This is a genomic window from Shinella sp. HZN7 (assembly GCF_001652565.1).
Lineage (GTDB): Bacteria > Pseudomonadota > Alphaproteobacteria > Rhizobiales > Rhizobiaceae > Shinella > Shinella granuli.
The window spans coordinates 57,672-113,954 of sequence record NZ_CP015743.1; the positions used below are offsets into that span (position 1 = coordinate 57,672).

Sequence of the window (56,283 nt, forward strand, 5' to 3'; positions counted from 1 at the left end):
CATCAGGTCGCGCCAACCGTCTATTCGGCCGCCCACCGCGTAATCGGCAATCTGCGGGCACGCTCTCAGCACCAGCGATAACGGGAATGCCTTCAGCGGCTCCGCAATCTGTTTTGGTTTCTGGCTCGGCTTCTCCCCCTGCTCATTTCTTGAGCGAGGTTCAAGTTCATGGAAGGATTCGGGTTTTGAATTCTGTATGTGACGACCGTTATGGTGGTCATTGACGTCCATTTTTTCTGCTTTTACCTGAATTTCCAAGCGGTTGATGATTTCCTCGCGCAAAAGCTCCATTTCGTCGAGCACCGCATCGACGTCTTCGCGGTGAGGCGAGCGCGGGAGACGCGCCAGGAGGCCGATGAACATAGCTTCGATCGTCGCCCAATCACCATCCGCGCCCTCTTCCATGGCCGCGGAGATGAGCTTGCGGACATCGCGCCGGCAAAGCGACAACGCTTCTTTGGCGCGCTTGAACTGAAGTCGCTCTGCGGCGACCTGCTGCGCAAGGTTCGCGATCTGGGCGGCACGGGCGAGCAGAGGGGCAAGGCTGAATCCGAATGCAGCCTCGATCTCCCCTCCCCTGCCCCGATGCGCATAGCGCTTGCCGTTCGGACTGTCGCGGCGTTCGATCAATCCTGCGTCTACCAGCGCGGCAAGATGCCGGCGCAAGGTCGTGCCGGCGATGCCATGCGCGCGCAGAGACAACTGGTTGTTCGACGGGAAAACGACCAGGCCGCCGCTCTCGTCGGAAAGCTCGTCGCTCGGATAGAAGCTCAGCAGCGCCTGCAGAACAGTGATTGAACGGTCTTGCAGACCGAAGACATCCTTCGTCTCGCCAATGTCATTGAAGACTTTCCACTTGCTGACCGCCTTGCCCGGGCCTCGATCGGCCGTTTCGAGCTGACCTCTCACGAGGGCGAGCGTCATCGGCCGCCGCCCGTGGGGCGTCGTCACGCGTCCTGTCTGCATTTCCTTCACCTTTCAAATGGCAAAAGAAATCCGCTCACCAAACGGTGCCAAAGACTCTTGACTGCGATTCGTGGAAATGCGATTCTCGTTCTTGCGACAGATACGAGGAAGGCTTCCACAACGGCAACGTTTGGGGGCCTTTTTCTTTTGGGCTGAACTCCTACGTTTTCTGATCCTTTGCATCTCCGTTCTGGGCGACGAATGCGGAGTAAATCTCCGGCAAGCGGCTCAACAGAAATGCGGCGAATTCTGGCGTATCCTTGGTCGGGATGGTCAGCTTGACTGCCCTTTTCCCCGTTTGCGCGGTAGCGATCCTTTTACCTTCGGCCGAGTGAATGATCTGCTCGTCCTTGGTCGTCTCATTTCGGTGAGACAGCGCCTTAAAAAGCTTCTCGAAGCGAATATCGCTCGTTAACGCGTTGAATGATTTCTCTTCGATGAGGTTGCGCCAGACACCCCGGCTCTGGTCATTACGAACAAGCTCCGTGAAGGCTTCCCAGCGTGGTCTACCGATCGACTTCGCCGGTCCGATCGCTTCGATCAACTCCGATGGCAATGCGCTGGCCAAGGAAATCATGCCCGACAACACACCTTTGGACGTGATGGCCAGCGCATCCATGGTCACTTGTCGACGAATGCCCTTCTGTTCGAGGCGAAGCGCAAAAAAGGCTTTCTCGATGAACGAAAGATCCTCTCGATCGGAATTCTCTTTGCCTTGTGCAAGGACGAGGTCATCATCGGAGAGGTTGCGGACAATCGCTTTGACATTGCGGCCGAGCTGACGGGAAGCCTCAACGCGCCTATGACCAAATGCCAGCTGATACTCCCCAGGACGCTGCGGATGCGGGCGCACAAGGACAGGGATAATTTGACCGGCAGAACGTATTCCCTCGCGAAAGGCATCGAACTCGGGGCCGGTAAATCCGCCCAGCCGATCTCGAATGAACGAACGTTCTATCACGGTCGGATCGATCTCGACGATCGTTTCTCCTGCTTCCAACTGCTCGCGAAGGCGCTCTGCCTCCTCCGCTTCCGTGGCGAGGTTGGCAATCGCCTGGTTCATCGAATTCAGGGCGCCCGATTGGACCACCGGCTTGGTCCGCACGACGCCCTCGGCCGTCGGCTCGATCGGCGATAGGAATCCGGCGAGTGCGTCTCGGCGTTTGCTCATACCGTTCGTCCCCAACTCTGCTTGACCAGTTTTTCGATCTCGCCATTGACGTTGTCGAGCGCTTCGATGGCGCGGTCATAGGTTGCGCGATGGAAGTTCTCTCGGCCGACCTCATACAATGTTTGCTTGGTGATCCCCGCATCGGAGATCGCCGCCGACTTCAGAACAGCGTTGGTGAGAACGCGATCGGCAAACAGACTCTTCAGGAGACCGACGATTTGCCCCTGCGGTCCATCACTCGGCTCGTAGCGAGTAACGACGTAACGGAAGAAATCGTACTCGGCATTCCCCCCTGCCCTTTCCACGACGTCGAAGAGCCCGGCTGTCATATGGAGGAATTGAGACATCGAAGCGACATCGAGCATCTGAGGGTGGATCGTGACAACGACGCTTCGCGCCGCGCAAAGGGCCGAAAGCGTGAGGTAGCCAAGGGAAGGCGGGCAATCCAAGATGACGATATCATAGTCCTGTTCGACGGATGCCAGCGCGGTCGCGATCCGTGTGAAGAACATGTTTTCGCGACCCCGACCACGCTCACTCAATATGCGGGGTGTGTCGTGCTCAAACTCTTGCAGTTCGAGATTACCCGGTACGATATCAAGGCCGGCGAAATAGGTCTTCCGAATGATCGAACCTAACGGCCGTTGCTGATCATCGTACCGGATGGCGCCGTAGATCGTCTCGTTCGGCTCAAGGTCGAACTCGGGCTGAATGCCGAAAAGAGCGGAAAGGGATGCTTGGGGATCAAGATCAACCGCCAAAGTTCGATAACCGCGAAGCGCGAAATATTGCGCGAGGTGCGCCGCGGTGGTGGTCTTTCCGGAGCCACCCTTGAAGTTGGTGACGGCCATCACCTGAAGCGCTTCGCCAGGAGTCCGCTGTGGCGAGTACCCCTTTTTGTTCGTACTGAGGTAGCGGCGGATTTCGTGGATCTGCTCAAGTGAGTACATCCGCCGACCCGCGCCATTCTTCTCCGCCTCGGGGATGTTCCCCTCGCCCTGGAGAAGGCGCAGATACGCATCGCTGATTCCAATCAACTTCGCAGCCTCGCCGGCCATGAATTTCCGCAGCTGCTTCTCGGCAGTCGGCGGGAACGCTCGAGCGCGTAGTTGCTGAAGCTGAGCACTGAGAAGGCTGGCATCCGCTTCGATCAAGCGTGTTAGCGAAGGTATGGCGGATGCACGCTCTTGCAGCGGACTAGCGACTGGAGTCATTGTAAACGCTCAATCTGGTGAAATCGAAGAATGAGCGTAAATTGCTCCGAGTCGCAGAGTCGGTCAAGGGAAAATGGGTTAACGGAAATTAACCTTTTCCACCGCCCGCATCTACCTTGCTATAAGTTCTCAGCTGAGAACTTTTTGTTGGCGACGATGTAGCTGTCCAGTCGGCGCTCTTATCGAACGACTGGCCAAGCTCATATCGCTCCGGAGAAATATTGAGTCTCCGGAGAGGCGGCCCCTGATCCGGCAGGATCAATGAAAAGTTCTCAGCTGAGAACTTTTTGTTTGGCGATCAAATGGCCTGTCGAGCAGCACCTTACCATCCATCGCGACTCAAAGGGAGAGGGATAGGGGTTTGGGGAAAGGGAGGAGGGAACCGTCCCCTTTCCCCATGGGTGGGTTCAAGGGAGGGGCTTGCCCTTCCCTTCGGGAGGCGGTTTGGAGGAGGGGGCTTGCCCCTTCCTCCATGGGGTGAGTGTTGAGAGGGGGGCTTCGCCCCTCTTTCATCAGCCTGGTCGGCCGGTCGAACCGGCTGATCAGGCTCGCTCGTCGAGATGCAGGCGAAAGGCGGCCGTAGCCGCCTTTCGCCTGCATCTCACTCGGTGTCCGGTCCCCAGAGCGCATTGCGTTCCGGATCCTCGATGCCGTCATAGTCGGGCGCCAACGCCTTGATCACCGCCCTGATCTCGCAGCCTCCTATCCTAGTGCGTCCCTGCGCCACGAGGATACTCACGGCCGTCTCGTTCGCCTCGATCGCCCGGATCGCATCCTCCATATCGTCATGAGGGCGGAGATTTTCGATGGCGATCACGTCGCCATCCTCGTCGTAGCCGCCGTGAAGATACATCGGTGCATCGGCCAGTCGCTTCGCAGCCCGCTCCGCTTCGTGGATGAGGCGGAAGCCCTCCTTCCGCTGCCTCCAGTATTTTGCGCTGCCGCCGTCGATAACGGTGATTTTCCGTTCTGTCATAGAAGCCTCCTTTTCGCTCTGACGAAAAGGTGACCGCATTGGCGACCCAAGCAGTCAAGGAGCGCGCAGCGACCGCCGGAGGCGGCGGGTGGGGGAGCCGAAATGCGTCAGCATTTTGATGATGTGGACGGCCCTCCGAGACCTCAGCGCAAAGGTGCTATTCTCAGTCGGCACAATTCGGACAAGGAACCACGTCATGGCTTTTGAGAAGATAAGTGTTATCGGCCTCGATCTGGCCAAGAATGTTTTCCAGCTACATGCTGTCGATGAAGCCGGCGATGTCATCATCCGTCGCCAGCTCCGCCGGAATCAGCTTCTACAATTCTTCGAGCACCTGCCCCGCTGCCTTGTCGGCATGGAAGCATGTTCGACGTCACACTATTGGGCACGTGAGCTCGTCCGCCTGGGCTTCGAGGTCAAGCTAATGCCGCCAGCTTATGTGAAGCCCTACGTCAAGCGCGGCAAGAATGATGCGGCGGATGCCGAGGCCATTTGCGAAGCCGTGACTCGTCCCACGATGCGTTTCGTTCCCGTGAAGAGCTGTGAGCGTCAGGCACTCCTGATGCAGCATAAGACGCGGGATCTGCTGGTGCGGCAGCGGACCGCTCTTATCAACGCCTTGCGTGGGCATCTCGCGGAATTCGGGATTGTCACGTCGCAAGGAAGATTAGGCTTGAGAGCGGCAATTGAAGCGCTGAGCGCTGCCCAGGAATTCCTTCCAGAGCCCTCCTGGCAACCGTTCGAACACATAAGGAAGCAATTGGAGGAGCTGACCCACAAGATCGCTGAACTCGATAGGATTATATTGCGGTGGTGCCGCAACGAAGCGGCTGCCCGGCGTTTGATGACCATTCCCGGCGTCGGTTTCCTAACGGCAGCGGCGATCGCAGCTTCGGTCGGTGACGCCACCGAGTTCAAATCTGGCCGTCAGTTCGCAGCCTGGCTTGGATTGACCCCACGACAAAACAGTAGCGGTGGGAAGGAGAGGCTTGGCCGGATAAGCAAACAAGGCGATCGCACGATCCGACGGTTGCTGGTAGTCGGCGCCACCGCCGTCGTGCGCAGAGCCCGTCTTGACGCTGCGTCATTTCCCTGGATCGCTCGCTTGTTAGATCGCAAGCCCGCCAAGCTGGTTTCGGTAGCGATCGCAAACAAAACCGCACGCATCGCGTGGGCAATACTCAGGCGGAGGGAAAACTATCGTTTTGCCACCGCCTGAAAAGATCCATTCGGCCCAAGTGTGGCCGGATGGAGGAGTGAAGGACTTAGTTTGATGGCGAACCGGTTAGACCGGGGACGGAGGAAAGCCGGGGTTCCCCCAGCGCCTCGAGCGCGACAATTTGATTGGCTCTCCGTCTGCGGATCTCATCAGGGCCAGTGGCGTTGATGCCACGATTATAGGCCGGACACATGACTGAACCTAATTGGTCGCTTACAAGCAAAAGTCTTGCATTCCACGGGCCGTCCACACATGGGGGAACCGCCCGTCCTTTACGGCGCAGGGGCGAATGCGACACTAGGAATTCAGAGTGAGAGATGAGCCCGCGGCCCCGATCAGGGGCCGCGACCGCATGGGCCGGGGAGGTTTGGAGGGGGTGGTCCACCCCCTTCATGGGTGGGGGTTTGAAGGGGGCGGGGCTGTGCCGTGCCCCCTCATGGGGGAGAGATTGAGAGGGGCCGGCCAGCCCCCCTCTCAAAGAAGCTCTGGCCGGTCAATCCGGTCGGAGCTTCTAGCCTGTACCCTGCAATTTAGAACAGGCGCAGTTGCCCATTCCTCTCAATGACCGGCGCGGATGTCGCTTGCTTCGGTGCGGCGGAACCACCCGCGACCACCGCAGCCCTGCGCGGCACAGCAACAGGAGGAGCCGCCTCCGGTTGCCCTTCCCCTGCCCCGGCGTTTTCTCTTGCGCGCCGCAACTTGGCAGACCACCCGCCCATGACATGGGCCATCGTGTGCCATTCCTCCCGAAACCGCATTGCCAGGCTGTCGCCCACGATGACGGTCGCCGGAATATGCAGGAGCGAAAACTGGATATAGGCCATGTGGACGGCGCGCGGGTCGATGTCCACGGCGGTCACATGGAGAAGCTGCTGGTAGTTGAAGCCCGCTTCAAGGATGGCCTCGGCAAGCGCAATGATCATCGCTCCGCTGCCAACGGCGGGTTCCTGCGCAAGCATGAAGCCGCGCTTGGCAATCGCCTGCTGCATATCCTCGGCCCCCCCGGCGATGATGCGGGCCATCAACTGGCAGATGGGATAGGGCGTGAAGAATTGCCCCCTCTCCTTGTTGTGCAATTCGAGGGCATGGAACGTCATGCCCAGGATGTCCTGCGGCTTTTCCTCCAGCGCCATGACCACCTCACCGAATATCTTCGAGAATGTCGCCATAGTTTCGCTCCCGTATTTTCGAGCGATTTCAAGATAACGCGCTTCGCGCTTCTCAAAATTCACCAGATCGACGGCATTGCTCATGGATATGGCGGAGCATTCGCACCAGTCGCCAAAGACGGTGTAGAGATCATGCTTATATCGGCAGGTTTCAAACAGCTTGACGATGGAATTGAGACGGGGGGAGGTCATAGGATCACCTGTCCGGGCCGGGCCGCAGGGCGCAGTTCGCCAATCGCCGGGGCGATCCCGGCGTCTCATCGCGGCTGGTTTTGGGAATTCAGCGGGGGGAACAGGCCGCGCCGGAGACTGGCGCGACCTGCCGCAACCGATTACTCGGCTGCTTCGGGGAACTGCTGGTGTTCGGCGTTCGGCTTGTCCTCGATGTCGAACGGGCAAACGCCGTCATCTTCGCCATCGGCCTCCGCCATCCGCTCGCGCTCCTGCTCGGCGGTGAGAGCAATCCGCACCGGCGCGGGCAGCCATCCGGTTCCGGTGATCTTCCGTTCGGCATATTCCACGGCTTTCGCCTTCTCCATGCCGGGAACGCCGAGCGCGAAATCCTCGCCAGCGGCTTCGGTGACCGCCTGCTTGATCCCCGCCTTGCTGATCCGGCCAAAGTAGTTTTCGCCGGTCGGTTCGTACCACTGCGTCATGTCGATCTTGAGGGCCTGTGCCAGCCGTTCGGCATGGGCGCGCTGCGACTTCCGCTCATAGTGCGGGTGTTGCACGGCATTGACGGACTTTGCCGCCGCATAGGCCAGGAGGTCGAGAAGCGTTGACGTCGGCTGCTCAAGGCACCATTCCAGAAGATCGCTCGGCTTGCCCGGAATGGTATGCCCGTAGTTTTCCTTGAGTTCGTCCAGCGCCACGATGCCCTTGCACTCCGCTGGATTGGCGATGCTGTTTTCCAGCCGTTCGCATTTCACCGTTACCTCAAGGGACGTGTACTCGTTGCCGCCGTAGTTGCCGAAGAGGTTCACCAGCATGGCATGCACCACGGCGGCGAGGGCAACGTCCGGATTATGCGCAAGCTCGGCCCGGATGGCGGCGGTCTTCTGCGCCGTAAGCTCCTGCACAAGCAGGGCGGGAATTTTGAACGTCGGTTCGGCGCGCTGTTCGGGCTGCTGCGCAACCGTCATCTCACCTGCTTCCGTCTCCTCGTTATCGCCTTCGGCGCTTTCGTCGCCGTCTTCCCCCTCGTCTCCGGCCTCGACTTCATCATCAGGCCGGACAAGACCGCGCTCGATTTCGACATTGCCGTAATAGTCCATCGTGACATAGCAACCGGCCTTGGCGATGTCCTCCGGGGCGTAGGCTTCCTGCGCCGTCGATAGAACCGCCAGCCTCGCCCGAATGGCTTCGATGCGCGGCTCGGCCCCGCCGTCGGCCACCCCTGCCTCGATCTGCTCCGCCAGCTCGTCATGTTCGTGTTCCAGCCGTTCCTCCTCGGCCTGTTCCTCGTCCGTCAACGGAACGTCGGTGGGATAAACCCGGTGCATGCGATGGGCTTCGTCCGGGATGACCGGCACGACCTCCACCCATTTCCAGCCTTCCCCGCGAACTGTTCCGGCCTCGGCTTCAAGCCGGTCGCCGACAAGCTTTTCGACAAGAGCGACGTCGAGCGCATAGCCGCCGTTCTGCTCATCGAAGAGATCGCGCTTGACGGCTCCACCAGCGGCTTCATAGGCGTCGAGCCCGCCGATGAATTTCATGCGCTTGTCCGTGGCCTTTACGGCTTCGCCTTGCAGGGCAGTACGAATGGCGCGGTGATCGCAATTCCACGATGGCAAACTATTCCAGACTTCCACCTGCCTTTCGTGATCGTCGGACACGGTGAAGGCCGAAAGCTGCTGGAAGCTGATATTCTCGTTGCGGTAAAGATCGAGCAGGGCAGGGGCGACACGGCCCAGGGCGAGGCGCTTGCGCACCATGACCTCGGTGGTGCCGAAACGGGCGGCGATATCCTCGACGGACTTCCCGGCGTCGGCCATGACGCGGAACGCCTCGTATTCATCGACCGGGTGCATGGCTTCCCGCTGCATGTTTTCGATGAGGCTGATTTCGGTCGCCTCGGCGGCGCTGCGCTCCTTGCATTCGACCGCGAAATCCTTCGCAATCTCGCCCAACTCCGCCAGAAGGTCGAGCGCGGCATGGCGCCGACCGCCGGCTGTCACAAAGAAGCGACCCCGTTTGTCACCTTTGCGGACGATGAGGTTCTGCAGAATGCGGTAGCCGTCACCGCGAATGGTCGCGGCCAACTCCTCGATGCCTTCCTTGCTATAGCTCTTGCGCACGTTCAGGGGGTCGCGGTCGAGCTTGTTCAGCGCCACCATGATGGTTTCGGTTCCTGCATTGATATCGGTCATTGTCGGTCTCCTTGGTTTCCCGTTTCCCGAAGGGGAAGCCCCCTTGGGCGAAGCCTCCCCGGTCTTTCCGGGGGAATGGCCTCTGACATTCCCCCGGACGGAGCGGGGAGGGCGAAAGCCCGCCCTGCGGCGACGGCCGGTCGGGTCAAGGGGTCGTGACGGGGAAAAAACGGAAGGTTCGGCCGCAGGCGGAAAGCCGTTTTTTTGCCGGCGCGACAAGCGGCTGTGCCGCGCCTGCCCCTTGATCCGAACGGCCGGCGCTGTCATGGGGCGGAAACAGAAATGCGGCCCGGCGGCGGGCCTCAGTGCCGGGGGCATAGCCACCGACTGGACAAGCGATCGTTACCGGGATCGGCGGAGACGGCCGCAGGCTGGCTCCGTGCTTCGCATAGAGCGCGGCCGACCGGAACGGGCGGTGGCCCCTCCCATCCACAATGCTCGATACGAGACAGATTGACTCCAAATCGGAATAAGAACAAATAAGGAACATAAACTCATTCCGAGCAATTATTCCTATATGCCTCACTGTGCATGGGTAGACTTTGCTCGCCCATATTTCCGGCGGAGCCGACCCTGCGATAACTTGACGATATCGAACAAATCATCTTGATTTCGTTGGTTTTACCTCGGTGGAGCAACAAGGGGGAGCGCGGTCGCCCGTTCGGTGTTGTGCCGTTTGCGAGAACCGGCCGCATAGCCGTCATGGTCTGTCCGAGGGACGCCAAAGCCGCCGGCGTCAAGAACGTAGTGTCGATCCATGAGGTCAAGCAGATTTGTCCCGACCGAAGCGTCGTGCCGCAAAAGCTGGACCTGTCGCAACTGTATCACGACGAGATCGCGGCAAAGGCAACCTACAAGAACGCGGCTGCTACGGCCAGACGCTTTCCATGGCGCAAATCGAGTGGCTTTGTGGGCGGGCGGGCGGGCGTAGCGCAGCGACGCCGCGCCGGGGGAGGGGCGCGTAGCGCGCGGGACGCGCCGCCGTGATGTGAAACGAGCAGGCGCTGTCCTCTGACGATGAAGAGCATCGGAGGTGGCATCGCGCCGCCCTTGGGCGGGATTTCGGGAATTCTCGTCGCGCGAGAGCGGACGGAGCGCAGCCGCAGGAGGCTCAGCATAGCGGCCCGCAGGGCGAGCCGGGACCGACTGCGCCCGCTCGCAGCGCTCCGCTTTTTCTTGGGCGGGCAGGGGTGTTCGAGGGGTGGGGCTTCGGGGCACCCCTCGCCTGTCCCGCGCCGCTCGATGCGGCAAGGGACAGGCAAACGGCGGAGACTGTAGAAGTCTGGCTCGGTGCTTCGCATAGAGCGCGCCCAACCGGAACGGGCAGTGGTCCACCAGGATACCGAAGAAAATCACCATCATGGAAAACCGCCCGTTTCCCACGAGGCTCCGGAAAACCCTACGGCGCTATTGGGGAGCGCGGGTTTCCTCCGCCTGCTCCGCTCGCCTGCGGCTCGCTGCGGCCGCGGCCGCGCCGTCCTCACGGCGCTGCGGCTGGAAAACGGGCATCATCATCGGGAAACAGGCAGAAAGAAAAGAGCGCGGACAAGCTGCTCTTTGATTTCCGGTAGCGGGAAACCATCACCACCAGCCAAGCTTACGGCCCGCCAAAAAGCCCGCCGCTGCCAAAAGAAAGGTCAAGAGAACGGCGGAGATGGCGAAGTAGCCCTCAGCACCAACGCTGATGCCGACGACTTCGAGATTGAGCTTGTTGAGGGGCTTCATCGTGTTGGTCCTTTCACCAAAAGAAAACGTGAAAGAACCGGACTGCTTGCTGCGCAAAATATCACACCACAGAGGCTCGCCAAGGGGGTGTGCGCGCTCGGCGCCGCAAATCGGTCTAGACCGGATAGCGTAAGTCTTTGGGTCAAAACGAATCTATTTTTAAGATTCGGCCCGTCCGCTTAAACTCATGTAGCTGCGCGGTCCGCCGAGAGGCGCAATCGACTCTAGCTAGCCCTGTACCAGAATCCGGAACCCCCCGCATCTAGCCAGGCATGGCCGATTTGCGAGGCTTGGGCGGGAAGGGGAGAGCGAGGGGAGGGGCGAGGGCTCCCCCCAATCGATGCGCGCCCGCTCGATGCGGGCGCCATCGGTCAAAAGCGGTCCTGCCCCTCCGAGATGATGGCGGGGCAGAGGGGAACTACAGGATGAAACCAAGTTTCTCGGCGATGGAAGGCTCATAGTCGTGACCCGCCTCCGCCAAAAGCGCAATCATGTCGGCGCGCTCAAGGCCGCGAACCACGTAGCCTTGCCGGCGCGCCGCCTCGATGACCCCTTCCAAGGTCGGGAATTCCTCCAAGAGCGTGCCGAGCCAGATTTCCGGCGAGCCGAAATCGTCGTCCGTGTCGAAGCCCTGAAGGAAAAAGGTGCGCAACGGCGGGTCGAATCCGATGACAGCCTCGTCGTCCGTTCTCTCGCCTTTCAGGAGGGTGATCGTATAGCGGCTCATTCGTAATCCTCGCTTTGCAAATTCCATTCGGTTTTCCACCTCGGATCGTCAAAGACAGGAACCTCGGCGCTGCCACTCTCGAATTTCTCGATGACGCTTTCGTGATCTTCCGCATTGACCTCCACGGTGATCCGGCGTTCGGTGCGGAATGTCTGGATAATGGTAACGGTCTGCTTACCCATGGGGGTTTTCCTTTCTCGCTTGGACCAGTGCCTAGAAGGCGAAGGCGGCTTGACCGCTTGCCTGCACATATGAGGCGCTATCGCCTGCTGCATAGCGCTCGCGCCCCAGCTCGGACCATTGAAGGAAACCGGCGCGGTCATGGCGAAACCAGCCATCCTCAATGCCGAAAATCATTCCCCATGCCACGGCCTCGGCCGACAGGCGGCCGGTATTGATCGGCCAATGCTCCGCGCCCTTTTCCTGACGGCAAAGGCTCGGGGCCGAGAAGGTGCGGATCGTCGCGCTGCGTTCGCCGGGTTCTTTCGAACCGACTGCATCCATGACCTTTCGGGCGTCTGGGACGGAGAGATAGTCGGATGCCTTCTTGTCCTCGTGATGGGAATAGCGGCATCCGAAGGCGACGGCCCGCATGATGCAGTCCCGCTCGGTAAATTCTCGCGTTTCCAGCAATTCGCGCCATTTCCCCGCCATGACCAGATCGACTGCATGCCACCAGCGGGCGGTCGGCGCAGTGGAATAGCCGTGACGGTTCGGCGCGCCGCTGCGCGCGATCTCGAAACCCAGCCGGGTCTCAACATGCCGAACGTAGGGATGATCGGCCAAGAGGGGATGGCGAAGGCCGAGGGTGCGCGGCTGATCGTCATCGGGGCGGCAAACCTCGATTGGAAAGCGGAACATGCGCGACGGCAGGCTCCACGGCGCTGGCATGTCGAAACTTTGCGGGACCGACAGGGAATTGTTGATGTCGAGAAGGGCGAGGTTGGGCGCGAAGCCCTTCTCCACCAGCGCAACGCCGAGCGTGTCGATGTTGGGGGCATCCATGATGATATCCTTGAAATTGTCGTCGAAGGTTTCCGAGTACGCCGAAGGGGAACGATCCCCCTCGGTCATCAGATGTTTCGGTCGCGCCATCAGTCCCACGGAATCACCGCCATCAGGTCTTCGTCGTCCTGACCGGGAAAGCGGCCAAGATTTGCATTGAGCCGCCCATGGCCGGTGTTCACGGAGAGGCTGAGATAGTCGCCGCCGGTCTGGTTCTTCTTCTGCCAGATGCCGCCGACTTCGATGCGCCGACCACGCGGGGACTTGGCAAAAAGGCGGTAGACCGGCGCTTTTGCGTTGGTGCTGGTGAAGGCCTCGCCGGTGATATCGAGGTCGTAAGAGATCGAGGCAATGTTGCCGCTGATCGTGTTGTCTTCGTTGATGCGGATGAAGTTTGCGAGTTCGGTCATGGTCTGTCTCCTGAGTTTACGTTTCCCGAAGGGGAAGCCCCCTTGGGCGAAGCCTCCCCGGTCTTTCCGGGGGAATGGCCTCTGACATTCCCCCGGACGGAGCGGGGAGGGCGAAAGCCCGCCCTGCGGCGACGGCCGGTCGGGTCAAGGGGTCGTGACGGGGAAAAAACGGAAGGTTCGGCCGCAGGCGGAAAGCCGTTTTTTTGCCGGCGCGACAAGCGGCTGTGCCGCGCCTGCCCCTTGATCCGAACGGCCGGCGCTGTCATGGGGCGGAAACAGAAATGCGGCCCGGCGACGGGCCTCAGTGCCGGGGGCATAGCCACCGACCGGACAAGCGATCGTCACCGGGATCGGCGGAGACGGCCGCAGGCTGGCTCCGTGCTTCGCATAGAGCGCGGCCGACCGGAACGGGCGGTGGCCCAACTAGCATTTCTGCGAGTTGCCGGCGACGATCCTGCAGCTAGGCTCCGATACGACAGGGATTCACCCTGAAGGAGGACTGCAATGGAGACGGCGCCAACCCTTATCCTCTATACCGTGACCGGCAAATCGCGCCCTGGTGAACATTGCTGGGACGACCCTTCCGTACCGCCCTATTTCTACGATGACAGGGACATGGCGAAACAGGCGTTGCTGGAATTGCGTGCTGATCTGCTCGCCGGTCGCGATCCCAACGATAGCCCGCTTTGCCTGGAAAGGATCGAAACCGTCCCGATGACGGCCGCGGCGGTCATGGCTTTGCTGAACGATGGTTTTGCCGCCATCGTCAAGGACCACGCGGTCATCGAGACGATCGGTGAGGGCTAGTTTCGCCCTACACAACGCATCCGACGCCGCCTGGTGCAGCGATTAGTTGACGAGCGTCGTTCTCGGCAGCACCCGTTTGGTCAATGGGCAACCATCCTGAATCCTGGTCCAGGACGAGACGTTCAGCTTCATCTCGCAGCGCGCGAGATAGGAGCCGCCGTCGACACGAAGGCAGGATGTCTCGCCGCGTTTGAACAAGACGCCGCGATTTCGGCATTTGCAGTTGTGGGCGATCAAGGCCATGATCAGGCCGGCTACGAGCACTTCAAGACGCATGGTCGAGGCTCCAAAAGATAGAGCGTAAGATTACGCCCGCTCAACGGCATCCGGACGGACCGCAACCGCCGCTGACCTATTCTCCGGCTCTCGACCATGACCAGGGCAGTTGGTGACTGCTTGCAGATTGATTGTAAAATGCCTATTTTACGAGAAATTACGGCGAAATCGCTGGTTCAAACGCATGGGCGACGGTCAGAACCGGTTGACGAGCGAGGCCCATGACACTATGTTGAGAGCTAACAACTAACCCAGCATCCTGAGAGACATGGGCTCCGGGCGGTTGGGGGAAAAAGCCGGCGCAAGCCGGTTTTTTTATGTCTTGGGGGCAAGGAGTGCCGGCGTTAAGAACACGCGTCTATATCGACGGCTACAATCTTTATTACGGCTGCCTGCGCAAGACGGCGTTCAAATGGCTTGACGTCCTGGGCCTGTTCGAGACGCAAATTCTGCCGACAATCCTCTATCGCGCGGCGCCGGAAGCCGATCCGGCAACAATGGCCCTGCATCCGGACTGCGCGATCAAGTATTTCACCGCCAAGATCATCGAGAGTGCTTCCAAGGGCGAGGATTCGGTCTCGTCGCAGGCCCACTATCACAATGCGCTGACGTCGCATTGCGGCGGCCGGCTTTCTTTCGTGATGGGTCACTATTCCCTCTACAAGGCCAACCAGCATATTGTTCCAGCCGACGACCCGAAACGGTGGCCGCGCGATTGCGACAAGATCCAGGTCTGGAAGCTGGAGGAGAAGCAGTCGGATGTGAATCTGGCGCTCCAGCTTTATGATGACGCCCTGAGCGGAGAGATCGACCAGGTGGTGCTCGTCACCAACGATACGGACCTTGCGCCGGCCCTGGAAATGCTGGAGGCGCGTTGCCCGCAAATTGTCCGCGGCCTGGTTATACCGACCCGCAAGGTTGGCGCTGGTGGCGACCTCGAGCGGGAAGCCAATGTCTCGCTGGCAAAGCTGGCCCATTGGGTCCGGCGGCATATCACGGAGGACGAACTGCGCGCGTCGCAACTGCCGGATGTCGTCCCTGGCCGACGCCGTGCGAGCATAAAGCCGCATTCATGGTATGCGAAGCCGCACCATCTCGCGACAATGCTGGACATGGCCCGCCCGGTGCTGCGCACCGATGGCGAAATCCTGAAATGGGCGCGCCAAGCAAACGCCCATCTCGGCGGTCGGCGGCCGATCGACCTGATTGAGACGGATGCTGGCGCGGTGGAAGTCTTCGACTACATCGACGCCTATATTCGCGGCCAGCTCGACAAGGTGGGCGATCGGGACGGTTTGTCCTCGAAATCCTAATAGGGGTCAGAACAAGAGCTGCTCGAAATCGTACGCTAAGCTTGAACGGAGCGGGAACGCTTGATTGACCGCATTTCAAAAAGGGCATCTATGACCGGACATTCTGGAACCTGATCGCCGGTGCATTGCGCCGCCATATTCGACATGGCCCGCTCCAGACGCCGCAGATCGGCGATTTTCTGACGGATATCTTTCAAATGTTCGATGGTGAGCGCATGGACCTCCCGGCAGGTGTAGGTATGCCCATCGACCAGGCGAAGCAGGCCGCGCAACTCGTCCAGGCTGAAGCCGAGTTCACGGCCGCGCCGCACGAAATGCAGCCGCCTTGCGTGTTCAGTTGTGTAGATACGATAACCCGCTGCGCTGCGGGCGGGCTTCGGCATGACGCCGATTTTCTCGTAATAGCGGATCGTCTCTATGTTGACGCCGCTGCGCTCGGACAGCACGCCGATCGAAAATTCATCATTCTGTGTCATCACATAGCTCGCACAAATCCGTGAAAATTTCTCGCTTGACCCTGTAGTCGCTACAGGCACTAGGGTCACGATAGATCAATTGCGGGAGCATGTGAACGATGATGCAGGATGAAACACGGACGCTGGCAAATACAGTCACAGAGCCAGCCGAAAAGGGTTTTGATCGGGCAGCATTGCTGTCGGTCGGCGGCATCGTTGCGGCACTGGGCGCAGCAACCTGTTGCGTGCTGCCCTTTGCCTTGTTCTTCGCTGGCATCAGCGGCGCGTGGATCGGCAATTTGACCGCGTTCGAACCCTACCAGCCTGTGTTTATCACGATCGCGCTCGCCTGCCTCGGCTACGGTTTCTATCTCGTCTATCGCAGGCCGAAGGCGGCTGAATGCGCCGAGGGTTCCTACTGCGCGCGTCCATCATCCCATCGGAACGCCAAGATCGGCCTTTGGGTCGCAACTGTCTTGATCATTATCGCCGTGGGCTTTCCCTACGCCGCCCGCCTTGTCCTCGATGCTTAATCCCAAGGAGAATCTCATGAAAATCCTGCCCCTCATTGCCCTTACTGCGTCCCTGCTGACGGGTGGTCACGCTTTTGCCGCCGAGCAGACCGTAACCTTGAATGTTGCCAATGCCACCTGCGAACTCTGCGGCCCGATTGTGAAGCGGGCGCTCAGCAACGTTCCAGGCGTGCTCGATGTTGATGTATCGGAGGCGACCGGCGCGGCGATCGCGAAGGTGCGCTTTGACGACAGCCAGACGAATGTCGCCGCGCTGATCACCGCAACCACCAATGCTGGCTATCCGTCCGGCGTTTCGCAGTAAGGAGGTTCAGCATGACAGATGGAAAGTTCATCGGCCTTGGCGAAGTCGGGTTTCTCGCCGTCATCTGTTGCGCCGCGCCATTTCTTTTGGTCGCCGCTGGCTCTTTTGGCTTTTCCGCATGGTTCGCAGCGGCCGGCTATGTGCTGATCCCGATCGCTCTCGCCGCGATTGGGGCGTCCGCACTTTATCTTTACCGGCGTCGGCGTTCCGCCTCATCAGCGGATGCCAATTGCTGCTCGATGAATAACAAGACAACAAAGGTGAATTGAATGTGTGAAGCTTGCGACGTTCCAACTTCCAACAAAGGCAACGGCCGTTATGATCTTGTGGTCGTCGGAGCTGGCTCGGCCGGTTTCTCCGCCGCGATCACGGCCGCCGAACTAGGCGCCCAAGTGGCTCTTGTCGGGCATGGCACGATCGGCGGTACATGCGTCAACATCGGCTGCGTGCCCTCGAAAGCCCTGATCCGGGCCACGGAGGCTGTACGTCACGCCAACGATGCGGCTGCCCGGTTTGATGGGATCGAAAGCGGCGCGCGCGTGGTTGATTGGGCCGCTCAGATCGCCCAGAAAGACGCTTTGGTTGCCGGTCTGCGACAGGCGAAATACGCTGATCTGCTGCCGGAGTACAACAATGTGGTCTACCACGAAGGTCCGGCCCGCCTCGTTGACGGCGGTGTCCAGGTCGCGGGCCAGCACATCGGCTCCGAGCGAATTATCATCACCACCGGTGCGCGTCCGGCGTTGCCGGGGATTCCGGGGATCGCTGACGTATCGCCGCTCGACAGCACGACAGCGCTCGCCCTGACCGAGCTGCCACGCTCGATGATAGTGCTTGGCGGCGGCTACATCGGCGTGGAGCTTGCCCAGACTTTCGCACGGGCCGGTGTCGAAGTGACACTCGTGTTCCGCAGCCGGCTTCTGCCGGAGGCTGAACCCGAAATCGGCGCTGCGCTTGCCACCTATCTGGCCGATGAGGGGATTAAAATCGTCAGCGGCATTACCTACGAGTCCGCCCGCAAGACCGATGATGGTGGTGTTGCCCTCGCCATCGCGCGGGACGGACGTCCGGAAATCTTGACTGCCGAGCGGATTCTTGTGGCGACGGGACGCCGCTCGAACACTGAAGCCCTTGGGCTTGCTGAAACCGGTATAGACCTGACACCGGCCGGGGCCATCATCGTTGATGATCGCATGCGCACCTCGAAGGCGGGCGTCTATGCCGCCGGCGATGTAACCGGAAAAGATCAGTTCGTCTACATGGCCGCCTATGGCGCAAAGCTCGCCGCCAAGAACGCATTGAACGGCAACAGCCTGAGTTACGACAACACCGCAATGCCCGCCGTGGTCTTTACCGATCCGCAGGTGGCGAGCGTCGGCATGACCGAAGCGCAGGCGCGGGCTGCCGGACATTCGGTTCGCACCTCCGTCCTTTCCCTCGACAATGTGCCGCGGGCGCTGGCGGCGCGCGACACGCGCGGCCTGATCAAGCTGGTCGCCGACGGGTCAACCCGGAAACTCCTTGGCGCTCACATCCTTGCACCAGAGGGTGCTGACAGCATTCAGACGGCAGCCTTGGCCATCCGCTGCGGCCTGACGATCGATGATCTCTCGGAGACGATCTTTCCATATCTGACGACTGTCGAAGGTTTGAAGCTTGCGGCTCAGACCTTCGACAGGGATGTGAAAAAACTGTCCTGCTGCGCGGGGTGAGGCGAAAGGGAAACGGGTGCCTACTCAAGTCACGGCTTAAACGGAGCGGTCGCCCTCGATCCTGACACGCATGATGGTCTGGCGGCTGGTGTCAAATTTTCTGGCGAGTGCGGAAACGCTCATCCCGCCCGCCAAATCCGAGAGAACATCCAATTTCTGCTTCTCATTGAGCCGAGCGGGACGGCCGAGGGTCTTGCCTTCCGACTTGGCTCGTTTGAGGCCCGACTGCGTGCGTTCGATCAGCAGATCACGCTCGAACTGAGCGACGGCATTGATGACGCTCATCGTCATCTTCCCGGCGGAACTCGCCAGATCGACGCCGCCGAGGGCCAGACAATGGACCCGCACGCCCAGCTCCTCCAGTTTCCTGACCGTCGTACTGACATCGATCGCATCTCGGCCGAGCCGATCGAGCTTGGTGACGATGAGCACGTCCCCGGCTTCGAGTTTATCCATCAGTCGCGAGAAACCCCGGCGCTGCGCAATGGCGACGCTGCCCGAGATGGTCTCGGTGACTATACGGCGTGGCTCGACGTGGAAGCCGGCCGCTTCGATTTCCTGAATCTGGTTTTCGGTGGTCTGTCCGGTCGTGGAGACACGGACATAGGCAAAGGTGCGTGGCATAAGGTTCAATTTCGTCCGAATAGGTTGTCCGAAAGGTGATGCCTGTCCACAAATAAGTCAAGATAATTTGTGGACAGGGTGATTTAGGCCTGTACGCAAACGACCGTTTCCGGACATGCCCGGAACCATCGACGCAAGTTTGTATGGAGTAAAAAATGGCGCGGCGGAAGTTTCTCAAAATTCAGGATCAACAGGAGCTGTTCGGCGTACCGACCGATGAGGATAGTCTGATCCGTCACTACACTCTATCTCCATCGGACCGGCTGGAGATCGAAGTCCGCAGGCGAAAACATAACCAGCTCGGCTTTGCTGTCCAGCTTTGCATGATGCGGCATCCGGGCCGGGCTCTCATGGTGCACGAAATTCCGCCGAGGGCGATGCTCAATTATATAGCCGAACAATTGGATGCTGATCCGGAGAGTTTCCGTTCCTATGCCAGGCGGGAGGAAACTCGCCGCGAGCATATCGCGCATTTGCTTTCCTATTTTGGAAAACGAACAGCAACAGCACAGGACCGGCGCGCCGCCTTACTATCCGCCGTCGAAACGGCGACCGCAACGGACAAGGGCCATTCTATTGCCCAAGCTATTGTCACCACGCTGCGGGAGCGGAAGGTGTTACTTCCCGCACCTGACACAATAGAGCGGATCGGCTTTGCCGGCCGCGTAATAGCCCGCCGTCGCGCCGAGGCTGCCCTGATATCGGGCCTTTCAGCCGAAAAGCTCCAATCCCTCGATGATCTTTTGACGGTTGATCCCGAGATACGACAGACGCGATTCCATTGGCTGCGATCTGCGCCAGATGCTCCGGGAGCAACCAACCTGGTCACGCTGACCGACAGGATCGCTTTCATCCGCGCGCTCGATATCGATCCCCGACTACAAGCCCGCATCCACTCCGGTCGCTGGGAGCAGATGGTCCGGGAGGGCGATGTGACACCGGCATGGCTTGCCGCCGACTTCAACGCCAGTCGGCGGCGCGCGACGATCATCGCGCAGATCATCAAGCTTGGGCAAAAGCTCACCGACGCCGCAGTCACCATGTTCATCAAGCTGATCGGCAGGCTGTTTTCGCAGGCGAATAACCGCAAGAAGCAGCGCCATGTGAACACCCGGATGGAGACGGCTAAGGCACTACGGCTGTTTCTCGACACGATATCGGCTCTTCAGTGCGCCAATGACAATGATGAAGATGCAATTGAAACGCTCGACCGCCACGTCGGCTGGCATCGCTTGGTGCAGGCAAAGCCGACGCTTGCGGCGATGGTGGAAGACAATGACGCCTCACCCTTGCTTATTGCAGCTGAGCAATATGCCAATGTTCGCAATTATGCAGGCCGGTTCCTCCTGACCTTCACATTCCATTCAAGTCGTCGGTATGATCCTTTGCTGGCAGCGATCGAAACACTCAGATCCCTTTACGCGGAAGGAAGGCGCGTGCTTCCCGAACGTGTCCCGATCGCTCATCTCGGCGCGGCGGAGCGTAAACTGATCTTCGGGCAGGCAAAGGCCGATCGCCGTCTCTATGAGATTGCAACACTGGCAGCGTTGCGCGAGCGGCTTCGTTCGGCCGACATCTGGGTCGAAGGCAGCAGGGCGTTCCGGCCGATAAATGAAAATTTCATGCCCCGCCCTACTTTTACCAAGCTGAAGGAAACTGACCAGCTTGGGCTCGGTGTGCAGCGCGACGGGGTGGCTTGGCTCACCGAAATGCAACAATTGCTGGACTTCAATCTGAAACGTCTCGCCCATCGCGCCCGCAACGGCAAACTTGAAGGCGTCCGTCTCGATGCCGGAACCCTGATTGTAACACCGCTGGCGAGCGAAGTGCCCGCTGCAGCCGATGAACTAAATATCGAAGCGAAATGTATCCGCTTGTCGAAGTGCCGGATCTCTTAAGAGACGTGCATGAGTGGACCGGCTTTGCCGACCAGTTCACCCATGTTCGAACGGGCGATTCACCGCAAAACATTCCGGCCATGCTCGCCGGCACGCTCGCGGACGCCACCAATCTTGGCCCGAAACGTATGGCCGGAGCCTCCAAGGGGATCAGCGCCCATCAGATCGGATGGATGCGCATGTTCCATGCCCGCACGGAAACCTATCGCGCAGCGCAGGCATGTGTGACCGACGCCCATGCGCGTCATCCCCACGCCCAGCTCTGGGGAACAGGGACGACCGCATCATCTGATGGTCAGTTCTTCCGGGCCAGTGATCGTGCCGCCAAACGCGGTGATATCAACCTGCATTATGGCAGCGAGCCAGGCTCGAAATTTTACAGCCACCTTTCCGATCAGTACGGCTATTTCAGCATTCTGCCGATCAGCCCGACCGAGAGCGAGGCAGCCTATGTTCTCGACGGCCTGTTCGACCACGACACCATCCTGGAGATCGAGGAGCACTTTACCGATACCGGAGGTGCGAGCGATCATGTATTTGCCCTCTTCACTCTGATCGGAAAGCGTTTTGCGCCTCGGCTGCGCAATCTCAAGGACCGGAAGTTCCATACTTTCGAAAAGGCCGACTCATATCCAGCACTGGCCAACCATATCGGCGCGCCGATCAATACCGCCCTCATTCTGGAACACTGGGATGACCTTCTCCATCTGGCGGCATCAATCACGACACGCTCTGTTGCGCCCTCAATGATCCTCAAAAAGCTGGCGGCATCCTCGAAACCGAGCCAGTTGGCGAAAGCCCTGCGTGAGCTCGGGCGCATCGAGCGATCCCTGTTTATGATCGAATGGTATTCCAACCCGGCACTTCGCCGGCGATGTCAAGCCGGTCTTAACAAAGGAGAATCCGCCCACAAGCTCAAGCGGGCCGTTTTCTTCCATGAGCGCGGCGAAATCCGCGACCGATCGTTCGAAAGTCAGGCATTCCGTGCCTCGGGCCTCAACCTTGTCGTCAGCGCCATCGTCCACTGGAATACCGTTTATCTCAGCCGTGCCGTAGCCCATCTGCGTCAAAGTGGTCGAACTATCCCCGACATATTGCTCAAGCATGTCTCGCCACTCAGCTGGGAGCACATAAATCTCACCGGCATCTATTCCTGGGACACCGAGCAGCAGATGCCCGAAGGCTTCAGGCCATTGCGACTTCCTGGAAGAATCCTCCGCGCTGCATGACGTTCCCGCTCCGTTCGGTCTTAGCGTACGATTTCGAGCAGCTCTTGTTCTGACCCCTAATAGCTATGGGCGGGAAGGGAGTTCGAGGGGCGGGGCTTTGGGGCGCCCTTCGTCCTGGACCGCGCCGCTCGATGCGGCGAGGGGCAGGCACACGGCCACCGGAGCTGACCGAACTCGCGGTTTCGCAAATGCAAAGGGACGCCCGACCTTACGGCCAGGCGTCCCTTCAGCAACAATAGATGCGATGCTTACGCCTTCAGCGCGGCCATCCTTTCTCCGAGCAGCCACAGGGCCTTGTTGAGCTTGATATCCTGATCGATGCCGTTGACGGTGCGGATTCCGGGAATTAACCGGACGGTGTTCCGATCAAAAACCGGACGCCATTCCGACATGAAGCCGGACGCGATTCCGATAAATAACCGGACAGTTTAGGCGGTCCACCGATGCCTTTGGGTCAGCAACCTTGGCATGTGTTTCCTCGTGACGAACGAGGAGATGCTGATGCCGGCGAAGAGAAGGCTGACCATGAGACAACTACGACAAATGCTTCGGCTTTGCTCGGACGACGTGAGCGTGCGCGATATTGCCATGATGCTGGGGCTTGCCCGCAGCACGGTGCAGGATAACCTTGAGCGTGCGAGAGCGGCCGGACTGAGCTGGCCCTTGTCCGGAGACCTGACGGACGACGTCATCGAGCGCCGGCTATTCTCCCGACAGGGCGTCAAGCAGGGCCTGCGCCGGCGGGTGGAACCCGATTGGAGCGCGCTGGCGGTCGAGCTGAAGAAGCCGGCCGTGACCCTACAGATCCTTTGGGAGGAATATCGCGCGATTCATCCTGATGGCTACGGCTACAGCCGGTTCTGCGAGCTGTTCCGCAGTTTCGAGCAGCGGCTTTCGCCCACGATGCGCCAGGAACATGTTGCCGGCGACAAGGTGTTCGTCGACTATTCCGGCAAGACGCTGCCGATCGTCGACGGCAAGACCGGCGAGATCCGCGAGGCGGAGATCTTCCTCGGCGTGCTGGGTGCGTCGAGCTACACCTTCGCGGAGGTAACCTGGAGCCAGGCCCTGCCGGACTGGATCGGCTCGCATGTGCGCATGTTCCGCTTCTTCGGCGGCGTCCCGCGGCTCCTCGTTCCCGACAATCTGAAGTCCGGCGTGAACAAGGCCAGCTTCTACGATCCCGAGATCAACCGCACCTACGGCATGATGGCGGCGCATTATGGCGTCGGCGTTCTGCCTGCCCGCCCGAAGCGCCCCAAAGACAAGGCAAAGGTCGAAAGTGGCGTGCGTTTCGCCCAAACCTGCATTCTCGGCCGCTTGCGCAACCAGACCTTCTTCTCGCTGGCCGAGGCCAATGCCGCCATCGTCGGAGCCGTCGAGCGGATCAACACCCATGTCATGCGCCGGCTCGGCCAAAGCCGCCGGGACATGTTCGAGGCGATGGAGCGCACCGCGCTGGCAGCACTTCCGGCGCAGGATTACGAGTTCGCCGAATGGCGTCTGGCGCGGGTCTCGACGGACTACCATGTCGAGTTCGAGCGTTACTTCTATTCCGTGCCCCACCATCTTATCCGCCAGCAGGTGGATGTCAGGGCCACGAGCCGCACCATCGAGATATTCCTCAAAGGCCAGCGGATTGCGGCTCATCAGCGCCGATACGGCGGTTCACGCTTCGGGACCGATCCGGATCACATGCCCAGTTCGCATCGCCGATATGCCGAATGGTCGCCGGAACGCTTCCGACGCTGGGCCGCATCGATCGGCCCGCACACCGAGGGCCTGATCGTCGCGATCCTTGCCAGCCGGCCGCATCCAGAACAGGGGTTCCGAACCTGCCTCGGGGTTCTCGGGCTCTACCGCGCCATCAGCGCCGCCCAGGCCGAGGCCGTCTCGGCCCGCGCCGTCGAGATCGGCGGGCTGACCTGCAAAAGCATCGGCGCGCTCATCAAAAGCTACAAAACACCCCGCCATTCCGCTGAACCGGCCGCCGTCGGCGAACACGCCAATCTTCGCGGCCCCGGCTACTTTCACTAAGGAGACAATCGACCATGCTGACCAATCCCACCCTCGACACCCTGCGCGCCCTCGGCCTTTCCGGTATGGCGTCCGCTTTCCAGGAACTCGATCAGCAGCCGGAGGCCCAAAGCCTCCAGCATGGAGAGTGGCTCACCCTTCTGCTCGAGCGGGAGATGACGACGCGCCGCCAGAAGCGCTTCGAGGCCAGGGCGCGCGCCGCAAAATTGCGCCATGACGCCCAGGTCGAGAACATCGACTTCCGCGCTGCCCGCGGCCTCGACCGCAATCTCTTCCTCAAGCTGTCCGGTTGCGACTGGATCAGGCAGCACCATAGCCTGCTCCTCATCGGGCCGGCCGGCGTCGGGAAGAGTTGGCTGGCCTGTGCTCTCGGGCATAAGGCCTGCCGCGAGGATCTTTCCGTCGCCTACCACCGCGTTCCCCGGCTCTTCGCCGCCCTCGCGCTGGCCCGCGGGGACGGACGATACACCAGACTGATCAAGTCGCTGGCCAGAACCGATCTGCTCATCCTCGATGACTGGGGGCCGGAGAAGCTCAACGACGAACAGCGCCGTGATCTTCTGGAGATCGTCGAGGATCGATACGAGCGGCGCTCAACCATCATCACCAGCCAGATTCCCGTCGACCACTGGTATGACATGATCGGCAACGCCACCATCGCCGACGCCATTCTCGACCGCCTCGTGCACAATGCCTATCGCATCGAATTATCTGGGGAGAGCCTGCGCAAACAGCGCGCCGTGTCCATATCCGACACAACCGTCGCTTGACCCACCACTGCCTCAACGGCAATCATCAATCAGACCCAAAGGCAACTTGCCGCGTCCGGCTTCAGATCGGAACAGTGTCCGGCATCAAATTGGAATGCCTGTCCGGCTTCGCGTCGGAATAACCGTCCGGCATCATCGGAATACGCATGACGGCACGGGAGGTTGCACGGCGCGGCCTGCCGAGATCGTCGCGGCCGACGCCGCGCAAACCACCCTTGATCGCGTTCTCCTGCACCACGTTCCACGTCGTCCACAGATCGCTGGCGCGGTCGTCGTGACGGCGCGGGACAAGCAACTGCTCCGGCTTGATCGGCGTGGTCGTCTCGCCTTCATTGTCTCCAAAGCGGAGAACATGGGCGGCATCTGCCAGAATTCTCGCCTCCTCGGGGTTCATGCGCATGGTCGACCAATCCTGCGGAGCGGCAAGGGTGCGTTCGGCCTCACCGAGAACGCGATAGGTTCCCTCGATGACCTTGTGCTGCACGTCCCCGGAATGGCGGACCTTGATGGCGTCGATGGTGCCGGTCTGCGTCACGAGGGAATTGAGGCACCGCACCCGGAAAAGCCCGGCCATCAGTTCGTAGGCGCTGGTGCCGTCATTGGCGTTCTTCAGGAGGATTTCGCAGACGGTATCGCCGACATTATAGACCTTGCCGTCATCGACACGGCGCATTCGAATAAGGTGCTTGGTGAAATCGGCCTTGCCTTCGGTGCGGCTGCGGGACTGCTTGGCGCCGACCGGCATGAATCCCTCGTTCATGAGGCCGCGCAACACCTCGATGGTCGGGATGGGTTTGAAACGCTCGGACCGGCTCTCATGGGCGGTCACGGCAAAGATCGACGGCGCGATGCGGCGCATTTCGGTTTCGGTCAAGGCGCGGCCGGTGTCGAAACGGGCGGTCTCGGTGTAGATGCTCATTGTCTGTCTCCTGTTTTTCCCCGTTTCCCGAAGGGGAAGCCCCCTTGGGCGAAGCCTCCCCGGTCTTTCCGGGGGAATGGCCTCTGACATTCCCCCGGACGGAGCGGGGAGGGCGAAAGCCCGCCCTGCGGCGACGGCCGGTCGGGTCAAGGGGTCGTGACGGGGAAAAAACGGAAGGTTCGGCCGCAGGCGGAAAGCCGTTTTTTTTGCCGGCGCGACAAGCGGCTGTGCCGCGCCTGCCCCTTGATCCGAACGGCCGGCGCTGTCATGGGCGGAAACAGTGATGCGGCCCGTCGCCGGGCCTCAGTGCCGGGGGCATAGCCACCGACTGGACAAGCGATCGTCACCGGGATCGGCGGAGACGGCCGAAGGCCGGCTTCGTGCTTCGCATAGAGCGCGGCCGACCGGAACGGGCGGTGGCCGACAAATTGCGGTCAGGATGGTTTCTTCGAGAGGAGATTAAAGAGCTGCGCGATGACGTCGGTGGTGTAAACCTGTTCCCCGTCGCGCTCGTAGCTGGAATTCGAGATCCGGGACTCGACATAGACGAGATCGCCCGGCTCGACATTTTCTTCGATCCACTTGGCCTGCTTCCTGTCGAGGATCGTCACCTGTGCCCAGTCGGTGGCGGTTTTTCGATCGCCGTCGGCCTGCCATTCGCGATTGGTGGCGATGTTCACCTTTAGCACATTCTTGAGCTTTATAATGTTGCCGACGTGGCCAAGCAGGGTGTGCCGGTTGACAGTTCGCATGGATTTAAACCTTCCTTAACCGCTGAAATCCGGTTATTTGTGCAACTCGAACCAATGCCGCTCGGTTTGGCCAGAGGTGTCATTCTTGATGTCGAAGAAGTAAGGCTCTGACCTGAGCGGTCGAGACATGGAGACCGTTTGTATGCAGCTCCGCTGCCGATCAGAGTTATAGAGACCGTGCGTATTGCCCTGGCAAACGTTGACTGTCTTGACGCACAGATCGCCTTCCCTGGCGAAGCCGTTGCGGTCCCTGCTGCTCCCGACCTGATAGCCCTCCGGGCACTCCGCATATCTCTGATAGCCCGGCTCTCTCGTTCCTCCTTCCGGGCAGATCGGCCAGTCGAAGCCCGGTTTCTTCATCGCGGAGATCAGCCGGTTCATCGGCGGATGGCAGGCGGGCACGCCCCTCCAGGACGGGTTGGAAGACGAAGCACACAACAGAACCTCGCAGCCCCATTCGCTCGCTGTAGCGGGCGTGGGCAGGACGACGGCCGCCAGAAGGATTCCGGCGATGACGTTGGCAGGCGTGGCGTTGGCTGACATCGGCAACTCTCTCATCAAAAACACGAACGAGTAAACTATAGTTTATCCTATGGCACCGAGCAAACGCAAGAAGGCCGATACAGACCTTGGGACGATGATCCTGCGAAACATGGCGATCGTCATGGAGCGTGAGCGGGAGAAGCGCGGCCTGACGAAGAAGGAGTTGGTGAAGCTTTGCGAGATCACCACGCCTTATTATTTTAGGATTCTCGACGCTACGGCGAATCCGTCCCTTCAGGTCATCACGCGGATCAGCACCAATCTAAAGGTGCCTCTGCAAGATCTGATGCTCGGGATGAAATCGGACGACAGTTGAATCTCGCGGTTACCTCCGCCTCGATTGCCCCAATGATATCGTTGCGCACGACGTAAATTATAATTTATCGTCATCCATCATATTCACGGCTCGAACTTTGCGTTCGAGCCAATTGAGGGATGGCGAATTTTGAAACATCGGCTGATGTCGGCGCTGGTGTTCACAGCGTCAACCGCATGGGCTGCGGACAATCCGATGTGGCGTGGCGGTTTCACCTGGTCCTGCACATTTTCCTCGGTCATTCGATGCGAGCGAGCGACCGATTGCGCGTCGAGCGGGGAGGGCGGCAAGATCCAGATAGCCTATCGCGAGAACCAACTGGTCGACCCAGAAGGAAAGACCCATTCGATCAAGCGCCACTATGTGCAGATCGTCGCTGGCAGCCCTATCGGCAGCGAGGTGAAAATCGAACTCGATACAAACGAGGTCATCTGGCTGTCGCCGGCCGATGCGGCGGGGACATTTTCCGACAACTGGATCGGTGCGATGCTATCGCCGAAGGCCGGCGTGATCGTGCAGGAGCTTCGGCCGCTCATCTGCCAGCCGGTGAGATAGCGCGGTCGCCTCTAGTGGCTGTGCCAGCCGAGATCGGTGTGGGTGAAGTCGTCGCCTTTGTACGCAATGCGGGTTCGGTAAGCCCGTGCGCAAGCATAGGTGAAACAGTCGCCCATGTTCAGCTTGGCGGGATGGTTCATGATCTTGCCGAACAGCTGCGCGGCATCGAGGGCTTTGGCGCCCACGTCGCCAGAAATCATCGCCTCCTTGCAGTCGAGGTCGGATATGAACTGGTCGACAAGGCGCCGCGCCTTTTCCATCATTTCGGATGTGGCCGGCCTGTCACGACCAGAAGCTTCGGCGAGCCGGCGCGTGAGCGACAAGGTCGCCTCCATGCGCACGACCGCCGAGATGTAATAGGGGCCGCCATCCTCCTCAAGCCGATCGATCAAGGTAGCGGCATCCTCCTCCGCCGCGAGAATGGCGACAACGACCGAGGCATCGATAAAGAGCATCAGTCTTCGCCCCACATCTCATCGGTTTCCTGCTTGTGATCGCCAGGCGCAAAGGGTCCGACTTCGCGGGCCATTGCGAGGGACTTTGCCAGCCGCTCGCGGACCGGCAAAGCGGCCCGGCGTTTTGCGATCTCGTGTTTCAGAGCGTCCTTGACCGCATCCACCTTGCTGGATTTGGTGATGCTGATAAGCTCTTCCGTGAGCCGGTCGACCTCGGGGTCTTTGATATAGAGCGGCATGACAGCATATCCTTTCGAGGATATTATCATATCCTGCTTTTCATATCCTCGCTAGACAGAACTCCTTAAAGCGAAGAGTTGTGGTTTCCGCCACAGTCCGAATGGATCAACGCTCGTTGTTATCGTCCTCGTAGCGCGACCAGTCGTCCTCGGGTGTATAGTATTCGGCTGCGTCGTAGACTTGGGTCTTCTTATAGCGGTCACTCAGACCGACGACAGCTAGGCGCGAGAGCCCATTTATCTTTAGGCTGCATGCGACACATTCGAACTGATTTGGAAGATATTCCTGTGTTTCGATGATTTCCCCGTCGTCGAGCTTTTGTGTCGGAGGTGCAACGGGTTCGCCGACGACCAACGCTGTCGAGGAACAGGAAGGACAGTCGACGCGATGGCCGTTATGGCGCGTCGCCCAAATCTCCGCTTGCGCCTGGAGCGTCAAGCGTTCTCCTTCGGGCTTGCCTTTCCATACCTTGCTGTGGGCTTCGACATCACCTTTGACGGCTTTTGCGCTGTCATCGGCCGCTGCCTCGATAAGCTTTTTCGCGACCTTGGCTTCGTCCTCACCGAGGAACTCTGGCAGCGTCCCACCCATGGAGGTCAGGAGAACGTTACATATCTGGTAAAAGCGAGGCTGCCAGCTCGATCCCTTTACGCCTTCGAATGCGAGGTCTCCGGAATGAAGCTCGGCATTGCGCTTGCCTGTATGCACGACGCCGAAGCTTTCATGCTCCTTTGTGAACTCGGGCAGAATCGCAGAAAGGCGTTTAAAGACCTCGGTGATTGCGATCGACTTGGGCGAGAATTTCTCTTCGAACGGGGTAAAGCCGAGCGCGTGGTATAGGCTTGACCAACTTCGATCGGTGTCCGCCAAAAGCGCCGGGCTGATATTGGTAAGGGCGGCCCGGGCGAGGAATTCGAGAGCGAGGCTCGACCAGAGCGCATATTCCCATTCATCGCTATTATAGGTATCCATATGCTGGATGTACCGCTCCGCTTTCGCGTAGAGCGCTTCTGGATCGCAGGTCGCTGGAGTTGGGCCTGGCGTAACGGTCTGTTTCAATTAAGCGCTCCCAAATATACACGTTCAATGGATCGATCCTCCCGCCCCGAAGGGATGGGCGAGCGGGCATGGAGCATCCGCCAGTTGTCGATAACAAGCGTATCCCCTGGCAGCTGCAGGGACACCGAAAGAGGCTCTGCTTCTGCTAACCAGGAACGGACCGCGGCATCTGCAGTCTCTCCTATCCGACTTGCCGGCTTCAGGAAAATTTCATCCCATCTGAGAAGGCTATCGCCATCGGCACCTGCCTGAAGGAGTGGCAGGAGGTCGAAAGTGCCATTTCGCGGTCGGCGCGGCTTAAAGATGGCGCGGGCCAGCACGTTACGGCTGATGTCCTCGGTAAGCGTCCGGCCGTCCAGCATTAGCGTCGGGACATCTCGATAGCCCACTTTGCAACGAAGGATCAGATAGCGGGGTGGCACGCGCCAATGCGCAAGATCGGTGTGAAAGGGGAAGCGGTCCAGCCCAAAATTACCGCTATAGGTATTTGGTGTCGATGTTGCCTTCGGTTGAAGGGTTTGCACGAGACCACCTGCCCACGGTGTCAATGGAGTCCCAAGCGCATCTGCGACGTCGATGGTGTCCAGATTGGGCTCCAATTGAGAGAATAGAGCAAAGCCCTGAGCTTTTATGTCACGTTTTAGTTCGGGGACAATCACCTTGAACGCGCTCTCGATGGTCAAGCTTCGATATCATCGTTCATGCTAGCAACTTCTGCTTTTGAAACATAGCAACATTCGACAACCGGGGATTTCCTTGAACTGGAGGGCATACTCCCGTTTTCGCGCGCCGGCGAGACAATACTGGCCGCCTACTGCTTGCCGCCGGAGGACTAACCAAATACCAACTAAATCTCGACCGTAGAAATGTCATAACATCACATAAGTTTCATTATGGAACTAAGCTATTGATTCTATTACCTAGTAGGTGATTACGCTGAAGGTGGCAAACCCACATTCGTCCGTCGCTAGGACATAGTTATAACCGACATCCGTCTTGATGTAGGCCGTTGCGAGTTCGCGACGTCGTATCGCCTTCCACACCTGCACGTAGACCTCTTCGCCCTCGTCACCGCAAGGCTGAAGCAGCATAAGATGGCGTGCCGCCTCATACAGATACGCCTGCTTCTTCGCCTCGGATTCCGCACTAAGGTAATAGGCCCACAACAGGCATGCGCGGTGCTGGTGAGAGACGTTCGGCTCGTCCAACACGGGGATTGTTCAGGAGCCTGTCGCTTCACCAACACCATCGAGGGGTCGGTTGGGCGAGCAACACATTCCTCGCCTTCGCTCCGGTAGGCTCCCATGGAACTTACACGTCGATCCAGCCGTGCGGGACCGAGCGGGTGTCCGTTCTGCCGTTCCTTCATGTCGCACCGCTGGTTCCGTCACGTATTCCCGGCCGGTTTGAAAACCACGCGCACCTCAACTGTGGAATCGTATTCACCGCCACCTTGGAGGGGACGCTTCCATGAACGCTGAATCTATGAATCTCTATCGTGGCGCTCAAGTTTTTGAGGGGGGTCGACCACCAAGGGCGAAGTGCTGACGTTTCAGGGCGCCCGCGCTTGCGAATTGCACGATGGCCGGCCAACCAGTCGAGCCAGCGGCGGCAGACGATCCGGATCGTGTTCGGGCGATGCCATCTTCGATTCATCCGGTTTTCCGAAACGGTGATCAGTCCCATCTGCGCCGCGTCGCGGATCGCGTAGCGTGCGGTCGTGCATCCGACGCCTGCGCGAGCGGCTATTTCCGGTAGCGACATGCCGGAAAACCCATGGTCGATGACGGCGCGAGCGATAACAGCGAGAACCGCCAGCTTGCTGACGGTGAACATCCTGGCGATGCAGGTCGGAATGATGCAGTCCTTGGCGAGCGCGCGGCGGCGCAGCCAGCCCGCCGCTCGTTTGCCCTCGGGGATATTTAGCCGTCGGCGATTTGGTCGAATCGCGGAGGGGGCGACGGGACCAATCGGTCCCCTGCCCGGCCGGGGCTCCGTTCGAACCGTTCTGCGTTGATGCTCGATGATCGTCGCGAGATATTCCATCTCGTTGTCGACCACGAGTCCTTCTCCGTTCAAGATCCAGGCGGATTTCGCGCACTCGTCGATCTGCTGGAGGGTGCGCGCTGCAAGCAGGCGCGCCAATAGGTTCGGCCCATAGGCCGTCGGGGATGCGGCAAGCATGATCTCTCCTTATTATCGGCGGCGGAGAGAAACCCTGGGCGCAAGACGCACGTATTCGTGGCAAGAATTAACTTGCAGCGGCCTCTTCGATGTGCGAGAAAATCGGTGGCTATAAGACTTTCTGCACATCTTCGTGTGTCACTGAACCCGTCTCTCCGAGGCGGGTTTTATTTTGTCTACGGCATAGGGCCTCCTTGGCTCGTTCGCTGACATAGCGAGTCGCAAAGCTAATTATATTTTACGGACGAAACAAACATAAACCTACGCATGTCGTGAAAACGCCGCTTTTGACTCGTGTAGGGGTTGCGCGCGACATTGGGCTTGGCGGAAGATTCGCCCGGCCCGCTATCACCTCATCGACTGCACTTGCGCCGACATGCGCGCGCAACGGACAGAACGAACCATCACCCTCCTGGACGCTGGCGGCGCAGGGACGGTGAAAGGAAAGGATGACCGTAAATGGCCATTGAGAATGCCGCTGAGCTTGTGAAACTTCTCGCCGACGAATTTAACCGCCACGGAACCAAGCCTGACGAATTCGCCGAGTTGACTGGCATCTCTGAAGAACGTCTCGACCTTCTCCGGAAAGGAGCGTGGAACAAGCTGACGCTTCGGGAAATCGCGATCATCAGCGAGACCCTTCACGTCGATCTCTGGCGGCACTGATTATTCCTGTCTCAGCAACACGGAAGCGGGATGAACGAAGGTTCCATCCCAAAGGCCGTTTCGGCCTTCCTTTGCAGCCGATTCCGCGACTGCGTAGGCCGACGATACCGGCGCTCCGGAGGGGAATACGGCGGCAAACGCAGCGCCCGAGGATATGAGTGCGGTCCCGACGTCGACGGTCGTCCCATCGATCTCGGCCGCGCAGACGACGAAGGTGGCGCCGTCCTTGGCGTCGCCGAGCGGTTGGCAGCCGATGGAACCGGTCGAGAACAGTGCAGCAGTGGACGCGATGGAACGCATCCCGCAATCGACATCTTCTCCCTTGGGCGAGCGATAGGTCGTTCCACGAAGGCATGCCTGAACGCCGAACAGCCTGAACTTCCGGCTTTGATAGGCCCAAGTATCGCCCGTCTCAAAGGTGACGCCGGCCGGAAACGAGATGGTCTGCTCCTGCGCGACGGCAGACGAGGCGACCAGCACGGCTATGACAATCGAAAGCTCAATTCGCATTCTGGAATCCTATCGATCGTGAAAGAGACTGCGACGCCTCAAGGTCAGGGCGGCGGGAGCGGCCGTCCTGTGTCCGGCCGATCACGGCGAGGCCCAGGAAGACCATGCTGTCGTCGTCGTTCACGGTCTTGAACGGCTCGCCATTGCCTCCGACGAGGACGAAACAAGATGCCGGCATGGTCTGCCCATCGGCAGGCGCCAGCAGCAAGGTTTTGCAGAGGATGACGCTGGCCCGTTTGTTGTAGACCGCCTCGGTATAGTCACGCGCCGCCTCAGTGCAGCTCCATGTCTGCACCCGGTTATAGACGACGGTTTCGCTCGGGCAGGCGGTCAGGCCGCGCAAGGCGATCTTCTTGCCTGCGATCGTTCGATGAACCGGACCGTCGATCTCGACTTGTCCTTCCAGCCTCTCGACCGACCGCGCCGCAAGTTTCCCTTCGGCGTCGTAACGCTCCAGCACGAATGCCTTCGCGCCGTGCGCCGCGAACTGGCGGAGGTATTCGGGAGACGGTTCCGCATAGGGATCCTCGCCTTCTGCGACGGCGAAAGACACGCCTCCGAACAGCAGCAATCCAGCTAAGCCGAGAACTTTGAGTTGTTTGTGCAAAGCAGCCATGGCGATTTGTGAATTGACAGGGGAATCCGACACGAATTAACTATAGTTTATTCGCAAGTGCGGCAACCCGGATAAAAACATTGAAAACGACCCTGCTTATGCTCCTCATTTCGACGTCGGCGATGACCGCGCAAGCGTGCGAACCGGTTGATAGCGACAGCGTTCTGGAACTGGTGCGGACCATCGCCAATGAGGAAGAGCTGGACCCCGATCTGGCGCTCGCCGTGGTTGATGTCGAGAGTGCCGCGGGCAGGCACCAGGTCTCTGATGCAGGCGCCCTCGGCATCATGCAGTTAATGCCGGAAACCGCCTCCGACTATGGCGTGACGGACCGCTGCGATCCGGAGTCGAACATCCGCGCCGGCGTCCGCTACCTCAAGAAGCTCTACGGCGAGTTCGATGACCCCTTGCTGATGCTGGCCGCCTACAATGCCGGTCCGGAGCGCGTCTATCAGAAGGGCGGCATTCCCGAGTTCAACGAAACCACCCTCTACATCGCCAAGGTCATGAACCGCTGGACGCTGAACGCCAAGGCGTCAGCAGCGGAGGAAAAGCGCAGCGGAAGCAGCCTCTCCCGGAAAGAGACGGTCGCTCTCGCGCCCTCCCCATGGCGCGACCAACACGTCTGGACCTCCGATTAGCGCCGGTCCCCTCAACTTTATCCTCCCAAGATCAGAAGGACATTCGAATGACCATTTCCATTATGACGCCGCGCCCGCGCGGCAAGGCCCTCCTGTCATTGGCGCTACTTGCGACTTCCATCGCGCTGGTCCCGGAATTCGCCTATGCGCAGTCGGCAGCCCCGGTCGAAGGCATCCTCGAATGGTTCGTCGGCGTGCTGCAGGGCAATGTTGCGCGCTCGCTCGCGATCATCGCCGTCTGCTTCCTCGGGTTCCTGTTCCTGACCGGGCGCATGGCCTGGCAGGGCGCGATCTCCATCGTGATCGGCATCGCCATCATCTTCGGCGCCGCCGAGCTGGTCGATGCCATGAAGGCGGCGGGGGGCGTCTGACATGCGTGACGACGCTCCCGATGTTGAACCACTGATTCAGCCGCTGACCCGGCCGCCGATGTATTTCGGGGTCGACATCATCGTCTTCGTGATCAACGGCATCTGCGGGATCGTCCTCTTCATCGCATCGTCGAACTTCCTGGCGCCGCTGGTCGTCCTGCCGATCCATTTCATCGCCCTCTACCTCTGCCAGCGGGACATCCACATCGTCCGCGTGGCGCAGGTGTTCCTGTCGATGCGCCGGGCGATCCGTAACCGACGCTTCTGGAAAGCGGGGAGCTACGCCCCATGAACATCGTCAATCACGATCTGAAGTTCGGCCGCGAGCGCGCCCGTGATCTCGGGATCGGCACCCACGTTCCCTATCTCCGCCATGTCGACGAAGAAACGATCGTCAACAAGTCCGGCCTGCTGTTGCAAGTCATCCGGCTCTCCGGCCTGCCCTACCAGACCATGGATCAGGCGGAAATCAATGCCCGCCTCGCCAACCGCAACATGACGGTCCGCTCGCTCGGATCGTCACGTTTCGCGCTCTACGCCACCATCATCCGCCGACAGATCAAGCCGGCAATCGACGGCGGTTTCGACAACCCCTTCGCCGACGAGTTGAATGCCCGCTACATGGATGGGCTGCAGCACCGGACGATGTTCGTCAACGAACTGTACCTGACCGTCATTCGCCGGCCGATGACCGGCCGCGCCGGCAAGGTCGATCGCATGTTCGACGTCTTCCGCATGGCGGACAACGAGGTCGAAGCGCGAGGTGAAGCGCTACGCGACCTAAAGGACATGGTGTCCGGCATTGTCGGCGATTTCCGCTCCTACCGCCCGGAAGTCCTTTCCTGCGTCACCCGCGATGGTGGCCTCTATTCCGAACCGGCCGAGTTCTTCGCCAAGATCCTCGCCGCGGGCGATGAGCGGACGATGCCCCTCCCCCGCATGTCACTGGCCGATTACGTCGGGACCGGCCGGATCATGTTCGGCCGCAAGGCAACGGAAATCTGGTCCGCCGACGGCGCGACCTCCAAGGTCGCCGCCATGGTGTCGATCAAGGAATATCCGCCGATGACGACGCCCGGCCAGCTCGACGGACTGCTGCGCCTTCCTTACGAGTTCGTCGTCACACATTCCTTCGCCCCGGAGGACCGCACCACGGTCACCGAGGCGATCGCCACGATCAGCCGGCAGATTTCGAATTCCGACGATGGCGGCACGGCGGTCGAAGACGATATCGAAACGGCGCGCGACCGGCTGGCCTCGGGCGAAGTGGTGTTCGGCAAACATCACATGACGGTGGCGGTGCTTGAGCGCGACCTGCCGCGGCTCAACCGCGCCGTCGCAGACGTCACGGCGGAGCTGGCGCGCATGGGTGTGGTCGCCGTGCGCGAAGACCTCAATCAGGAAGCGGCCTGGTGGGCGCAACTGCCGACCAACTTTTCCTACATTGCCCGGCAGGGGTTAATCTCGTCGGTCAACTTCGCCGGCCTCTTCTCCGCGCACAATTTTCCGTCCGGGCAGACGCAAAAGGTCCATTGGGGCCTGCCGATCTCGCTGCTGGAGACTACCAGCCAGACCGCCTATTTCTTCAATTTCCATGAGGCAGATGTCGGCAACTTCACCGTCATCGGCCCGACCGGCTCGGGCAAGACGGTGGCGCTTTCCTTCCTTCTCGCCCAGGGCATGCGCGTTAACCCGCGGCCGCGCTGCGTCTTCATCGACAAGGATCGCGGTGGCGAGATCTTCGTGCGCGCTATGGGCGGGCGTTATGAGCGACTTTCGCCGGGCGAGCCGACCGGCTTTGCGCCGCTGCAGCTTGAAGACACGCCCGCCAACCGCAGCTTCGGCAAGACGCTGGTCTCTTATCTTGTCACACCGTCGGACCGGGTGCTGAATGCCGAGGAGATGGCGGTCATCTCCGATGCGGTCGACAGCATCTACACCGATTTCGAACGACCACAGCGGCGTCTCGACATGCTGGCGGAAGCGCTTCGCGGCAGGATGCGATCCGGCATTGGCGATCTCGCCGACCGGCTGAAGGAATGGACGACGGGCGACAAGGGCTGGCTGTTCAACAACCCGACCGACAGGCTGGATTTTGCCGGCTCGGTGATCGGCTTCGACATGACTGAGATCCTGTCCGACAAGCGCACGCGCTCGGCGGCGCTCCTCTATATGTTCCATCGTATTCAGGAGATCCTCGACGGCCGCCCCTCGATGATCTTCCTCGACGAAGGCTGGCGCCTGCTCGATGACGAGGTCTTCTCCGGCTTCATCAAGGATTGGCTGAAGACGATCCGCAAGATGAACGGCATAGTCGGCTTCGGCACACAGTCGGCCGCCGACGTGGTGCGTTCCGACCTGCGCAACACGATCATCGAACAGACGATGACCAACATCTTCTTCCCGAATGCGTCGGCCGACGAGGAGAGCTACCGCAAGGCGTTCGGCCTGTCGGAAAAGGAATTCCGCTTCGTGAAGCAGGCAGACAAGACGAGCCGCACCTTCCTCATCAAGCACGCCCAGGACTCGGTGATCGCGCGGCTCGATCTATCGGCGATGCCCGACCTGGTGAAGGTCTTGTCCGGGCGGCCGGAGACGGTGCGCGAGTGCCAGACGCTGCGCGAGACCTATGGCGACGAGCCGGCCGCGTGGCTCCCTCATTTCTGTGGCTGGACCATTCCGGAGGCGGCCGATGCGTAGAACGATCCTGCTCCTGCTTTCTGCCGCGCTCGTCACCGCACCGGCGCCAGCGGCATTCGCCGACATTCCGGTCATCGACGACGATGTGAAGGAAAAGCGGGCGGAGGATGAAGGACATTCCAAGCAGGACACCGAAACACAATCCGACCAGCTCGAAGAGCAAACGGTGACGAACTGCAACATCTCCCAGAAGGAAAAGAACCGCCGTCTCTACCGTTCGCCGGCGCAGGCGGTGAAGGAGGATGCCAAGAACGTTGAATTGATCAAGCATTATGCGGAAAAGTACAATGTTCCGGTTGGCCTTGCTTTGGCCGTTGCGCATGCGGAATCCGGCATCTCGACCTGCTCGGGCTCGCCGACCGGCGTGAAGGGCGTGATGCAGCTGACGAAGCGGACCGGCAAAGGCATGGGCTTCGACCGAGACATCAACGAGGAGAATATCGAGGGCGGCGTCAAATACCTCGGCATGGGCGTCAACAAGTGCGGCAGCACCGACTATGCCTGCCTCGCGTCCTGGTATAACGGCTCGACGGCGGCGGAGCAGAAGAATTGGGCCGGCAAGGTCGGCCGGAACCATGGCTGGTTTAATTCATTCGCCGGCGGCTCGAACATCGAGGACATCTCCTCGCCGTCCTATAAATCCTATGTCGATTACGGTTCCGGAGCGACCCGCAGTTCCAACAGAGCGGCGGCCGGCGCGGTCGACCGTGCCGTTTCGGGGATCGACGCAAGCACCGCACGCGTCCAGGAGGCGGGCCGTCGCATCGATGCGCTGTCGGCCTCGGTCGGCGCGTCGGAGATCTACCAGGATGCTTGGGACGACAACACGCAGGCCCGCGCCGTCAACGCCGAACTGCTGAACAACCTGATCATGGCCCGCAACCTGTTCAACGAGCTGCTGCAGGCGCGCATGCAGATGCGGCTTTCGAAGACGTCCGAAACAGCCAAGACCCTGAAATCCGACTCCAAGGTCAATCCTTACAGCTGCGATCCGGTCATCCTTGAACAGATGAAGGTGCCGCGTGAGGACTGGCCGAGCTGCGCCGTGGTCGCCGGCGCCGATGCGGAAACCTCGGTCATGTCATCGGGCGGGACGGATGGCGCGATCGGCAACAATCTTCTTTCCATCCAGAACGCCGCCAACGCGGCCGATTAAGGGGGTTCCCATGAACAAGCTGCTCATCGTCTCCGCCGCGCTTGCCTTCTCGACGCCGGCACTCGCGGACATTCCGGTGATCGACAACACCAATCTCGCCATCGCCAAGAAGAATGCGGAGAACACCGGCGAGATCATGAAGACCAACACCAACATTCTCGAAAAGACCAAGGAGATCCTCGGCGCGCTGTCAGGCAGCCGTGACGGCTCGATGGGCATCTCCACCACCGGCCTCGGCGGCAATATGTCGGTCTCGGCCGCACCGTCCTTCTCGTCGATCATGAACGGCGGCACGCTGTCCTTCGGCGGGCTCGGCCCCGATGCTCAGAATATCGCTGCGACGCTGATCAACGGCCTGCAGCTGGTGAAGCAGGTGAAGGCGATCGTCGAGGGCGAGGATGCCGGCGCGATGAACAATGCTTTTTCCGGCGCGGTCAACACCGTGGCACTGCTCTCGGCGCTGACGCAGCAGGCGACCAAGGGTGTGTCGCAGCGCGAACAAACGTTGCAGTCGGCCACCGGCCAGATCGGCTCGGCCGACGACGTGAAGGGCTCGGTCGATGCCAACACCCGCATGCAGCTGGAGACGGCGCGCACCATCAACGAACTGATCGGCGTCTCGAACGGCGCGGTCTCGGCGCTGAACACCGAGATGCAGATGCGGCTGACCCAGCAGTCGGAGACCGCCAAGATGCTGCAATACAAAGACGTCAACCCGTTCAAGTGAGGCCGCATGCGATTGCCCGTTGCCATCATGCTCTCCGGTCTCGCGCTTCTCGCCGGCTGCCAGACGAAAGGTGAGAAGAACGCCCCCTGCCCGCCGATCTCGGGCTATGTCGAGGCCGATGACCTGTGCGGTCCGGCCATGCCGGTCAATGACGCCTTCGCGCCCGTCCTGAAGGAATAGACGGATGGCGGCGACCACGATCATTTCGGACATCTTTGCCAAGCTCGACGCCATCGGTGAGACGTTCATCAAGAACGCCTATGACGGCCTCGCGCTGCAGGTGAATGTCCTATTCGGGTCGATGCTGACACTTTATGTCCTCTGGTGGGGCTACATGATCCTCGCCGGCCGCGATGGCTTCTCGATCCCGGAGGCGGCGTGGCGCCTGGGCCGGGCTTTCTTCATCTACTATATGGCGACGAACTGGGGGGCATTCTCGGCCACGATATATAAGCTCGTGCAGGAGGTGCCAAACCTGATTTCCGACACGATCATCGAGTCGATCGCGGGTTCTGGTGGTGCGCTCGATGGCGGGACGGGCGACACGACGGGCGTCGTGAAGATCCTCGACGCAGTGTTCGAGACCGCTGGTAAGATTTACGAGCAGGTGGCGACCGGCACCTTCGAATATGTCGGCGCTCTCATCGGTGCGATCGTCTTTGTGGTCGCCATGATCTTCATCGCCGTGGCGGCGGCCGCGATCCTCGCCGCCAAGCTGATGTTGTTCATCACGCTGGCATTGGCGCCGGTGTTCATAATCCTCGCCCTCTATCGCTGGACCTTCCGCTTCACCGACGGCTGGCTGTTATTGATGGTCAATCTGATGGTGACGCAGACGTTGATGATGGCGTTTCTCGCCTTCTTGTACCAACTCATCGAGCTGGCCATCAACACGGCCAACAACACCGCGACGGAAAGCAAGCTCTCCTATGTCGCGCCGTTCGTGATCGTCTGCCTGCTCGGGATCGTCGTGTTCCGGTTCATCCCGTCCTTTGCGGCATCCATCGTCGGCGGCAGTGTGCTAGGGCAAGGCGATTCCGCCTTCATCGGCGGGCGACGCTCTTCTGCTTATGCCGGACGCCAGATTACCGGACGCGCTGGGATCCTGCGTGCCGGCCTTGGCCGTCGCCGCACATCGTCGGATGTTCAGGCAGCCCGCGCCCGCGCAATCCAGCGAGAAACCGAAAAGAACGGGCAACTTTGAGGTAGTCTCTCATGCTCATTCTTGGTAACTATAGTTTATCCGAAGGAGAATGGCCGTGGATCACCCCTGGCAAGATGACCGTCGGCGCTTCGCCGCCATGGACGCGCAAAACCGTCTCAACGAAGAGATGGCAGAGAACGATCGCGCCGAATCCAAGAAAGGCGGCGGCTTCGGCTATCTGGTGTTCATGGTCGCTTTTATCTTCTTCAAGCCCTTCGCCGAGTATTGCATCGATCTCTACAACACGCTGGCCGGATACGCTCATAGCCTCGCCGCCGTGTTCGGCTTTTGATCGCGGAGGGCTAGTAATGAGGAACATTGCCTCGACGATGATTGCGCTCGCCTTGCTTGTCCCCGGCACGGCATGGTCACAATCGCCAAGCTCGATCCTGCCTGTGTTGACCGGCGCATATGCACCGGTCGAAGGTGGCTGCGAAGCCGCGGCCGCAGCGTTCATCTATATCGAGGACAAGGGAATCGGTGCGAACAAGACCGCCGGCAAGGTTCTTTCCGTCAAACAGGACGGCGGATCCTATGTTCTCGACGTGCTGTGGGTCGAGGCCGGGTCCGATGAATCCGACGGCGAGCGCGACACGGTGCGCGTCGAGGTGAAGGACGATCGCTCCTTCTACTTCTCCAATACGGTGTCGAAGAAAACGCTGATGAAGCGGTGCAGCTAGGTCTTCGGACGACTGCACTACGGAGCTGAAAGCTCCACGAATCCAGGCAAACCAGCCCTGACCTCAGCACCGATTTGGCCGACAGAGGTGATCGCTCGGCCTGCCTAATAAACTATATTTAACTCCGCAGGATTAGCGGTTTATCGGAAGTCAAATGAGCAACGCAGAGCCAGCCGAACATACACCCGAAACTCCGCCGATCGATCTCACTGCCTACTGGAAAGCCGGCGCCTTGTGGGAGGCGGAGTTGTATCGCAAGGAGCGTCGTTCCCGGAAAATCGCCTGGACCGTCGCGACGGTCGCGGGCATTTCTACACTGCTCAGCCTTTCGGCGCTCAATCTCCTCGTTCCGCTCAAGCAATTCGAGGCCGTGGTGGTGATCGCCGACAAGACGACGGGTTTCGTCGAGGTTGCCCGGTCCCTGAACGAGAGCAAGCTTTCCGAAAACGACGCGATCAAGACCGCCAACATCGTGCGCTATATCCGGGCGCGCGAGACCTATGATCCTCAGGCGCTGAAGGACAATTACGATCTCGCCCAGCTCTATTCGACCGGCCGGGCTTCGTCGGACCTGCGGCATGAATTCGAGCCGTCGAACCCGCAGTCGAAGGACAAGCTACTCGGCCGCACCACGCGCATCGCCGTCACAATCAAATCCGTCTCGTTCCTCAACTCCTCCACCGCGACCGTCCGCTTCTCCACGGAAACGCGGCGCGACAACACCCTGCGGCGCGAGCACTGGGTCTCGGTGGTCCGCTTCCGTTATACGACGGCTCCGCTCAAGAACGAATATCGCTTCGACAATCCGCTTGGCTTCCAGGTCGTGGAATACAGGCGCGACCAGGAATCGTTGCCAGAGGTGCTGCCGGCAGACAAGGCAGGGCGCTGATGCGGAAAGAAACCCTCGCCCTCGCAGCGCTGGCGCTCTTTGCCACGGCGTCCACATCCACAGCAGCCGATCCGCGCATCCGCTACATCACCTTCAACAACAATTCCGTCGTCACCGTACCGACGGGACTCGGCGTCTCGACGATGATCCAGCTCGGTAGCTCCGAGGTGATCGAGACGATCTCGGCCGGCGACACGGCCAGCTGGTCGATTGTCCCCAAAAAGGGCTCCGGCATCCTGTTCGTAAAGCCGCTGCGCGAAAACGCCGAGACTAACGTCAACATCGTCACCAACCAGCGCGTCTATGCCCTGCTGCTGAAGGGATCGGCTGCGGTCGACCTGCGCGCTGCGTTCCAGGTGCGGTTCAACTATCCAGACGAGGATGTCAATGCCCGGCTCCTGGCCGCCGCGCAGGAGAGTGCCAAGGATCCGCTGCTCAAGGATCTCGATCCGAGCCGCCTGAACTACGATTATGTGTTCAAGGGCGACACCAGCCTGAAGCCCCGCGTCGCCTTCGACGACGGCACGCATATGTATCTGGAGTTTCCCGATGAAATCCCCGCCATCTTCGTCGTCGAGGGCAAGCGCCAGGAATCGCTCGTCAACCTGCGCACCCAGGGCAAATACGTGGTGGTCGACAAGATAGCGGCACAGTTCACGCTGCGCGCCGGCGACAAGTGGCTTTGCCTTTATAACCGGCAGGCCAATCGCCAATCCTTCGATCTCATCGAGGACGCCTATGGACCGAAGCGCCTCGGCAGCAAAGAGGAGCGCCAGCGATGAGCAAGATCGATTTCGACCATCTCGACGGGCAAAGCAGCGTCGCCAGCGACCGCAACGGCCGTCTTGGAAAGCTCGCCCTCCCCGTGCTGCTTCTCGTCGGCGCTGGCGTGCTCGCCTATGTCAACTGGCCAGGCGGCCCGCAAACCGCCAACCTGACCGAAGGCACCGGCGAAACCTTCGAAACCTCGAACTCCAGCATCCGCGATTTCCCTGACGAGCCTGTAAAACAGGCGGCCGATCCAAACCTTGTGCAAATTCCGGTCGAGGAAAAGAAGCCGGTGGACTCCGCGACGGTCGACGTCACCGTCAATCAGGGCGACGATCTGGAAAAGCTGCGCCAGATTGAAGAGGAACGTCGCCGCGCGGAGGAAGACCGGCTTCGGGCGGAAGAGGCACGCCGGCGTGCCGAAGAGGACGCGAGGCTTGCCGCGCTAGAGGCAAAGCGCCTGGAAGATGAAGAGAAGGCGCGCTGGGAACGGCTACGCTCGGAACAGATCATCGTCGATGGTTCCGGCCGCGAGAGCCTGGCGGCCGGCGATCAGTCGGTGACGATCGCCGATGACGGCCAGCTCGTCGCCGTGCCGGGCGCGGAAAGCGATGCCAACAAGGCGTTTCTTGCCCAGTCGGAAAAGCAGACCGCCGGCATCGTCAAGGCAACACGGTTCGACCGGACCGACGCACTCGTCGCCCAGGGCACGATGATCCGAGGATTCCTGGAGACGGCGATCAATACGGACCTGCCCGGCATGGTGCGCGCGATCGTGCGCGAGGACGTCCGTTCGCTCGATGGCGCGCGCATCCTCATTCCGAAGGGCTCCCGCCTCATCGGGGAATACAAGTCCGGGCTGGCGCGCGGGCAGAAGCGCATCTTCGTCGTCTGGTCGCGGGTCATCCGCTCCGATGGCCTTTCCGCCGAGATCGCCTCGCCGGGCGCAGATCGGCTCGGCCGCGCCGGGCTGACCGGCGAGATCGACACGCATTTCTGGGAGCGCTTCGGCTCCGCGATCATGCTGTCGGTGATCGGCGGCGCGGCGGAATATGTTGCCGCGCTCGGCGATACCGCGACGGAAAGCGCCCGCTCGATCTCGACGGTCGATCCGATCACCGGTGCGGTCACGACAATCACCACCGAGCCGAGCCGCACGGCCGCCGAAGCCCGCTCGATCGCCGCAGAGAAGTCGTCCGCCATCCTCCAGGACATTGCCAACGAGGCGTTCAAGGAAAGCTCCAAGATCCCACCGACCATTTATGTCGCCCAAGGGGAGTCGATCATCGTCTATCTGCGGCGCGACCTCGATTTCTCCGCCTTCTACGCCGACCCGGTCCGGCAGGAAATGATGCGGCTGAAGCGTGGCGGGCAAATCCGCCGCAATGTCGATCCGACGCCCTATTATCCGGTGGCCCCGGTGTACAAATGAAGCAGTTTCCGTTTCTCGACAAAGCGCTGGAGCGGCTGAGGCCGCTTCTTTCGGATGAGCGCGTCTCCGAAATCTCGGTCAATCGCCCCGGCGAGCTGTTCGTCGAGCGCCTTGGCGTCGGCGGCATGGAACGCGTGGTCGATGCTCAATTTTCCGCCGAATGGATACGGACGCTGAGCGAGCGCGTCGCCGGCTCCACCAACCAGGTCGTCAACGAAGAGCATCCGATCCTGTCGGCGTCCCTCCCGACCGGCGAACGATTCCAGTGCGTCCTGCCGCCGGCCGCCCCCGATGGTGGCGCGATCTCGATCCGTAAGCAGGTCATCCATGACATCGGCCTGGATGTCTACAAGAGCCGTGGCACGTTCGAGCATACAAAGGTTGGTCGGCAGCTCATGCTTTCAGCGGCCGAGGAGGAACTTGCCGCCATGATGCAGGGCGATGTCGACGCCATGCTGTTTCTTCGGACTGCGGTGCGATCGCGGGTGTCGATCGCCGTCTCCGGCGGCACGTCGACCGGCAAGACCACGTTTCTCAACGCGCTCCTGAAAGAAGTGCCGGACGAGGAACGCATCATCACCATCGAGGACACACGCGAGCTGAAGCCGATCACCCCGAACACAGTCGCGCTGCTTGCCTCGAAGGGCGACCAGGGTCGCGCCAAGGTGACGCCGCAGGAATTGCTGGAAGCCTCGCTGCGCATGCGGCCGGATCGGTTGATGCTGGGCGAGCTGCGCGGCGCCGAAGCGTTTTCCTTCCTGCAGGCGATCAATACCGGCCACCCCGGCTCGTTGACGACGGTCCACGCCAACTCGGCACGTTCGGCCTATGACCGCCTGGCGCTGATGGTTATGCAGAGCGGCGTCGCGCTCGAGAAGCAGGAGATCATCGACTACCTGAAGGAGGTTATCCCTGTCGTCGTCCAGCTCGCGCGCCTTCCGGACGGCCGGCGCGTCGTGTCAGAAGTCGTCTTCACCAAGGGAGACACGCTATGAACCCGGCGATCCTGCTGTTCGGGCTGGTTATCGCTGCGGCTGCGGCCGCATTCGTCGCGTCCCTCGCCTATGCCGGCCTCTATTATGCCTTCGACAATTCGCCCTGGATGTTCCAGGTGCTGCAGGACGATATGCTGGCGTCGTATCGCGCGGCGCGGCTCGATCTCGCCGCCGGCGACTGGCACCGGCCGGCGATCGCGGCCGCGGCCGGTCTGCTCGCCGGCGGCGCCATGCTCGTCGCGGCCATGACCGGCAAGAAGAAATCCACGGATGCCCGATTTCTCAGCCCGCTGGAAGCCCGCGCCCTCGGTCTCACGCGCACCGGTGGCGTGTTCGTCGGTCGGATCGGCGGCAGCCTGATCAAGGTTCCGGGCGGCTTCACCCAGCGCGGCTCCGGCCGGCGGCGATTTCTCAAGCCGATGCTGTTTGGCGGCAAGAAGCTCTGGATCGACGGCGATGACGTCGGCGGCTTCGTTATCGGCCCGCCCCGGTCGGGCAAGGGCGCCTCGCTGATCGTGCCGAATTGCCTGCTCTGGCCGGACAGCATTGTCGTGCTCGACATGCGTGGCGAGACCTATGAGGCGACGGCCGGCTTTCGTTCGAAATTCTCCCGCGTCCTGCGTTTCTCGCCGGCCGACGAAAACGGTGACACCGAATGCTATAACCCGCTCGATTTTGTCGCGATCGATCCCGATCAGCGCGACATCGACATCAACTCGATCGCGACGGCACTGCTGCCGACGCCCAAGGGCGATGCCTACTGGATCTCCGACGCTCGCGCCCTGTTCGCCGGCCTCACCTCCTGGGTATTGGAGAACCCCGATATTTTCGACAAGGACAAAAACCTCGGCACGGTCCTCAATGTCGTCGAGGGCGGCGATCGACCGCTGCGGGAATGGCTGGAGGAGGTCGCCAACCCTGAGCTTCGCGCCACCTGGATCAGCTCCTTCACCTACACCACCCTTGCCCGCTTCGCCGTCATGGCCAGCAAGCAGTTCGATGGCGTTTATGGCTCCCTCGCCGCGGCCGTTCGGCCATTCAAGAATAATCGCATCCTGCGCGCGACGGCACGGTCGACCTTCGACATCCGGGCGATGCGCCGCGAGAATATGAGCCTCTATCTGGACTTCCGTATCCAGCAGATCGCCTCGATCGGGCCGATCTTCAACGTGCTGATGGTCCAGTTCATGGACTACATGTCGCGCAACCTGATGAAACGGGACGAGCGGCGCGTGCTGGTCCTGCTCGACGAATTCCAGAACCTGGGCAAGCTCGAAAACGCACTGACCGTCGCCACCGTCCTTGGCGGTTATGGCGTTCCCTGCTGGTTTTTTGTGCAGTCCCTGCGATCGATCGACAACGTCTATACACGCGAAGGGCGGCAGATCCTCGTCAACTCTGCCCGTGCTCAGATCTTCCTTGGCGCACAGGATCCCGAGGATCAGCGATACGTGTCGCAGTTGCTCGGCGAGCGCAAGGAAGTGACGGTCGACAAGGCGGTCTCGACCGGCGTGACGCTGTTTGACCGCAAGGGCGCGACGATGTCACACAAGACCACGATGCGCCCTCTCATGCGGCCGGATGAGTTGGGCGCGATGAACGAGACCCGCTGCATCATCAAGCTGCGCAATCAGCAGCCGATCTTTGGCCTCCGGAACTTCTATTATGCCGACAAGGACCTTCTGAAGCGGGCATGGCTGCAAATTCGGGTGCCATCGAGCAAAGCGGCGATTGATGGGCTAGCCAATGCCGGTATTGAGCGCTCGGAAATCATGGCGGTCCCCTCCAGCGCTTCCAAGATCAACTCGATACCAGGAGCGAAATTTGCTGCGAATTCCTCAGTCGCCATTATGATGCCGTCGAGCCTGCTGCAGGCCGAGCAAGCTCATGAAACGACGCACATAGCCGATCGAATGCAGGGCGCCCGGCAGAATAGCGAAGCGTCCACATCAGGTGATAATCCAGATTTCAAGTCGGCGCTGAAAGCAAGCGTCCAGCGAAAAGCCGAGGCCGAACAATCGATCGAGAAGATCTTGAAAATATTCTATAACTCCCCCGCGAGAAAGAGAGCGATCAAGAAGGTCCAAAAGGAAATCACGTCCGCGCTGGTCGACGACTGAGCCTGTTGTCACACGGTCTGCAGAACGAAATCCTGTCGCCGTCACGGACTAGCGAATATAGCTACCGCCGTTGACGTCGAGCGTGGCACCGTTCAGCGATTCCTGCGAGTAGCGCAGCACAAAGGCGACAAGCTCAGCGATTTCAGCTGGCTCGGTCATATCCCCTATTGGTATGGTATCCACAGTCTCTTCCTCGTCATGAGCGATATACTTCTCCGCCATCTCCGTGCGGACTAAACCCGGAGCGATGGACACTGCCATAACACCTTCCCGACCGAAACTGCTGGCGATCGATTTGGTGAGATTGATCAATGCGGCTTTGGTCGCGCCATGAGGTAGGATATCGGCGGCGGAGCCACGCTGACCGGCTTGGCTGGCCATATTGACGATGCGCCCACCACCTTCGGTTAGAAAATGCCGAATCGCCTCCCTGCAAAGATCGGCCGCTGCAAAGAGATTGAGTTGGAATTCCTTCTGCCACGCAGTCTTCCATGCCGCAGCCGAGCTCTCTATCGAAATTTCGGTAACGATACCCGCATTGTTGACAACGCTGTGAATACGCCCTGCAAAAGCAACGGCTTCCCGCCAAAGTTCGCACGATCCCTCCGCATCAGATAGATCCGCTTGCACAACAAAGCCGTGTCCGCCGATACGGGACAACAGGGCCTCCGCCGCAGCCACATCGTGGCAATAGTGGATAATCGGCCGCGCCCCCTCCAGGGCAAGGCGCTCCACAATAGCTGCCCCTATGCCACCCGATGCCCCCGTGACTAGCACGGTCTGTCCCTGCAAAGGCCTATCTGAATATCGCTCCAACATATGACTCCTTCCCGGATTTCCGCAAACGCTCTGAACCAAGAGAAAATACAAACGCCCGCCAAGTCCGAACCGCGCCCCAATTTCAGGACCCCGTCGAACTGACGAGGCTCGACCGAACACAACCAACGAAACCATGGCCACCTGTCGGCGGGGAAACAGGCCTCTATTTAGGCACGAAGGCACGACAGAATACGAAGTCGAGCGAAACGAAACGAAAAATGAGGCGGTAAGCCTTTGCTGAACAACGGAAAGTTTTTTCTCCCTCCGCCGAACGATGGCAGTGATTTTAAGGAAACGTTCAAGCGCTTGGCCGCAGCGGGCGCGGGACGGCCTATAGAAAACGATGGATTTCCAGCTGGGCCATGGACGCCGGAGCTGCTTGCAGAGGCGATCTCGCAGATTGACGCCAACAAGATTGGTGTCGATCTGCGCACCGTTCAGCTATGGTTCCAGGAAAATGACAAGGGAATTAGCTCCGCCAACATTCGTTGGTTGGCAAGGATTTTTGGGTGCGATGATCCGGTAGCAACCGGTGAATGGCAGGTGGAGTTGAGCAAAGCCCAAGCCCGATTAACGACCAAGAGGCGCGAGGGCAGGAAGGCGGGAACGAACGTGCTTGCAGCAGGGCCAGAAATGCCGCCGACCGCAGCCGCTTCTACCACATCATCCTCCGCGGAGCTGGTAAAGGATATTGGTGCCACGCGGAGAGTCCGGCGCTTAAGTCTGGCGACAAGATCGGAAGCGCTTTTTAGTTGCGAATTCTCTTTAAACCTACCAGCTTCGGTGTTCGCAGGCGCTACCGCTCTTGGATTTTTGTCTTATGTCACAGGGATCCACAGCGCGACTTATGATCGGTCGGATGGCGTTGTTAAGCAGATCGGGTTTCTTTGGGCCCCGAATTGGACATTCGTCTTCATGGTCCTCCTCCCCCTATTCTTCTTACTAGTGACCGAACTTCTGGTCTTTTGGAAGGTCAAGGGACGCACAAAGCTCGCAAAGCACAAAGACCCGATGGAAGGCCACCGTGCCTGGATGAGCAATGTAGAAAGCTCCTCCGCTACTTACAGGGCGGTGTTCCTCGTTTGCATCTTGTTCGCTGGATTGTCTCAGTGGATCGAAGTGTGTTTGATCCCGCTTATGAATGGCAACGGCGAATATGCCATAGATTGGGGGAAATTGGCGATCGTCCGTCCTGACGTAATATCAGTGCCAGAAGAGGTATTATTCACCGCTTCCGCCTACCTTTACATGGCAATTTCCTTCTACATTTTCTTTGCCGGCTTGATTCTGCTTTATACTATCGCGCACGATTGTTGGCGAATTGGAAGGAGCTTGGAAGATGAGGCAATGGGCAATCAGCAATCCGACTTAAACGAGGTCGGTCAGGTGGTGATACGCACAATTTTTCGGTGTACCATTTTGGGGGTATTGGTCGGCATATGCATGAAAGGTCAGAGCTCGTACCTGACATCGACCGAAAAGAACATCGCGGCGTGGCTGATCAACGACATGTCATCCGCAATTCAAGGACGTAGCAGCATCAACGATACAATCGGCTATAGAACGCCGACACACTACAGCAGCCTTCTGGTCGTGACATCAACCTGCATTGTGTTTTTGTTTGGACTGATCCGGCTCGGCCTCGCAAACTGGTCTGATATAACCTTGTGGAAGATGGCGACGATCATCGCGCTTCTCGTTGCGGGCTACTTGTTTACCGGGGCTTTTACTGGCTTCTCGATACTTTTGGGCTTGGGAGTGATTTTCGCGCTTTACGGCCTATTTGATCCGGGATTCGGTCGAGAACGGGCGAGTGAGAAAGGACCGATTCCGAATGCTCCTTAATTGGCTAGATCACTGGGATGAACAGCGCGCGCAGCGTGGTGAGGTCGGAAAGGAAACCGCGATCTTCACGCTTGATGCGGAGCGCGCCTTTTCACTCGCGAGCGGAGTACGAGACATCAACGAATTTTGCTTTCTGGCGGACCAGGCCGTTGCTGATCGCGCTTTCTTCGATGAGCCGAACGGATGCAGCCAAGGTTTTCAGAGGAAAGACATGTGGATCACATTTCCCTCGGACATCTCGACTGACATTGACGAAAATAATTTCGTGTCGGCGAAGCTCACCGAAAGTGGATCGCTCGATCATGCTTTAGTGGTATTCCACCATTGGAATGCAAGCACACGGAATAGTCAGATTGCCAAGTTTTTTTCGCGGCGCGGCATTACAGTTATTGAGATTGCTATGCCATATCACTTTGAACGCAGTCGGCCAGGTTCCTCCTACGCCGATTATATGCTCAGCGCGAATCTCGGCCGAACAATCCAATCTGTACGGCAGGCGGTATGGGACGGTCGAAAACTCATTCGTTGGTTGAAGAATGAAGGCTATAGAAAAATCTCAGTTCTAGGTATGAGCCTGGGCTCCTGGGTTGCAGGACTTGTTGCAGCGCACGACACGACGGTCTCCAAAGCCTCGTTATTTCTAACGGCAGGGAGTTTAGCAGATATGGTTTGGACCGGTCGCGCCACGCGACCGATACGACATGGCCTTGAGCCTGATATTGAGCTCTCTGATCTCAGGAGAGCTTGGGGACCACTTAACATGGAGAATTACGCGGATCGCTTGGCACGACCTGATCTCCATCTCCAGGTTGTGCTGGCTAAGAGAGACAAAGTGGTTCTCCCAGTGTTATCGGAGAGATTCATCAAGAGGCTGGCCGCCGCTGGCGCAAGACCACGTGTCTTGCAATTGAACTGTGGTCACTATTCTCTCGCCACACCGCCTTACATTTTAATAGCAGGCTTGAGCTTGAAACGGTTTCTTTCCTGTGCAGACCAATCCAACCATGGAAGTTAAATCTGGTGTTTGACGCCTAAAGTACCCACATGACGCAATGTCGAGATGGCCGAGAGCGTACGGTATTAAACTGATGGGGTGATGCCCCCTCCGGCCGGCATCAGCGTATGTTGCCTGCTCAGCGCCATGGTGGCGCTTACGGAGGAGAGGCAGATGACAACAGTCACATTCTGGCGATCGACCTCGCGAAGCGGAGCTTTCAGCTTGCCAACAAGAGCAGGGTCTCGCCCATTGCTTCACCTGCGCAAACGCGCATATCTAACCATAAAACTCCAGCCACAAAGGGATGAAGGTCCGGAGTCACAGCAGAAGAGCAAATTAGGATGTCCGTCCAGAAAACATGCTTCTATTTTATTCTCTCGTCAATCACAGTTGCGTTCATCTGGCTTCTCTTGCCTTATTACAGCGCCATTTTCTGGGCAATGGTCCTTGCAATCGTTTTTTACCCGGTTCAGGAAGTACTGGTTCGTAGCTGCGGTGGAAAGAGAAACATCGCCGCACTGCTAACGGTCGTGATCTGCGTATGTTTGGTCATCGTACCTTCTTTCGTAATTCTCGGATCCCTCGTTCAAGAAGGGAGCAATCTGTACAGAAAGTTGAGTACTGAGGAATTCGATATTGCCGGTTATGTTACAAACCTGCACACCATCCTCCCAGCGTTTCTGAAAGACTGGCTGGCGTCGCTGCAAATCGGGAGTATCGAACAAATTCGCGAAAAGATTTCGACAGCCGCCCTGCAGGCAAGCCAGCTTGTTGCCACCCACGTTTTCAGCTTCGGACAGAACACCCTTCAGCTTTTTGTCAGCTTCGGAATTACACTCTATCTCCTTTTTTTCTTATTTAGGGACGGGCCGGAGATTGGTCGGACTTTTCGCAAGGCAATGCCGCTCAGCGATGATCACGCGGAGCATTTTCTGCGGAAATTCACAGCTGTCGTCCAAGCGACAATAAAGGGAAACGTGATCATCGCCCTGACACAGGGTGCAGTTGGTGGTCTGGTATTCTGGGCCCTTGGGATTCAAGCAGCATTGTTATGGGGCATGGTTATGGCGTTCTTTTCCATGCTGCCGGCGGTGGGAGCGGCGATCGTGTGGATTCCGGCCGCGATCTGGCTGATCTTGTCCGGCATGTGGATAAAGGGTTTAATTTTAATCTTGGTCGGTGTCTTTGTTATTGGACTGATCGATAACCTCCTGCGACCGCCGCTTGTCGGCAAGGGAACGCACCTGCCGGACTATGTGATCCTCGTATCGACAGTAGGAGGCATGTCGTTGTTCGGCATTAACGGGTTTGTGATCGGCCCGTTGATCGCGGCGATGTTTATTGCGGCGTGGTCGCTTTTCGCAAAGGAACAGGAAATTTATTGCCCACGCCCTGACAACGATGCTGCTCCGGCATTGCTCAATCGAGAGTAGCCGCAACAAGCTTGAACGGAGAAGCCAAAGTCGCACCCACTGAATTCAACGCAAAAACTCCCGCACGGTTGAGCCGGCTACCCTCTCCATCGCGGCCTGCTGTCACGTCTTGTCATCGATACCCTTTTTAAGAACAACGGTGAAGTCAAACGGTGTTGTCATCAATTGTTGACTAGTGCACGGGTTGGGTAGTAATCGTAAATGACGGCGCAACGGCGCGCAGTTCTCCCAACTGGATCGGCGGGCCTCGTTCTTTAGGCGTTGCCACCGGTTTGGTGAAGCCGCATGGGCAGGCCGCGTGGGGAGAGATCATGGAAATTGATGCGAACGAATTGTCGTTGATCGACCGCTACTGGCGAGCTTCCAATTATCTGTCGGTCGGACAGATTTACCTGCTCGACAATCCGTTGCTGAAAGAGCCGCTAAAGCCTGAACACGTCAAGCCGCGCCTGCTCGGACATTGGGGCACCACGCCCGGCCTCAATTTCATCTACGCGCATCTCAATCGCATCATCCGTGCCCGCGACGAGCACATCATTTACATCTGCGGCCCCGGCCATGGTGGGCCTGGCATGGTTGCCAGTACATATCTTGAAGGCGTCTACAGCGAGATCTATCCGGAAATCGGCGAGGATGAGGCCGGAATGCGCAAGCTGTTCCGGCAGTTTTCGTTCCCGGGCGGCATTCCCAGCCATGTAGCCCCTGAAACACCAGGCTCCATCCATGAGGGCGGCGAATTGGGCTATGCGCTGGTGCATGCCTATGGGGCGGTGTTCGACAATCCCGGTCTCGTCGCTGCCTGCGTGGTCGGCGACGGCGAAGCTGAAACCGGCCCGCTGGCGGCTGCATGGCACTCCAACAAGTTTCTCAATCCGCTTTCGGACGGCACGGTGTTGCCAATCCTACATCTCAACGGCTACAAAATCGCCAATCCTACTGTCCTTGCGCGCCTCTCTGATGAGGAATTGACGCATCTGTTCACCGGCTACGGCTATGAGCCGTTCTTTGTTGAAGGCAGTGAGCCAGAAGACATGCATCGCAAGATGGCGGCAACGCTGGACGCGGTGTTCGATCGCATTGCTGGCATCCGCGAGAAGGCCAGGTCGGATTCGGCGGTGCGTCCACGCTGGCCGATGATCATACTGCGCAGCCCGAAAGGCTGGACTGGACCGAAAGAAGTCGATGGAAAGATTGTCGAGGGGCACTGGCGTTCGCACCAGGTTCCGGTGGCCAATTGCCGCAACGACGAGGGACACCGCCGCATTCTGGAAGAATGGATGCGCAGCTATGATCCCACCGACCTCTTCGATGCACAAGGCACGCTGAAACCCGAGCTTCGGGCCCTCTCGCCAGAGGGTGACAGGCGCATGGGCGCCAATCCCCATACCAATGGTGGCCTCCTGCGCAAAGAGCTGATAACGCCGGATATCCGGGCCTATGCGGTCGCAATATCCGCACCGGGGGGCGTAGAGGAGCAATCCACGAAAATCCTCGGCGATTATCTGCGCGATACGCTGAGCCTCAATGCAGAAAACCGGAACTTCCGGATTTTTGGTCCTGACGAGACTGCGTCCAACCGACTGCAAAGCGTTTTCCAGGTAACGGATCGCGTATGGATGGCCGAAAGGCTCGACACGGACGATCACCTCGCGCCCGAAGGGCGGGTTATGGAGGTGCTATCGGAGCATCTATGCCAAGGATGGCTAGAAGGTTATCTGCTGACCGGGCGCCACGGATTTTTCTCGTGCTACGAGGCCTTCATCCACATCGTCGATTCGATGTTCAACCAACATACCAAATGGCTGAAGACCTCCCGCGAACTACCTTGGAGGAAGCCAGTTTCCTCGCTCAACTATCTGCTGACCTCACATGTATGGCGACAGGATCATAATGGATTCTCGCACCAGGACCCCGGTTTCGTGGATCTGGTTGCCAACAAGAGCTCGGATATCGTTCGCGTCTATCTGCCACCAGACGCCAATACGCTGCTATGGGTTGGCGATCATTGCCTGAAGACTTGGGACCGGGTCAATGTCATTGTCGCCGGCAAACAACCGGCACCACAATGGCTGACCATCGAGGATGCGGTAAAGCATTGCGAGGCGGGCCTTGGCATATGGGACTGGGCGGGCACTGAGGAAGGGCTGGATCCGGATGTGGTAATGGCCTGCGCCGGAGACGTGCCCACCATTGAAACGCTTGCCGCTGTCGATATCCTGCGTCAGGCGCTACCGCGTCTGCGCATTCGTGTGGTCAACGTCGTTGACCTGATGGCGCTGCAAGCGCCGCAGCACCATCCGCACGGCATCTCCGATGAGGAATTCGACCGAATATTCACGCGTGATCGACCGGTGATCTTTGCCTATCATGGCTACCCCTATCTGATCCATCGCCTGGTCTACAAACGCGCCAATCACCCCAATTTCCACGTTCGCGGCTTCATCGAGGAAGGCACCACGACAACACCTTTCGACATGGCGGTTCTCAACGAGCTGGACCGCTTCCATTTGGCGATAGAAGCCGTCGAGAGGCTACCCGTATTGCGAGAGAAGGCAGAGCCGATCCTGGCCACGCTCCGGGAGAAGCTAGTGGAGCACAAGAGCTTCGTCTGTGAGCACGGTGAAGACATGCCGGAAATCCAGAATTGGAAGTGGCCCTATGCCGCCGCGCTACCAGCGAACTAGCAAAACCTCCTAGAAGCCCACACCATATTAGGGCGGCCGCAACGCCCGCCGGCTCTATTCAGAGCATCAGGAATACGGATTTGATTGACGCAATTAGAGGCTCCACTCGCGAGCAGAGATTGATCCTGCCGATGCCGGGGAATGAAGATTTTTCGGTGGAACTTGCCCGACGTGCCAACTACGAACTGGGCGCGCTCGAAACAAGGCGATTTCCTGACGGGGAAAGCTACTCGCGCATCGCATCGGACGTTCGTGGGCGCAGTGTCTACATCGTGTGCAGCCTGTCCCAACCCGATGACCAGTTCCTCTCGCTGGCCTTTACGGCTGACGCGGTACGAGAACTCGGCGCAGCGCGTGTGCATCTGATCGCGCCCTATCTTTGCTACATGCGGCAGGATACGCGCTTTCAGCCTGGAGAGGCCGTGACCTCGCGCACATTCGCACGCCTTCTTTCCTCGCTTTTCGACAGCCTCACAACAGTTGACGCCCATTTGCACCGCTATAAAACGCTCGGTGAAGTTTACTCGATCCCTGCCTTTAACCTCCATTCTGCGCCAGTCATGGCTGAATGGATCGGTAAGAACGTCACCGCTCCTTTCCTGATCGGCCCCGATGAGGAAAGTGCGCAGTGGATCGAAAGCATCGCGTCCGTTTCCGGAGCGCCCTTCGCTGTCCTGCGTAAAACGCGGCATGGCGACCGGAATGTCGTAATCGAGGTGCCTGACCTCTCCGCCTGGAAAGACAGGCAACCTATCCTTGTGGACGATATCGCGTCTTCTGGCCGTACCCTCATCGAAGCCGCCCGACAGATTGCCTCCCAAGGCCTCAAGAAGCCGGTTTGCGCCGTGGTGCACGGGCTATTGGCAGCAGAGGCCTATGCAGAACTCTCCGTTCTGGCAAGCAGGGTCGTATCGACGAACTCCATCCCCCATCCAAGCAACACCATATCGCTGATCGACACGTTTCTGGCGGCGATCGAAACCCGCGCAGACCAACAAACCAAATGAATGCGTTCAGCTCTTAGGAGCGGACCTGACACGAAAGTCTTGACATGCTCAAACTCAAATCACTCGGTGCGGCCGGTACAGTAACTGGAGC

The 56,283-nt window shown here is 59.5% G+C and carries 61 protein-coding genes and 1 pseudogene (2 of these 62 running past the window's edge); 35 read left to right on the forward strand and 27 right to left on the reverse strand.

Annotated elements, in window-relative coordinates:
- The 4 genes from repC to shn_RS31905 form a co-directional block, all read right to left on the reverse strand.
- Positions 1-966, reverse strand: the 5' portion of a protein-coding gene (gene repC / locus shn_RS31890) for a plasmid replication protein RepC (protein WP_064334492.1). It extends 252 nt beyond the left edge of the window; only the first 966 of its 1,218 coding nucleotides appear in the window; the start codon lies at positions 964-966; the stop codon falls past the left edge of the window.
- Positions 967-1,126: 160 nt separating this feature from the next.
- Positions 1,127-2,137, reverse strand: a complete 1,011-nt coding sequence (repB, locus tag shn_RS31895; RefSeq protein WP_064334493.1) for a plasmid partitioning protein RepB — start codon at positions 2,135-2,137, stop codon at positions 1,127-1,129.
- Positions 2,134-3,351: a plasmid partitioning protein RepA gene (gene repA / locus shn_RS31900; RefSeq protein ID WP_064334494.1), complete on the reverse strand. Its 1,218-nt coding sequence runs from the start codon at positions 3,349-3,351 to the stop codon at positions 2,134-2,136. Before repA ends, repB begins: the two co-directional genes overlap by 4 nt.
- A 601-nt stretch (positions 3,352-3,952) precedes the next feature.
- Positions 3,953-4,327, reverse strand: coding sequence for a hypothetical protein (locus tag shn_RS31905; RefSeq protein ID WP_064334495.1), 375 nt, complete (start codon positions 4,325-4,327; stop codon positions 3,953-3,955).
- A 196-nt stretch (positions 4,328-4,523) separates the two neighbouring features.
- On the opposite strand from shn_RS31905, the gene shn_RS31910 reads away from it, so the two are divergent.
- Positions 4,524-5,546: an IS110 family transposase gene (locus shn_RS31910; protein WP_050746837.1), complete on the forward strand. Its 1,023-nt coding sequence runs from the start codon at positions 4,524-4,526 to the stop codon at positions 5,544-5,546.
- Between the two features lie 530 nt (positions 5,547-6,076).
- Here shn_RS31910 and shn_RS31915 read toward each other — a convergent pair.
- On the reverse strand, positions 6,077-6,907 hold the full coding sequence (locus tag shn_RS31915) for an N-6 DNA methylase (RefSeq protein WP_050746826.1): 831 nt from the start codon (positions 6,905-6,907) through the stop codon (positions 6,077-6,079).
- A 140-nt stretch (positions 6,908-7,047) separates the two neighbouring features.
- Positions 7,048-9,351, reverse strand: coding sequence for a ParB N-terminal domain-containing protein (locus shn_RS31920; protein ID WP_245337542.1), 2,304 nt, complete (start codon positions 9,349-9,351; stop codon positions 7,048-7,050).
- Positions 9,352-9,786: 435 nt separating this feature from the next.
- Between shn_RS31920 and shn_RS37680 the strand changes: the two genes are divergently transcribed.
- Positions 9,787-10,071, forward strand: coding sequence for a hypothetical protein (locus shn_RS37680; RefSeq protein ID WP_064334497.1), 285 nt, complete (start codon positions 9,787-9,789; stop codon positions 10,069-10,071).
- Between the two features lie 594 nt (positions 10,072-10,665).
- On the opposite strand, the gene shn_RS36690 is transcribed toward shn_RS37680, so the two are convergent.
- The 5 genes from shn_RS36690 to shn_RS31945 all read right to left on the reverse strand — a co-directional run bounded on the left by shn_RS36690 (position 10,666) and on the right by shn_RS31945 (position 12,951).
- Entirely contained in the window at positions 10,666-10,809 is a 144-nt protein-coding gene (locus tag shn_RS36690) for a hypothetical protein (protein WP_168169011.1), read from the reverse strand.
- A 418-nt stretch (positions 10,810-11,227) separates the two neighbouring features.
- Complete coding sequence (locus shn_RS31930; RefSeq protein ID WP_064334498.1) at positions 11,228-11,536, reverse strand: hypothetical protein; 309 nt, start codon at positions 11,534-11,536, stop codon at positions 11,228-11,230.
- A complete protein-coding gene (locus shn_RS31935; protein WP_064334499.1) occupies positions 11,533-11,718 on the reverse strand; it encodes a hypothetical protein in 186 nt (61 codons plus the stop codon). The genes shn_RS31930 and shn_RS31935 overlap by 4 nt, the downstream gene beginning before the upstream one ends.
- Before the next feature lie 31 nt (positions 11,719-11,749).
- Complete coding sequence (locus shn_RS31940) at positions 11,750-12,541, reverse strand: hypothetical protein (protein WP_064334532.1); 792 nt, start codon at positions 12,539-12,541, stop codon at positions 11,750-11,752.
- Between the two features lie 89 nt (positions 12,542-12,630).
- A complete protein-coding gene (locus shn_RS31945; protein WP_064334500.1) occupies positions 12,631-12,951 on the reverse strand; it encodes a DUF736 family protein in 321 nt (106 codons plus the stop codon).
- Positions 12,952-13,455: 504 nt separating this feature from the next.
- On the opposite strand from shn_RS31945, the gene shn_RS31950 reads away from it, so the two are divergent.
- Complete coding sequence (locus shn_RS31950) at positions 13,456-13,758, forward strand: hypothetical protein (protein ID WP_064334501.1); 303 nt, start codon at positions 13,456-13,458, stop codon at positions 13,756-13,758.
- A gap of 42 nt (positions 13,759-13,800) precedes the next feature.
- Here shn_RS31950 and shn_RS31955 read toward each other — a convergent pair whose 3' ends face one another.
- Complete coding sequence (locus shn_RS31955) at positions 13,801-14,034, reverse strand: hypothetical protein (protein WP_064334502.1); 234 nt, start codon at positions 14,032-14,034, stop codon at positions 13,801-13,803.
- Between the two features lie 335 nt (positions 14,035-14,369).
- Here shn_RS31955 and shn_RS31960 point away from each other — a divergent pair, with 335 nt between their 5' ends.
- On the forward strand, positions 14,370-15,347 hold the full coding sequence (locus shn_RS31960; protein ID WP_305849014.1) for an antitoxin Xre/MbcA/ParS toxin-binding domain-containing protein: 978 nt from the start codon (positions 14,370-14,372) through the stop codon (positions 15,345-15,347).
- Between the two features lie 35 nt (positions 15,348-15,382).
- Here shn_RS31960 and shn_RS31965 read toward each other — a convergent pair whose 3' ends face one another.
- Positions 15,383-15,823, reverse strand: coding sequence for a helix-turn-helix domain-containing protein (locus tag shn_RS31965; RefSeq protein ID WP_023517540.1), 441 nt, complete (start codon positions 15,821-15,823; stop codon positions 15,383-15,385).
- A 98-nt stretch (positions 15,824-15,921) separates the two neighbouring features.
- On the opposite strand from shn_RS31965, the gene shn_RS31970 reads away from it, so the two are divergent.
- From shn_RS31970 to merA, 4 genes are read left to right on the forward strand one after another with little or no spacing between them, the layout of a single operon-like run.
- Entirely contained in the window at positions 15,922-16,335 is a 414-nt protein-coding gene (locus shn_RS31970; protein WP_003501072.1) for a mercuric transporter MerT family protein, read from the forward strand.
- Positions 16,336-16,351: 16 nt separating this feature from the next.
- The gene (locus shn_RS31975) at positions 16,352-16,639 is read left to right on the forward strand and encodes a cation transporter (RefSeq protein WP_010661778.1); all 288 of its coding nucleotides are present in this window, start codon (positions 16,352-16,354) and stop codon (positions 16,637-16,639) included.
- Between the two features lie 11 nt (positions 16,640-16,650).
- Positions 16,651-16,908 carry a hypothetical protein gene (locus shn_RS35485; protein ID WP_023517539.1) on the forward strand — a complete coding sequence of 86 codons (258 nt, stop codon included), beginning with the start codon at positions 16,651-16,653 and terminating at the stop codon, positions 16,906-16,908.
- The gene (merA, locus tag shn_RS31980; protein ID WP_003501078.1) at positions 16,909-18,351 is read left to right on the forward strand and encodes a mercury(II) reductase; all 1,443 of its coding nucleotides are present in this window, start codon (positions 16,909-16,911) and stop codon (positions 18,349-18,351) included.
- Between the two features lie 36 nt (positions 18,352-18,387).
- On the opposite strand, the gene shn_RS31985 is transcribed toward merA, so the two are convergent.
- Positions 18,388-18,975 carry a recombinase family protein gene (locus shn_RS31985; RefSeq protein ID WP_003501080.1) on the reverse strand — a complete coding sequence of 196 codons (588 nt, stop codon included), beginning with the start codon at positions 18,973-18,975 and terminating at the stop codon, positions 18,388-18,390.
- A 155-nt stretch (positions 18,976-19,130) separates the two neighbouring features.
- Here shn_RS31985 and shn_RS31990 point away from each other — a divergent pair.
- A pseudogene (locus shn_RS31990) lies at positions 19,131-22,102 on the forward strand (Tn3 family transposase).
- Positions 22,103-22,350: 248 nt separating this feature from the next.
- Here the strand turns inward: shn_RS31990 and shn_RS36695 are convergent.
- Positions 22,351-22,494, reverse strand: a complete 144-nt coding sequence (locus shn_RS36695; protein ID WP_168169012.1) for a hypothetical protein — start codon at positions 22,492-22,494, stop codon at positions 22,351-22,353.
- A 133-nt stretch (positions 22,495-22,627) separates the two neighbouring features.
- Here shn_RS36695 and istA point away from each other — a divergent pair, with 133 nt between their 5' ends.
- Positions 22,628-24,139, forward strand: coding sequence for an IS21 family transposase (gene istA / locus shn_RS31995; protein WP_371328596.1), 1,512 nt, complete (start codon positions 22,628-22,630; stop codon positions 24,137-24,139).
- Positions 24,140-24,153: 14 nt separating this feature from the next.
- Positions 24,154-24,909: an IS21-like element helper ATPase IstB gene (gene istB / locus shn_RS32000; RefSeq protein ID WP_035089229.1), complete on the forward strand. Its 756-nt coding sequence runs from the start codon at positions 24,154-24,156 to the stop codon at positions 24,907-24,909.
- A gap of 61 nt (positions 24,910-24,970) precedes the next feature.
- Here istB and shn_RS32005 read toward each other — a convergent pair whose 3' ends face one another.
- The 3 genes from shn_RS32005 to shn_RS32015 form a co-directional block, all read right to left on the reverse strand.
- The gene (locus shn_RS32005) at positions 24,971-25,828 is read right to left on the reverse strand and encodes a DUF932 domain-containing protein (protein WP_064334504.1); all 858 of its coding nucleotides are present in this window, start codon (positions 25,826-25,828) and stop codon (positions 24,971-24,973) included.
- Between the two features lie 434 nt (positions 25,829-26,262).
- The gene (locus shn_RS32010) at positions 26,263-26,580 is read right to left on the reverse strand and encodes a single-stranded DNA-binding protein (RefSeq protein WP_064334505.1); all 318 of its coding nucleotides are present in this window, start codon (positions 26,578-26,580) and stop codon (positions 26,263-26,265) included.
- A gap of 33 nt (positions 26,581-26,613) precedes the next feature.
- On the reverse strand, positions 26,614-27,123 hold the full coding sequence (locus shn_RS32015) for a hypothetical protein (RefSeq protein WP_064334533.1): 510 nt from the start codon (positions 27,121-27,123) through the stop codon (positions 26,614-26,616).
- 109 nt (positions 27,124-27,232) lie between these two features.
- On the opposite strand from shn_RS32015, the gene shn_RS32020 reads away from it, so the two are divergent.
- Entirely contained in the window at positions 27,233-27,439 is a 207-nt protein-coding gene (locus tag shn_RS32020; protein WP_226923646.1) for a helix-turn-helix domain-containing protein, read from the forward strand.
- A 129-nt stretch (positions 27,440-27,568) separates the two neighbouring features.
- Positions 27,569-27,994 carry a hypothetical protein gene (locus shn_RS32025; protein WP_145926137.1) on the forward strand — a complete coding sequence of 142 codons (426 nt, stop codon included), beginning with the start codon at positions 27,569-27,571 and terminating at the stop codon, positions 27,992-27,994.
- A gap of 11 nt (positions 27,995-28,005) precedes the next feature.
- Here the strand turns inward: shn_RS32025 and shn_RS32030 are convergent, their stop codons facing one another.
- From shn_RS32030 to shn_RS32055, 6 genes are all read right to left on the reverse strand, one after another.
- On the reverse strand, positions 28,006-28,449 hold the full coding sequence (locus shn_RS32030; protein ID WP_064334508.1) for a type II toxin-antitoxin system VapC family toxin: 444 nt from the start codon (positions 28,447-28,449) through the stop codon (positions 28,006-28,008).
- A complete protein-coding gene (locus shn_RS32035; RefSeq protein ID WP_064334534.1) occupies positions 28,449-28,688 on the reverse strand; it encodes a type II toxin-antitoxin system VapB family antitoxin in 240 nt (79 codons plus the stop codon). The genes shn_RS32030 and shn_RS32035 overlap by 1 nt, the downstream gene beginning before the upstream one ends.
- A gap of 106 nt (positions 28,689-28,794) precedes the next feature.
- A complete protein-coding gene (locus shn_RS32040; protein WP_064334509.1) occupies positions 28,795-29,748 on the reverse strand; it encodes a hypothetical protein in 954 nt (317 codons plus the stop codon).
- Entirely contained in the window at positions 29,745-30,431 is a 687-nt protein-coding gene (locus shn_RS32045; RefSeq protein WP_226923654.1) for a TauD/TfdA family dioxygenase, read from the reverse strand. Before shn_RS32045 ends, shn_RS32040 begins: the two co-directional genes overlap by 4 nt.
- 237 nt (positions 30,432-30,668) lie before the next feature.
- Positions 30,669-30,959 (reverse strand): hypothetical protein, encoded by a 291-nt coding sequence (locus shn_RS32050; protein ID WP_064334510.1) that lies wholly within the window; start codon positions 30,957-30,959, stop codon positions 30,669-30,671.
- A 154-nt stretch (positions 30,960-31,113) separates the two neighbouring features.
- Positions 31,114-31,932, reverse strand: coding sequence for a hypothetical protein (locus tag shn_RS32055; RefSeq protein WP_064334511.1), 819 nt, complete (start codon positions 31,930-31,932; stop codon positions 31,114-31,116).
- Positions 31,933-32,391: 459 nt separating this feature from the next.
- Between shn_RS32055 and shn_RS32060 the strand changes: the two genes are divergently transcribed.
- The gene (locus shn_RS32060) at positions 32,392-32,598 is read left to right on the forward strand and encodes a hypothetical protein (RefSeq protein ID WP_064334512.1); all 207 of its coding nucleotides are present in this window, start codon (positions 32,392-32,394) and stop codon (positions 32,596-32,598) included.
- Here the strand turns inward: shn_RS32060 and shn_RS32065 are convergent, their stop codons facing one another.
- Positions 32,599-33,108, reverse strand: a complete 510-nt coding sequence (locus shn_RS32065; RefSeq protein ID WP_064334513.1) for a thermonuclease family protein — start codon at positions 33,106-33,108, stop codon at positions 32,599-32,601. It lies immediately after the preceding gene.
- The gene (locus shn_RS32070; protein WP_145926138.1) at positions 33,098-33,724 is read right to left on the reverse strand and encodes a hypothetical protein; all 627 of its coding nucleotides are present in this window, start codon (positions 33,722-33,724) and stop codon (positions 33,098-33,100) included. Before shn_RS32070 ends, shn_RS32065 begins: the two co-directional genes overlap by 11 nt.
- Positions 33,725-33,804: 80 nt before the next feature.
- Between shn_RS32070 and shn_RS32075 the strand changes: the two genes are divergently transcribed.
- From shn_RS32075 to shn_RS32140, 15 genes are all read left to right on the forward strand, one after another.
- Positions 33,805-34,365: a lytic transglycosylase domain-containing protein gene (locus shn_RS32075; protein WP_145926139.1), complete on the forward strand. Its 561-nt coding sequence runs from the start codon at positions 33,805-33,807 to the stop codon at positions 34,363-34,365.
- Between the two features lie 47 nt (positions 34,366-34,412).
- Complete coding sequence (locus tag shn_RS32080; protein WP_168169013.1) at positions 34,413-34,736, forward strand: TrbC/VirB2 family protein; 324 nt, start codon at positions 34,413-34,415, stop codon at positions 34,734-34,736.
- Position 34,737: 1 nt separating this feature from the next.
- On the forward strand, positions 34,738-35,028 hold the full coding sequence (locus shn_RS32085; RefSeq protein WP_064334516.1) for a type IV secretion system protein VirB3: 291 nt from the start codon (positions 34,738-34,740) through the stop codon (positions 35,026-35,028).
- On the forward strand, positions 35,025-37,436 hold the full coding sequence (locus shn_RS32090) for a VirB4 family type IV secretion/conjugal transfer ATPase (RefSeq protein WP_064334517.1): 2,412 nt from the start codon (positions 35,025-35,027) through the stop codon (positions 37,434-37,436). The genes shn_RS32085 and shn_RS32090 overlap by 4 nt, the downstream gene beginning before the upstream one ends.
- Positions 37,429-38,592, forward strand: coding sequence for a transglycosylase SLT domain-containing protein (locus shn_RS32095; protein ID WP_064334518.1), 1,164 nt, complete (start codon positions 37,429-37,431; stop codon positions 38,590-38,592). The genes shn_RS32090 and shn_RS32095 overlap by 8 nt, the downstream gene beginning before the upstream one ends.
- Positions 38,593-38,602: 10 nt before the next feature.
- Complete coding sequence (locus tag shn_RS32100; RefSeq protein WP_064334519.1) at positions 38,603-39,319, forward strand: type IV secretion system protein; 717 nt, start codon at positions 38,603-38,605, stop codon at positions 39,317-39,319.
- 6 nt (positions 39,320-39,325) lie between these two features.
- Entirely contained in the window at positions 39,326-39,499 is a 174-nt protein-coding gene (locus tag shn_RS36700; RefSeq protein WP_168169014.1) for a hypothetical protein, read from the forward strand.
- Between the two features lie 4 nt (positions 39,500-39,503).
- Positions 39,504-40,523, forward strand: coding sequence for a type IV secretion system protein (locus shn_RS32105; protein WP_064334520.1), 1,020 nt, complete (start codon positions 39,504-39,506; stop codon positions 40,521-40,523).
- 55 nt (positions 40,524-40,578) lie between these two features.
- Entirely contained in the window at positions 40,579-40,815 is a 237-nt protein-coding gene (locus shn_RS32110; RefSeq protein ID WP_053190910.1) for a hypothetical protein, read from the forward strand.
- Between the two features lie 16 nt (positions 40,816-40,831).
- Complete coding sequence (locus shn_RS32115) at positions 40,832-41,203, forward strand: hypothetical protein (RefSeq protein ID WP_050746489.1); 372 nt, start codon at positions 40,832-40,834, stop codon at positions 41,201-41,203.
- Between the two features lie 154 nt (positions 41,204-41,357).
- On the forward strand, positions 41,358-42,092 hold the full coding sequence (locus shn_RS32120; protein WP_050746490.1) for a virB8 family protein: 735 nt from the start codon (positions 41,358-41,360) through the stop codon (positions 42,090-42,092).
- Positions 42,092-42,874: a TrbG/VirB9 family P-type conjugative transfer protein gene (locus tag shn_RS32125; RefSeq protein WP_084438718.1), complete on the forward strand. Its 783-nt coding sequence runs from the start codon at positions 42,092-42,094 to the stop codon at positions 42,872-42,874. Before shn_RS32120 ends, shn_RS32125 begins: the two co-directional genes overlap by 1 nt.
- Entirely contained in the window at positions 42,871-44,292 is a 1,422-nt protein-coding gene (virB10, locus tag shn_RS32130) for a type IV secretion system protein VirB10 (protein WP_050746492.1), read from the forward strand. Before shn_RS32125 ends, virB10 begins: the two co-directional genes overlap by 4 nt.
- A complete protein-coding gene (virB11, locus tag shn_RS32135; RefSeq protein WP_050746493.1) occupies positions 44,289-45,287 on the forward strand; it encodes a P-type DNA transfer ATPase VirB11 in 999 nt (332 codons plus the stop codon). Before virB10 ends, virB11 begins: the two co-directional genes overlap by 4 nt.
- Positions 45,284-47,407 (forward strand): type IV secretory system conjugative DNA transfer family protein, encoded by a 2,124-nt coding sequence (locus tag shn_RS32140; protein WP_050746494.1) that lies wholly within the window; start codon positions 45,284-45,286, stop codon positions 47,405-47,407. Before virB11 ends, shn_RS32140 begins: the two co-directional genes overlap by 4 nt.
- A 48-nt stretch (positions 47,408-47,455) precedes the next feature.
- On the opposite strand, the gene shn_RS32145 is transcribed toward shn_RS32140, so the two are convergent.
- Positions 47,456-48,226, reverse strand: a complete 771-nt coding sequence (locus shn_RS32145; protein WP_050746495.1) for an SDR family NAD(P)-dependent oxidoreductase — start codon at positions 48,224-48,226, stop codon at positions 47,456-47,458.
- A 234-nt stretch (positions 48,227-48,460) separates the two neighbouring features.
- Here shn_RS32145 and shn_RS32150 point away from each other — a divergent pair, with 234 nt between their 5' ends.
- The 6 genes from shn_RS32150 to shn_RS32170 form a co-directional block, all read left to right on the forward strand.
- Positions 48,461-50,071, forward strand: a complete 1,611-nt coding sequence (locus shn_RS32150) for an RcgA family putative transporter (protein WP_050746496.1) — start codon at positions 48,461-48,463, stop codon at positions 50,069-50,071.
- Entirely contained in the window at positions 50,061-51,086 is a 1,026-nt protein-coding gene (locus shn_RS35495; protein WP_082342782.1) for an RcgR family putative quorum lactone hydrolase, read from the forward strand. Before shn_RS32150 ends, shn_RS35495 begins: the two co-directional genes overlap by 11 nt.
- A 323-nt stretch (positions 51,087-51,409) precedes the next feature.
- Positions 51,410-52,501, forward strand: coding sequence for an AI-2E family transporter (locus shn_RS32155; RefSeq protein ID WP_050746968.1), 1,092 nt, complete (start codon positions 51,410-51,412; stop codon positions 52,499-52,501).
- Between the two features lie 311 nt (positions 52,502-52,812).
- The gene (locus shn_RS32160) at positions 52,813-55,185 is read left to right on the forward strand and encodes a phosphoketolase (RefSeq protein ID WP_050746969.1); all 2,373 of its coding nucleotides are present in this window, start codon (positions 52,813-52,815) and stop codon (positions 55,183-55,185) included.
- 131 nt (positions 55,186-55,316) lie between these two features.
- Positions 55,317-56,192 carry a ribose-phosphate pyrophosphokinase gene (locus tag shn_RS32165; RefSeq protein WP_050746971.1) on the forward strand — a complete coding sequence of 292 codons (876 nt, stop codon included), beginning with the start codon at positions 55,317-55,319 and terminating at the stop codon, positions 56,190-56,192.
- Positions 56,193-56,236: 44 nt separating this feature from the next.
- Positions 56,237-56,283, forward strand: partial view of an MBL fold metallo-hydrolase RNA specificity domain-containing protein gene (locus shn_RS32170; protein WP_050746970.1) — the beginning only. It continues 1,309 nt past the right edge of the window; 47 of the gene's 1,356 nt are visible here — the first part of the coding sequence; it begins with the start codon at positions 56,237-56,239; its stop codon lies beyond the right edge, outside the window.

Bases quoted from the DNA above. Each gene is read 5' to 3' on its own strand.
- shn_RS32055 (WP_064334511.1), bottom strand. From the start codon at position 31,932: ATGCTTGCCGCATCCCCGACGGCCTATGGGCCGAACCTATTGGCGCGC.
- shn_RS32125 (WP_084438718.1), top strand. From the start codon at position 42,092: ATGCGGAAAGAAACCCTCGCCCTCGCAGCGCTGGCGCTCTTTGCCACG.
- shn_RS32090 (WP_064334517.1), top strand. From the start codon at position 35,025: ATGAACATCGTCAATCACGATCTGAAGTTCGGCCGCGAGCGCGCCCGT.
- shn_RS31950 (WP_064334501.1), top strand. From the start codon at position 13,456: ATGGAGACGGCGCCAACCCTTATCCTCTATACCGTGACCGGCAAATCG.
- repB (WP_064334493.1), bottom strand. From the start codon at position 2,137: ATGAGCAAACGCCGAGACGCACTCGCCGGATTCCTATCGCCGATCGAG.
- shn_RS32115 (WP_050746489.1), top strand. From the start codon at position 40,832: ATGAGGAACATTGCCTCGACGATGATTGCGCTCGCCTTGCTTGTCCCC.
- shn_RS32005 (WP_064334504.1), bottom strand. From the start codon at position 25,828: ATGAGCATCTACACCGAGACCGCCCGTTTCGACACCGGCCGCGCCTTG.
- shn_RS37680 (WP_064334497.1), top strand. From the start codon at position 9,787: ATGGTCTGTCCGAGGGACGCCAAAGCCGCCGGCGTCAAGAACGTAGTG.
- shn_RS31945 (WP_064334500.1), bottom strand. From the start codon at position 12,951: ATGACCGAACTCGCAAACTTCATCCGCATCAACGAAGACAACACGATC.
- istA (WP_371328596.1), top strand. From the start codon at position 22,628: ATGAGACAACTACGACAAATGCTTCGGCTTTGCTCGGACGACGTGAGC.
- shn_RS32155 (WP_050746968.1), top strand. From the start codon at position 51,410: ATGTCCGTCCAGAAAACATGCTTCTATTTTATTCTCTCGTCAATCACA.
- shn_RS32120 (WP_050746490.1), top strand. From the start codon at position 41,358: ATGAGCAACGCAGAGCCAGCCGAACATACACCCGAAACTCCGCCGATC.
- shn_RS31965 (WP_023517540.1), bottom strand. From the start codon at position 15,823: ATGACACAGAATGATGAATTTTCGATCGGCGTGCTGTCCGAGCGCAGC.
- shn_RS36690 (WP_168169011.1), bottom strand. From the start codon at position 10,809: ATGAAGCCCCTCAACAAGCTCAATCTCGAAGTCGTCGGCATCAGCGTT.
- shn_RS32065 (WP_064334513.1), bottom strand. From the start codon at position 33,108: ATGCGAATTGAGCTTTCGATTGTCATAGCCGTGCTGGTCGCCTCGTCT.
- merA (WP_003501078.1), top strand. From the start codon at position 16,909: ATGTGTGAAGCTTGCGACGTTCCAACTTCCAACAAAGGCAACGGCCGT.
- shn_RS32165 (WP_050746971.1), top strand. From the start codon at position 55,317: ATGCCGGGGAATGAAGATTTTTCGGTGGAACTTGCCCGACGTGCCAAC.
- shn_RS32060 (WP_064334512.1), top strand. From the start codon at position 32,392: ATGGCCATTGAGAATGCCGCTGAGCTTGTGAAACTTCTCGCCGACGAA.
- shn_RS31975 (WP_010661778.1), top strand. From the start codon at position 16,352: ATGAAAATCCTGCCCCTCATTGCCCTTACTGCGTCCCTGCTGACGGGT.
- shn_RS32145 (WP_050746495.1), bottom strand. From the start codon at position 48,226: ATGTTGGAGCGATATTCAGATAGGCCTTTGCAGGGACAGACCGTGCTA.
- shn_RS32010 (WP_064334505.1), bottom strand. From the start codon at position 26,580: ATGCGAACTGTCAACCGGCACACCCTGCTTGGCCACGTCGGCAACATT.
- shn_RS31955 (WP_064334502.1), bottom strand. From the start codon at position 14,034: ATGCGTCTTGAAGTGCTCGTAGCCGGCCTGATCATGGCCTTGATCGCC.
- shn_RS36695 (WP_168169012.1), bottom strand. From the start codon at position 22,494: ATGTCGGAATGGCGTCCGGTTTTTGATCGGAACACCGTCCGGTTAATT.
- shn_RS31970 (WP_003501072.1), top strand. From the start codon at position 15,922: ATGATGCAGGATGAAACACGGACGCTGGCAAATACAGTCACAGAGCCA.
- virB10 (WP_050746492.1), top strand. From the start codon at position 42,871: ATGAGCAAGATCGATTTCGACCATCTCGACGGGCAAAGCAGCGTCGCC.
- shn_RS31935 (WP_064334499.1), bottom strand. From the start codon at position 11,718: ATGGGTAAGCAGACCGTTACCATTATCCAGACATTCCGCACCGAACGC.
- shn_RS35485 (WP_023517539.1), top strand. From the start codon at position 16,651: ATGACAGATGGAAAGTTCATCGGCCTTGGCGAAGTCGGGTTTCTCGCC.
- shn_RS31985 (WP_003501080.1), bottom strand. From the start codon at position 18,975: ATGCCACGCACCTTTGCCTATGTCCGTGTCTCCACGACCGGACAGACC.
- shn_RS32140 (WP_050746494.1), top strand. From the start codon at position 45,284: ATGAACCCGGCGATCCTGCTGTTCGGGCTGGTTATCGCTGCGGCTGCG.
- shn_RS32030 (WP_064334508.1), bottom strand. From the start codon at position 28,449: ATGCTCTTTATCGATGCCTCGGTCGTTGTCGCCATTCTCGCGGCGGAG.
- shn_RS35495 (WP_082342782.1), top strand. From the start codon at position 50,061: ATGCTCCTTAATTGGCTAGATCACTGGGATGAACAGCGCGCGCAGCGT.
- istB (WP_035089229.1), top strand. From the start codon at position 24,154: ATGCTGACCAATCCCACCCTCGACACCCTGCGCGCCCTCGGCCTTTCC.
- shn_RS32160 (WP_050746969.1), top strand. From the start codon at position 52,813: ATGGAAATTGATGCGAACGAATTGTCGTTGATCGACCGCTACTGGCGA.
- shn_RS32080 (WP_168169013.1), top strand. From the start codon at position 34,413: ATGACCATTTCCATTATGACGCCGCGCCCGCGCGGCAAGGCCCTCCTG.
- shn_RS32095 (WP_064334518.1), top strand. From the start codon at position 37,429: ATGCGTAGAACGATCCTGCTCCTGCTTTCTGCCGCGCTCGTCACCGCA.
- repA (WP_064334494.1), bottom strand. From the start codon at position 3,351: ATGACTCCAGTCGCTAGTCCGCTGCAAGAGCGTGCATCCGCCATACCT.
- shn_RS31905 (WP_064334495.1), bottom strand. From the start codon at position 4,327: ATGACAGAACGGAAAATCACCGTTATCGACGGCGGCAGCGCAAAATAC.
- shn_RS32100 (WP_064334519.1), top strand. From the start codon at position 38,603: ATGAACAAGCTGCTCATCGTCTCCGCCGCGCTTGCCTTCTCGACGCCG.
- shn_RS32085 (WP_064334516.1), top strand. From the start codon at position 34,738: ATGCGTGACGACGCTCCCGATGTTGAACCACTGATTCAGCCGCTGACC.
- shn_RS32020 (WP_226923646.1), top strand. From the start codon at position 27,233: ATGGCGATCGTCATGGAGCGTGAGCGGGAGAAGCGCGGCCTGACGAAG.
- shn_RS31930 (WP_064334498.1), bottom strand. From the start codon at position 11,536: ATGAGCCGCTATACGATCACCCTCCTGAAAGGCGAGAGAACGGACGAC.
- shn_RS32105 (WP_064334520.1), top strand. From the start codon at position 39,504: ATGGCGGCGACCACGATCATTTCGGACATCTTTGCCAAGCTCGACGCC.
- shn_RS31915 (WP_050746826.1), bottom strand. From the start codon at position 6,907: ATGACCTCCCCCCGTCTCAATTCCATCGTCAAGCTGTTTGAAACCTGC.
- shn_RS32070 (WP_145926138.1), bottom strand. From the start codon at position 33,724: ATGGCTGCTTTGCACAAACAACTCAAAGTTCTCGGCTTAGCTGGATTG.
- shn_RS31940 (WP_064334532.1), bottom strand. From the start codon at position 12,541: ATGGATGCCCCCAACATCGACACGCTCGGCGTTGCGCTGGTGGAGAAG.
- shn_RS36700 (WP_168169014.1), top strand. From the start codon at position 39,326: ATGCGATTGCCCGTTGCCATCATGCTCTCCGGTCTCGCGCTTCTCGCC.
- virB11 (WP_050746493.1), top strand. From the start codon at position 44,289: ATGAAGCAGTTTCCGTTTCTCGACAAAGCGCTGGAGCGGCTGAGGCCG.
- shn_RS31920 (WP_245337542.1), bottom strand. From the start codon at position 9,351: ATGACAGCGCCGGCCGTTCGGATCAAGGGGCAGGCGCGGCACAGCCGC.
- shn_RS32015 (WP_064334533.1), bottom strand. From the start codon at position 27,123: ATGTCAGCCAACGCCACGCCTGCCAACGTCATCGCCGGAATCCTTCTG.
- shn_RS32035 (WP_064334534.1), bottom strand. From the start codon at position 28,688: ATGCCGCTCTATATCAAAGACCCCGAGGTCGACCGGCTCACGGAAGAG.
- shn_RS31910 (WP_050746837.1), top strand. From the start codon at position 4,524: ATGGCTTTTGAGAAGATAAGTGTTATCGGCCTCGATCTGGCCAAGAAT.